The sequence below is a fragment of the Streptomyces sp. NPDC097129 genome, assembly GCF_055668065.1.
Genome location: NZ_JBVOQE010000010.1, coordinates 1 through 57,671, shown reverse-complemented (window position 1 = coordinate 57,671; position 57,671 = coordinate 1). Strand labels below are relative to the sequence as shown.

Below are 57,671 nucleotides of genomic sequence, written 5' to 3'. Positions count from 1 at the left end.
GCGTGTCCGTCGGGCCCCTGCGGGCCGTGCAGCGGCAGGTACAGCGGCAGCACCGCGTCGGGGTCGTCGCCGCCGAACGCCTCGGCGCAGACCCGGGTCATCTCCCGGAAGTCCGCGCGGGCCGGCTCCAGGTGCGTCACCACGATCGCGCGCGGCATGCCGACGGCCGCGCACTCGTCCCACACCATGCGGGTCGCGCCGTCGACGCCGTCCGAGGCCGAGACGACGAAGAGGGCCGCGTCCGCCGCGCGCAGACCGGCCCGCAGTTCCCCGACGAAGTCGGCGTATCCCGGGGTGTCCAGCAAGTTGATCTTGATGCCGTCCCATTCGACGGGCACCAGGGACAGCTGCACCGAGCGCTGCTGGCGGTGCTCGATGTCGTCGTGATCGGAGACGGTGCCGCCGTCCTCCACGCGGCCCGCCCGGTTCACCGCTCCCGCGGTCAGCGCGAGAGCCTCCACCAGAGTCGTCTTGCCCGATCCGGAGTGGCCGACCAGCACCACATTCCGTACGGACGCGGGGTGGTCGGCCGCCGTAGCCCTGCCGGCGGCTCCGGGGTGGGATTGTGCCTTGTCGCCCATGATCCTGCCTCCCGTGCACGGTGAGGTCACTGTGGGCGCGGACACGCGGGAGGCCGCGTGTGGGCGGCTCCGGCGACGCCCGCGTCCTTCGAGCTTTCCACTCCCGTAACGCCGCGTCCATACGAGGGACGCGGGCGCGCCGGTACCCGGCGGGCGCCGGCCCGTGACACGGCTGTGGGTGCCCGGCCCTCGCCCGCACGCGTGCGTGGCTACGATGGGCCAGCCGGTGGCCAGCAGGGGCCGCACGGCGACACCGACCAGTCGGGAAGGCCATGCTGAACAAGTACGCGCGTGCTTTCTTCACGCGTGTTCTCACGCCGTTCGCCGCGTTTCTCATCCGCCGGGGGGTCAGCCCCGACACGGTCACGCTGCTCGGCACCGCCGGAGTGATCGCCGGAGCGCTGGTCTTCTACCCCCGGGGCGAGTTCTTCTGGGGCACGGTCGTGATCACGCTGTTCGTCTTCTCCGACCTGGTCGACGGCAACATGGCGCGCCAGCTGGGCCGCTCCAGCCGCTGGGGCGCCTTCCTGGACTCCACGCTCGACCGGGTCGCCGACGGCGCGATCTTCGGCGGCTTCGCGCTCTGGTACGCAGGGCACGGCAACGACAACGTGCTGTGCGCGGTGGCGATCTTCTGCCTGGCCAGCGGCCAGGTGGTGTCGTACACCAAGGCGCGCGGCGAGTCGATCGGGCTGCCCGTCGCCGTCAACGGGCTCGTGGAGCGGGCCGAGCGGCTGGTGATCTCACTGGTCGCCGCCGGTTTCGCGGGCCTGCACAAGTTCGGGGTGCCCGGCATCCAGTACCTGCTGCCCGTCGCCCTGTGGATCGTCGCCGTGGGCAGCCTCGTCACGCTGATCCAGCGGGTCGTCACCGTGCGCCGCGAGTCGGCGGAGGCGGAGGCCGCGGCCGCCGGGACACCCGGTGAGCCGCAAGGGAGGGAGACCGCGAAGTGAGCGCCCAGGATCGGCTGACCGACGCCCTGTACGGCCTCGGCTGGGGCACCGTGAAGAAACTCCCCGAGCCGGTCGCCGTGCGCCTCGGCCGGACCATCGCCGACCTCGCCTGGAAGCAGCGCGGCAAGGGCGTCGAGCGGCTGGAGTCCAACTACGCGCGCGTGGTGCCCGGCGCGAGCCCCGAACGCCTCGCCGAGCTGTCCCGCGCGGGCATGCGTTCCTATCTGCGCTACTGGATGGAGTCCTTCCGGCTGCCCGCCTGGAGCACCGAGCGCATCAAGGGCGGCTTCGACCCCAAGGACCTGCACTACCTCACCGAGGGCATGGCCGCCGGCAACGGCGTGATACTCGCCCTGCCGCACCTGGCCAACTGGGACCTGGCCGGCGCCTGGGTCACCACGAAGCTCGGCATCCCCTTCACCACGGTCGCCGAGCGCCTCAAGCCGGAGACCCTGTACGACCGTTTCGTCGCCTACCGCGAGGGCCTCGGCATGGAGGTCCTGCCGCACAGCGGCGGCTCCGCCTTCGGCACGCTCGCCCGGCGGCTGCGCGACGGCGGCCTGGTCTGCCTGGTCGCCGACCGCGACCTGTCCTCCTCCGGCGTGGAGGTCGACTTCTTCGGCGACACGGCCCGGATGCCCGCCGGACCGGCGCTGCTCGCCCAGCAGACCGGCGCCCTGCTGCTGCCGGTCACCCTCTGGTACGACGACTCGCCCGTCATGCGCGGCCGGGTGCATCCCCCGGTCGACGTCCCCGAGTCAGGGACGCGGGCCGAGAAGACGTCCTCCATGACACAGGCGCTGGCCGACGCCTTCGCCACGGGGATCGCCGACCATCCGGAGGACTGGCACATGCTGCAGCGGCTGTGGCTCGCCGATCTCGACCCGTCGCAGGACCCGTCGCAGGACGCGACGAAGGACCCGACGAAGGACGCATCGAAGGGCGAATCGAAGGACGCGGCCAAGGGCCCGGCCGGCGACCCGTCGGAGGGGGCCGCGTGAGGATCGGCATCGTCTGCCCCTACTCCTGGGACGTGCCCGGCGGCGTCCAGTTCCACATCCGCGACCTCGCCGACTACTTCGTCCGGCTGGGCCACGAGGTGTCCGTGCTCGCCCCGGCCGACGACGACACGCCCCTGCCGCCGTACGTCGTCTCCGCCGGACGCGCGGTGCCGGTTCCGTACAACGGCTCCGTCGCCCGCCTGAACTTCGGCTTCCTGTCGGCCGCGCGGGTGCGGCGCTGGCTGCACGACGGCGCCTTCGACGTCGTCCACATCCACGAGCCGACCTCGCCGTCGCTGGGCCTTTTGACCTGCTGGGCGGCGCGCGGGCCGATCGTCGCCACCTTCCACACCTCCAACCCGCGCTCCAAGGCGATGATCGCCGCCTACGCCATCCTGCAGGCCGCGCTGGAGAAGATCAGCGCGCGGATCGCGGTGAGCGAGTACGCCCGGCGCACGCTGGTCGAGCACCTCGGCGGGGACGCCGTCGTCATCCCGAACGGCGTGGACGTCGACTTCTTCGCCAAGGCCGAGCCCAACCCGGCGTGGCAGGGCGACACCATCGGCTTCATCGGCCGCATCGACGAACCCCGCAAGGGCCTGCCGGTGCTGATGAAGGCCCTGCCGAAGATCCTCGCCGCCCGGCCGCGGGCCCGGCTGCTGGTCGCCGGGCGCGGTGACGAGGAGGAGGCGGTGGCCTCGCTGCCGGCCGAGCTGCGCTCCCGCGTGGAGTTCCTCGGCATGGTCAGCGACGACGACAAGGCGCGCTTCCTGCGCTCCGTCGACCTGTACGTCGCGCCCAACACCGGCGGCGAGAGCTTCGGGATCATCCTCGTCGAGGCGATGTCCGCGGGCGCGCCCGTGCTCGCCTCCGACCTCGACGCCTTCGCCCAGGTGCTCGACCAGGGCAAGGCGGGCGAGCTGTTCGCCAACGAGGACGCCGACGCGCTCGCCGACGCGGCCGTACGGCTCCTGGAGGACCCCGAACGCCGGGCGGAACTCAGCGAACGGGGCAGTGCCCACGTCCGCCGCTTCGACTGGTCCACGGTCGGCGCGGACATCCTGTCGGTGTACGAGACGGTGACGGCCGGCGCGGCGGCGGTGGCCGCGGAGGACACCGGACCGACGGGGCTGCGGGCCCGCTGGGGGCTGGCGCGGGACTGAGCCGGCGGAAGGGCTGAGCGGCCCGCGCGGGACTGAGTCGGCCTGCGCGGAACAGGCTCGGTTCGCACCGCGGGCGCCGGTGACGTCGGCGGGGCCCTCCTGCCCCGGGGTCCGCGGGCATCGCGCCGGTAAGGTGGCCGCCCGTGACCGCAACCCTCATCTGGACCCTCGTCGTCCTCGTCGCGATCGGCCTGTACCTGAGCTGGACAGCGGGGCGGCTGGACCGGCTGCACGCGCGGATCGACGCCGCCCGCGCCGCCCTCGACGCGCAGTTGCTGCGGCGGGCCTCGGTGGCGCAGGAGGTCGCGACCTCGGGCGTGCTGGATCCGGCCGCGTCGATCGTGCTGTACGAGGCCGCGCACGCCGCCCGGCAGGCCGAGGAGGAGCAGCGCGAGGTGGCCGAGAGCGAGCTGAGCCAGGCGTTGCGCGCGGTGTTCGGCGAGCGGGAGCAGCTGGAGGCGGTCCGCGAGGTGCCCGGGGGAGAGGAAGCCGCCCGCGAGCTGGCGGAGGCCGTGCGCCGCGTCCCGATGGCCCGGCGCTTCCACAACGACGCGGTCGGCGCGGCCCGCCGCCTGCGCGAGCACCGCAAGGTCCGCTGGTTCCGCCTCGCGGGCCACGCCCCGTTCCCCATGGCCTTCGAAATGGACGACGAGCCCCCGGCCCCCTTGGCGGACCGCTCCTCCTGAGCCCGACGAGCACCGCCGCGCGCCCCGCCCCACCGCATACGGTTCCGTTCCGGACAGACCGCTTCCGGCCAAAAGGAGCCACCGGGTTTTCATTGGCCCTTGCTGTGGACTGGTCCCTTCACGTTTCCTCAGTGCTGCAGTAACCCCTCTTTTCCTTCAGTGAGGTCACCCGTGTCCAGCACCGAGAACCAGGCTCCCGAGATCGGCACCGCCCGCGTCAAGCGCGGCATGGCCGAGCAGCTCAAGGGTGGCGTGATCATGGACGTCGTCACGCCGGAGCAGGCGAAGATCGCCGAGGACGCGGGCGCCGTCGCCGTCATGGCCCTCGAGCGGGTCCCGGCCGACATCCGCAAGGACGGCGGCGTGGCCCGCATGTCCGACCCGGACATGATCGAGGGCATCATCGACGCCGTCTCGATCCCGGTCATGGCCAAGTCCCGCATCGGCCACTTCGTCGAGGCCCAGGTCCTGCAGTCCCTCGGCGTCGACTACATCGACGAGTCCGAGGTCCTCACCCCGGCCGACGAGGTCAACCACTCCGACAAGTGGGCCTTCACCACCCCCTTCGTCTGTGGCGCCACCAACCTGGGCGAGGCCCTGCGCCGCATCGCCGAGGGCGCCGCGATGATCCGCTCCAAGGGCGAGGCCGGCACCGGCAACGTCGTCGAGGCCGTCCGTCACCTGCGCCAGATCAAGAACGAGATCGCCAAGCTGCGCGGCTTCGACAACAACGAGCTGTACGCCGCCGCCAAGGACCTGCGCGCCCCGTACGAGCTGGTCAAGGAGGTCGCCGAGCTGGGCAAGCTCCCGGTCGTCCTCTTCTCCGCCGGTGGCGTCGCCACCCCGGCCGACGCCGCCCTGATGCGTCAGCTCGGCGCCGAGGGCGTCTTCGTCGGCTCGGGCATCTTCAAGTCCGGCGACCCCGCCAAGCGCGCCGCCGCCATCGTGAAGGCCACCACCTTCTACGACGACCCGAAGATCATCGCGGACGCGTCCCGCAACCTCGGCGAGGCCATGGTCGGCATCAACTGCGACACTCTCCCCGAGACCGAGCGCTACGCCAACCGCGGCTGGTGAGCACCCCGTTCACGCCACTACAGGTAAGCCACTCATGAACACTCCTGTCATCGGCGTCCTGGCTCTCCAGGGCGACGTACGGGAGCACCTCATCGCCCTGGCCGCGGCGGACGCCGTGGCCAGGCCGGTGCGGCGCCCCGAAGAGCTCGCCGAGGTCGACGGTCTCGTCCTCCCCGGCGGCGAATCCACCACCATCTCCAAGCTGGCCGTCCTGTTCGGACTGATGGAGCCCCTGCGCGCACGCGTGCGTGACGGCATGCCCGTCTACGGCACCTGCGCCGGCATGATCATGCTCGCCGACAAGATCCTCGACCCGCGCTCGGGCCAGGAGACGATCGGCGGCATCGACATGATCGTGCGCCGCAACGCCTTCGGCCGCCAGAACGAGTCCTTCGAGGCTGCGGTCGCCGTCCAGGGCGTGGAGGGCGCTCCCGTCGAGGGCGTCTTCATCCGCGCACCGTGGGTGGAGTCCGTCGGCGCCGGCGCCGAGGTGCTCGCCGAGCACGAGGGCCACATCGTCGCCGTACGCCAGGGCACCGCGCTCGCCACGTCGTTCCACCCGGAACTGACCGGCGACCACCGTGTGCACTCCCTGTTCGTCGACATGGTGCGCGCGAACGGGACGCCGTAGTCCTTGTAGGATTCCAGGCGTTCGTACAGAGATTGGTTACGCGAAGGAGACAGGCAGATGTCCGGCCACTCTAAATGGGCCACGACGAAGCACAAGAAGGCCGTGATCGATGCCAAGCGCGGCAAGCTCTTCGCGAAGCTGATCAAGAACATCGAGGTCGCGGCCCGCACCGGCGGCGCCGACCCCGACGGCAACCCGACGCTGTACGACGCCATCCAGAAGGCGAAGAAGTCGTCGGTCCCGAACAAGAACATCGACTCCGCGGTCAAGCGCGGCGCGGGCCTGGAGGCCGGCGGCGCCGACTACGAGACGATCATGTACGAAGGCTACGGCCCGAACGGTGTCGCGGTGCTCATCGAGTGCCTCACCGACAACCGCAACCGCGCCGCCTCCGAGGTCCGCGTCGCCATGACCCGCAACGGCGGCTCCATGGCCGACCCCGGCTCGGTGTCGTACCTGTTCAACCGCAAGGGCGTCGTGATCGTCCCCAAGGGCGAGCTGAGCGAGGACGACGTCCTCGGCGCCGTCCTGGACGCCGGTGCCGAGGAGGTCAACGACCTCGGTGAGACCTTCGAGGTCATCAGCGAGGCCACCGACCTGGTCGCCGTGCGCACCGCCCTGCAGGACTCCGGGATCGACTACGACTCCGCCGAGGCCAACTTCGTCCCGACCATGCAGGTCGAGCTGGACGAGGAGGGCGCCAAGAAGATCTTCAAGCTGATCGACGCGCTCGAGGACAGCGACGACGTGCAGAACGTCTTCGCCAACTTCGACGTCAGCGACGAGATCATGGAGAAGGTCGACGCGTGACGCTCCGCTGAGACGAGCGGGACGACGGCGGGCCGGTGGGACACGTCCCACTGGCCCGCCGTCATTGTCAGTGGGACCCGATAGCCTGCACAAACAGGTGATCGAGGGATCCGAGGGAGGGGCGCCGTGCGCGTACTGGGGGTGGACCCCGGACTGACCCGGTGCGGTGTCGGCGTGGTCGAGGGGGTCGCGGGCCGCCCGCTGACGATGCTCGGCGTCGGAGTCGTCCGCACGCCCGTGGACGCCGATCTCAGCCACCGGCTGCTCGCCGTCGAGCAGGGCCTCGAGCAGTGGCTGGACGAGCACCGGCCGGAGTACGTCGCCGTCGAGCGCGTCTTCAGCCAGCACAACGTGCGCACGGTCATGGGCACCGCCCAGGCCAGCGCCGTGGCCATGCTGTGCGCCGCCCGCCGCGGCATCCCGGTCGCCCTGCACACCCCCAGCGAGGTCAAGGCCGCCGTCACCGGCAGTGGCCGCGCCGACAAGGCGCAGGTCGGGGCCATGGTCACCCGGCTGCTCAGACTCACCTCGCCACCCAAGCCCGCCGACGCCGCCGACGCCCTCGCGCTCGCCATCTGCCACATCTGGCGCGCCCCCGCCCAGAACCGGCTCCAGCAGGCCGTCGCCCGGCACACCGCCCCCGTATCGAAAGGCCGTACGGCATGATCGCCTTCGTCAGCGGCACGGTCGCCGCGCTCGCTCCCGACGCCGCGGTGGTGGAGGTCGGCGGCGTCGGCATGGCCGTGCAGTGCACGCCGAACACGCTGTCCACACTCCGCATGGGCCGGCCCGCCAAGCTGCACACGTCCCTGGTCGTGCGCGAGGACTCCCTCACCCTGTACGGCTTCACCGACGACGACGAACGCCAGGTCTTCGAGCTGCTGCAGACCGCGAGCGGCGTCGGACCGCGTCTCGCCCAGGCGATGCTCGCCGTGCACAGCCCGGACGCGCTGCGCCGCGCCGTGGCCACCGGCGACGAGAAGGCGCTCACCGCGGTCCCCGGCATCGGCAAGAAGGGCGCCCAGAAGCTGCTGCTGGAGCTGAAGGACCGGCTCGGCGAGCCCGTAGGGGCGCCCGTCGTCGGCGCCCCGGTCACCCAGGGCTGGCGCGACCAGCTGCACGCGGCCCTGATCGGCCTGGGGTACGCCACCCGGGAGGCCGACGAGGCGGTGACCGCCGTCGCGCCCCAGGCCGAGGCCGCGGGCGGCACGCCCCAGGTCGGGCAGCTGCTGAAGGCCGCCCTGCAGACCCTGAACCGCGCCCGCTGACCGCATCGAGCCCGCCGAACCCCGACAGCCGAAGGCACACGACATGAACTGGGACGACTCCGCCGACACCCCCGCCTCCGAGCGGCTGGTGGGCTCAGGTGCCGACCGTGAGGACCAGGCCGTCGAGGCCGCCCTGCGCCCCAAGGACCTGGGCGAGTTCATCGGCCAGGAAAAGGTGCGCGAACAGCTCGACCTCGTGCTGCGCGCCGCCCGCGCGCGCGGCGCCACCGCCGACCACGTGCTGCTCTCCGGCGCCCCCGGACTCGGCAAGACCACCCTGTCGATGATCATCGCGGCCGAGATGGGCGCCCCCATCCGCATCACCTCCGGCCCCGCCATCCAGCACGCCGGCGACCTCGCCGCGATCCTGTCCTCCCTCCAGGAGGGCGAGGTGCTCTTCCTCGACGAGATCCACCGCATGTCCCGGCCCGCCGAGGAGATGCTGTACATGGCCATGGAGGACTTCCGCGTCGACGTGATCGTCGGCAAGGGCCCGGGCGCCACCGCCATCCCGCTGGAGCTGCCCCCCTTCACCCTGGTCGGCGCCACCACCCGCGCGGGCCTGCTGCCGCCCCCGCTGCGCGACCGCTTCGGCTTCACCGCGCACATGGAGTTCTACGAGCCGCACGAGCTGGAGCGCGTCGTGCACCGCTCGGCGCATCTGCTGGACGTCGAGATCGACCCCGACGGCGCCGCCGAGATCGCCGGGCGCTCCCGCGGCACGCCCCGTATCGCCAACCGGCTGCTGCGCCGCGTACGGGACTACGCGCAGGTCAAGGCCGACGGCCTGATCACCCGGGACATCGCCGCCGCCGCCCTCGCCGTGTACGAGGTCGACGCGCGCGGCCTGGACCGCCTGGACCGGGCCGTGCTGGAGGCGCTGCTGAAGCTGTTCGGCGGCGGCCCCGTCGGCCTGTCGACCCTGGCCGTCGCGGTGGGGGAGGAGCGCGAGACGGTCGAGGAGGTGGCCGAACCCTTCCTGGTGCGCGAGGGCCTGCTGGCCCGCACTCCGCGCGGCCGCGTCGGCACGCCCGCCGCCTGGGCCCACCTCGGCCTCACCCCGCCCCGCTCGTCCGCGGCCGGAAACGGACAACCAGGCCTGTTCGGGGCATGACAGCAGCAGACGGTGCATGACGGAGGGACATCGGTGAGGGATTGGCGGGCTCAGGAACCCAGGTGCCATGCTGAGCGTTGTTCCTTGCGCGCGGACTCGCTTAGACTCCGCCGATGCCGCCTGTGACGGCAGCCCCCATACACCCCCAGCCATCAGGCCGCTCACCATCGCGGTCGTGTGAAGGAAGTACCGACCCGTGAGTCTCGTGACCCTCCTCCCGTTCATCGTGCTCATCGGGGCCATGTTCCTGATGACCCGCAACGCCAAGAAGAAGCAGCAGCAGGCCGCGAACATGCGGAACCACATGCAACCCGGTTCCGGCGTCCGCACCATCGGGGGCATGTACGCGACGGTCAAGGAGGTCAACGAGGAGACGGTCCTTCTCGACGCCGGTCCCGGCGTCGAGCTCCTCTTCGCGAAGAACTCGATCGGCGCCGTCCTCACGGACGACGAGTACAACCGCATCGTCCACGGCATCGAGCACGACCTGAAGTCCGACGCCGACCTCGTCCCCGACGACGCGTCCTCCCTCACCGAAGACGACGAGTCCGCCGCTGCCGCCTCCGAGGCCAAGATCGACCTCGGTAAGCAGGACGCCGCCGAGCGAGGCGCGGACGCGATCCAGGCCGCCGAGGACAAGGCCGACGCGGCCGAGGCGAAGGCTCAGGCCGAGGAAGAGCCGAAGAAGACCGACGGCGACACCGACGCGAAGTAGTCGCGTCCCGGAGCACGCGCCACGACCGTCGCGCGTGCCCTGGGTGACGCGCACTTCTCGCAGGGGGCCCCAACCATGTCATGGCCGCCGCAGCGCTGACCCGGCGCGGGCGGCCCGAGAGGGAGTACGAGAAGGTGGCAGCACCTAGAAAGGGCCGGAGCGCGAGCGCCCAGAGCAAGCCGTGGCGCGCGCTGGCCCTGATTCTGATCGCCATCGTGGCGCTCACCGGCGGGATGTTCGCCTCCGGGCACACCACCCCGCGTCTGGGCATCGACCTTGCCGGCGGTACGAGCATCACGCTCCGGGCGGTCCCCGAGGCCGGCCAGGAGTCCGCGATCAACAAGACCAACATGGACACCGCGGTCCAGATCATGGAGCGCCGCGTCAACGGTCTTGGTGTGTCGGAGTCCGAGGTCCAGACCCAGGGCAATCGCAACATCATCGTCAACATCCCCAAGGGCACGAACTCCGAGCAGGCGCGCCAGCAGGTCGGCACCACCGCCAAGCTCTACTTCCGCCCGGTCCTGGCCACCGAGCTCTCCGGCCCCGCCGGCACGGCCACCCCGACGCCGAGCGGCACCGGCAACCCCTCGGCGTCGCCGAGCGGCAAGGCCAACGGCAAGGCCTCGGGCAAGCCGGAGGCGACCGGCAAGGGATCGTCCTCGCCGTCCGCCACCCCGTCGGCGAGCGCCACCTCCCAGGGCCGGCCCGTCTCCGACGCGCTGAAGGCGGACGCCTCGTCGTCCGCGAGCGGCTCCGGCAGCCCCAAGGCGTCTCCCTCGCCGTCGGGCAGCGCCCCCGGCGACGCCACCTCCCGGCTCCAGGCGCAGTACGCCGCGCTGGACTGCTCCAAGCCGGACCAGCGGGCCGCGGCCGGCAAGGGCGCCAAGTCCAGCGACCCGACCCTGGCCTGCGGCAACTCCAGCGGCCAGTGGCAGAAGTACATCCTCGGCCCGGCCGGCGTGGACGGCACCGACGTGAAGAAGGCGCAGGCCGTCTTCAACACGCAGAACGCCTCCGGCTGGACCGTCACCATGGAGTTCACCTCCAAGGGCGCGAAGAAGTTCGCCGACATCACCGGCAAGCTGGCCCAACAGCAGACCCCGCAGAACCAGTTCGCGATCGTCCTCGACGGCAACGTCGTCTCCGACCCGTTCGTCCGCGAGGCGCTGACCGGCGGCAGTGCCGAGATCACCGGCCACTTCTCGCAGGAGGAGGCGCAGAGCCTGTCCAACATGCTCTCGTACGGCGCGCTGCCGCTGACCTTCAAGGAGGACAGCGTCACCACCGTGACCGCGGCGCTCGGCGGTGAGCAGCTGAAGGCCGGTCTGATCGCCGGCGCGATCGGTCTCGCGCTGGTCGTGATCTACCTGGTGCTGTACTACCGCGGTCTGGCGCTGATCGCCTGCGCCTCGCTGCTGGTGTCCGCCGCGCTCACCTACGTGATCATGTCGCTGCTCGGCCCGGCCATCGGCTTCGCGCTGAACCTGCCGGCCGTGTGCGGTGCCATCGTCGCCATCGGCATCACCGCGGACTCGTTCATCGTGTACTTCGAACGGGTCCGGGACGAGATCCGCGAGGGCCGCTCGCTGCGCCCCGCCGTGGAGCGCGGCTGGCCGCGCGCCCGGCGCACCATCCTGGTCTCCGACTTCGTCTCCTTCCTCGCCGCCGCGGTGCTGTTCATCGTGACCGTCGGCAAGGTGCAGGGCTTCGCGTTCACGCTCGGCCTGACCACCGTGCTCGACGTCGTCGTGGTGTTCCTGTTCACCAAGCCGCTGCTGACGCTCCTGGCCCGCCGGAAGTTCTTCGCCGACGGCCACAAGTGGTCCGGTCTCGACCCCAAGGCCCTGGGCGCCAAGCCGCCGCTGCGCAGCACCCGTCGTTCCTCCCGCCCGGCCGCCGGCCCCGTCGACCCGAAGGAGGCGTGAGAGATGTCGAAGCTCGGCAACCTCGGCGCCCGGCTCCACCGTGGCGAAATCGGCTACGACTTCATCGGCAAGCGCAAGATCTGGTACGGCGTCTCGATCCTGATCACCATCACGGCCATCCTCGGCCTGGCGGTGCGCGGCCTGAACATGGGCATCGAGTTCCAGGGCGGTGCCGTCTTCACCACCCCGAAGAACATGTCCGTCTCGGTCACGAGCGCCGAGGGCTACGCGCAGACCGCCTCCGGCCACGACGCGATCGTCCAGAAGCTCGGTGACGGCAGCCTGCGCATCCAGGTCGCGGGCATCGAGACCAGCGACGCCAGCAAGATCAAGAATGAGCTGGCCAAGGACCTCAAGGTCGACGCGGAGAAGATCAACGCCGACCTGGTCGGCCCCAGCTGGGGCGAGCAGATCGCCAGCAAGGCGTGGCAGGGCCTGGCCATCTTCATGGTCCTCGTCGTGATCTACCTCGCGATCGCCTTCGAGTGGCGCATGGCCGTGGCCGCGCTCGTCGCCCTGATCCACGACATCACCATCACCACCGGCATCTACGCCCTCGTCGGCTTCGAGGTCACGCCGGGCACGGTGATCGGTCTGCTGACCATCCTCGGTTACTCGCTCTACGACACGGTCGTCGTCTTCGACAGCCTCAAGGAGCAGACGAAGGACATCACCAAGCAGACCAGGTGGACCTACAGCGACATCGCGAACCGCTCCATCAACGGCACCCTGGTCCGCTCCATCAACACCACGGTGGTCGCGCTGCTGCCGGTCGCGGGCCTGCTGTTCATCGGCGGCGGCTTCCTCGGCGCGGGCATGCTCAACGACATCTCGCTGTCGCTGTTCGTCGGCCTCGCGGCCGGCGCCTACTCCTCGATCTTCATCGCCACGCCGCTCGTCGCCGACCTCAAGGAGCGCGAGCCGCAGATGAAGGCCCTGAGGAAGCGCGTGCTGGCCAAGCGGGCCCAGGCAGGCCCCCAGGAGGAGTTCGCCGCCGCCCGCGCCGGCGCCGACGACTCCGACGACGCCGCACCCGCGGTCGTCGGTCCCCGCGACCAGTCCGCCGCCCGCAACCGCGGCCGTGGCCGGCCCTCGGGGAAGCGCCGATGACCGAGCTCGCAGATCCCACCGCGCTGCTCCTCAGCCGTATCCGGGACGTGGCCGACTACCCGGAGCCGGGCGTGATGTTCAAGGACATCACCCCGCTGCTCGCGGACCCGGCGGCGTTCACCGCGCTCACCGAGGCGTTCGCGGAGATCGCCGAGCGCACCCGCGCCACCAAGATCGTCGGCCTGGAGGCGCGCGGGTTCATCCTCGGCGCCCCCGTCGCCGTCCGCGCGGGCCTCGGGTTCATCCCGGTGCGCAAGGCGGGCAAGCTGCCCGGAGCCACCCTCGGCCAGTCCTACGACCTGGAGTACGGCTCGGCCGAGATCGAGGTGCACGCCGAGGACCTGACCGCCGACGACCGCGTCCTGATCGTCGACGACGTCCTCGCCACCGGCGGCACCGCCGAGGCCGCCGTCCAGCTGATCCGGCGGGCGGGCGCCCAGGTCGCGGGCGCCGCGGTGCTGATGGAGCTGAGCTTCCTTCAGGGCCGCCCGCGCCTGCAGGCCGCCCTCGGCGAAGCCCCGCTGGAGGCGCTGCTCACGGTCTGATCGCAGCCCTGAGACGTGAGGGGCGGGCCCGGAGGAATCCGGCGCCCGCCCCTTGTGTTTTCCCGGTACACGGGCCGCACAGTGGCCTGAAGGCGATCCTGGAGCCCAGGCTCGCTACGATGGAGACTCCGGAGCCTGACCGGGGGACCCGGATCGCGCACGAGGAGTCCTCTTGCCAGACGAGGCCCAGCACCTGACCGCCGCCAAGCCCGAGCCCACCCCGGGATCCGCGGCACAGCCCGCGCCGACCGCGCCGCAGGAGAAGAACGACACCCGCGGGCCGGTCCAGCACGCCCAGTCGGCGAGCGTCGACAAGCCGGCCGAGGAGATCCGCCCCAAGCCGGAGCCCCCCGAGCGGCCCGTCAACGCGCCGGTGGTGCGCACGCCCGCGGCCCCGTCCGCCCGCACCGGCTCCTCCAACCGCGTCCGCGCCCGTCTGGCCCGCCTCGGCGTCCAGCGCGCCAACCCCTACAACCCGGTCCTGGAACCGCTGCTGCGGATAGTCCGCAGCAACGACCCGAAGATCGAGAACTCCACGCTGCGCCAGATCGAGAGCGCCTACCAGGTCGCCGAGCGCTGGCACCGCGGCCAGAAGCGCAAGAGCGGCGACCCGTACATCACGCACCCGCTCGCCGTCACCACCATCCTCGCCGAGCTGGGCATGGACCCGGCCACCTTGATGGCCGGCCTGCTGCACGACACCGTCGAGGACACCGAGTACGGGCTGGAGGACCTGCGCCGCGACTTCGGCGACGTCGTCGCGCTGCTCGTCGACGGCGTCACCAAGCTGGACAAGGTCAAGTTCGGCGAGGCCGCGCAGGCCGAGACCGTGCGCAAGATGGTCGTCGCCATGGCCAAGGACCCGCGCGTCCTGGTCATCAAGCTCGCCGACCGGCTGCACAACATGCGCACCATGCGCTACCTCAAGCGCGAGAAGCAGGAGAAGAAGGCGCGCGAGACCCTGGAGATCTACGCGCCGCTCGCCCACCGCCTGGGCATGAACACCATCAAGTGGGAGCTGGAGGACCTCGCCTTCGCGATCCTCTATCCCAAGATGTACGACGAGATCGTGCGCCTGGTCGCCGAGCGCGCCCCCAAGCGCGACGAGTACCTGGCCAAGGTGATCGACGAGGTGCAGGGCGACCTGCGCGCCGCCCGCATCCGCGCCACCGTCACCGGCCGCCCGAAGCACTACTACAGCGTCTACCAGAAGATGATCGTCCGCGGCCGTGACTTCGCGGAGATCTACGACCTGGTCGGCATCCGCGTCCTGGTGGACACCGTCCGCGACTGCTACGCCGCGCTGGGCACCGTCCACGCCCGCTGGAACCCCGTTCCCGGGCGGTTCAAGGACTACATCGCGATGCCCAAGTTCAACATGTACCAGTCGCTGCACACGACGGTCATCGGGCCCAGCGGCAAGCCGGTCGAGCTGCAGATCCGCACCTTCGACATGCACCGCCGCGCCGAGTACGGCATCGCCGCGCACTGGAAGTACAAGCAGGAGGCCGTCGCCGGCGCCTCCAAGGTGCGCAACGACGCGCCGAAGACCTCCGGCAAGGGCAAGGACGACCACCTCAACGACATGGCGTGGCTGCGCCAGCTGCTGGACTGGCAGAAGGAGACCGAGGACCCGGGCGAGTTCCTGGAGTCCCTGCGCTTCGACCTGTCCCGCAACGAGGTCTTCGTCTTCACGCCCAAGGGAGACGTCATCGCGCTCCCGGCCGGCGCCACCCCGGTGGACTTCGCCTACGCCGTGCACACCGAGGTCGGCCACCGCACCATAGGAGCCCGCGTCAACGGGCGGCTCGTCCCGCTGGAGTCGACCCTCGACAACGGCGACCTGGTGGAGGTCTTCACCTCCAAGGCGCCCGGCGCCGGACCGTCCCGCGACTGGCTCGGCTTCGTCAAGTCGCCGCGCGCCCGCAACAAGATCCGCGGCTGGTTCTCCAAGGAGCGCCGCGACGAGGCGATCGAGCAGGGCAAGGACGCCATCGTGCGGGCCATGCGCAAGCAGAACCTGCCGATCCAGCGCATCCTCACCGGCGACTCCCTGGTCACGCTGGCGCACGAGATGCGCTACTCCGACATCTCCGCGCTGTACGCGGCGATCGGCGAGGGCCATGTCTCCGCGCAGCACATCGTGCAGAAGCTGGTGCAGGCCCTCGGCGGCGAGGAAGCGGCCACCGAGGAGATCGACGAGACCGTCCCCACCCGAGGCCGCGGCCGCAAGCGCCGCAGCAGCAACGACCCCGGTGTCGTCGTCAAGGGCGTCGACGACGTGTGGGTCAAGCTGGCCCGCTGTTGTACGCCGGTGCCGGGCGACCCGATCATCGGCTTCGTCACGCGCGGCAGCGGCGTATCGGTTCACCGCAGCGACTGCGTCAACATCGAGTCACTGTCGCGGGAGCCGGAGCGCATCCTCGAAGTCGAGTGGGCGCCCACCCAGTCCTCGGTCTTCCTGGTCGCCATCCAGGTCGAGGCCCTGGACCGCTCCCGGCTGCTGTCCGACGTCACGCGCGTGCTGTCCGACCAGCACGTCAACATCCTCTCCGCGGCCGTGCAGACCTCCCGTGACCGGGTGGCCACCTCCCGGTTCACCTTCGAGATGGGCGACCCCAAGCACCTGGGCCACGTCCTGAAGGCCGTACGCGGCGTCGAGGGCGTCTACGACGTCTACCGCGTCACCTCGGCCCGCCGCCCGTCGTAAGGCCCGCACAGGGCACGCGGAAGCCCCCGTACACGCTGTGTACGGGGGCTTCCGGCTGTCGTCGGGCGGTGCGGGTCAGCCGCCGAACTCGTGCAGGCCCTTCAGCGCCTGGTCCAGCAGCGCCTGGCGGCCCTCCAGCTCACGCTGAAGCTTGTCGGCCTTCGCGGTGTTGCCCTGGGCGCGCGCCTGCTCGATCTGGCCCGTGAGCTTGTCGACGGCGGCCTGGAGCTGACCGGTCAGACCTTCGGCACGCGCGCGTGCCTCCGGGTTCGTCCGCCGCCACTCGGTCTCCTCGGCGTCCTGGATCGCCCGCTCGACCGCGTGCATCCGGCCCTCGACCTTCGGCCGGGAGTCCCGCGGCACATGGCCGATGGCCTCCCAGCGCTCGTTGATCGAGCGGAACGCGGCGCGCGCGGCCTTGAGGTCCGTCACCGGCAGGAGCTTCTCGGCCTCCTCGGCCAGCTCCTCCTTCAGCTTCAGGTTCTCCGCCTGCTCGGCGTCCCGCTCCGCGAAGACCGAGCTGCGCGCCGCGAAGAAGACGTCCTGGGCGCCGCGGAAGCGGTTCCACAGGTCGTCCTCGTGCTCGCGCTGGGCGCGGCCCGCGGCCTTCCACTCGGCCATCAGCTCGCGGTAGCGGGCCGCCGTCACACCCCAGTCCGTCGAGCTCGACAGCGCCTCGGCCTCGGCGACCAGCCGCTCCTTGGTCCGGCGGGCCTCCTCGCGCTGCGCGTCCAGCTGCGCGAAGTGCGCCTTGCGGCGCTTGGAGAACGCCGACCGGGCGTGCGAGAAGCGGTGCCACAGCTCGTCGTCCGACTTGCGGTCCAGCCGCGGCAGACCCTTCCAGGTGTCCACCAGGGACCGCAGCCGCTCACCGGCCGCCCGCCACTGGTCGGACTGGGCGAGCTCCTCCGCCTCCGCCACCAGGGACTCCTTGGCGTGGCGGGCGTCATCGGCCTGCTTCGCCCGCTGCGCCTTGCGCTCCTCGCGGCGCGACTCGACGGTCTGCACGAGCTTGTCCAGGCGCTGCCGCAGGGCTTCCAGGTCACCGACCGCGTGGTGGGCGTCGACCTGCTCGCGCAGGTGGCCGATCGCGGCCATGGCGTCCTTGGACGACAGATCGGTGGTCCGCACGCGCTTCTCGAGGAGGCCGATCTCGACAACCAGGCCCTCGTACTTGCGCTCGAAGTAGGCCAGCGCCTCCTCGGGGGAGCCGGCCTGCCAGGAACCGACGACCTGCTCGCCGTCGGCCGTACGCACGTACACGGTCCCCGTCTCGTCGACGCGGCCCCACGGGTCGCTGCTCACAGCGCCTCCTCCACATGATGCCTGCGGGGGGCCTTCGAGCTCCCCCGGGCATCGTCCACAGTTTGTTCACCGCCAACATAGGCGACCAGCGGGTTGCCTGTCCGCATCCAGCGCGACCGAAATTTCCCGGCTGGCCACGCAGAACGCCGCGCGGGCGTCACGACTTCGAGACCGTCGCCTTGTCGATCACCACCGTCGCGTTGGGCGCGGTGTTCTGGGTGGTGGGGTCGGCGGGCTGGGCGCCGGCGGCGGCGATCTTCTTCAGCACCTGCATGCCCGCCGGCGACACCGTACCGAACGGTGTGTAGCTGGGCGGCAGCGGGCTGTCCTGGTACACGAGGAAGAACTGGCTGCCGTTGGTGTTCGGGCCGGAGTTCGCCATCGCGACCGTGCCCGCCGGGTAGACGTTGCCCTTCAGGACCTTGTCCTTGAGGTTCTCGTCCTTCATCTTGTAGCCCGGGTCGCCCATGCCGGTGGCCGTCGGGTCGCCGCACTGCAGCACGTAGATGCCGGTGTCGGTCAGACGGTGGCACTTGGTGTGGTCGAAGTAGCCCTTGGCCGCAAGGAAGTTGAACGAGTTCACGGTGTGCGGGGCCGCCGACGCCTTCAGCGCGAGATCGATCTCACCGCACGTGGTGTCCAGCTTCATCGTGTACTTCGCCGACGTGTCGATCGACATCGCCGGCTCCTTGCCGAACTTCAGCTTCTTCACCGAGCCCGGAGCCGGCTTCGCGCACGGGTCCTTCGGCTTGCCCGACGCCGACGGCGTCACCTCGGCGCTCGCGTTCGACTTGCCGTCGTCCTTGAACACTCCGGTCGTGTACACCGCGAGGCCGCCCACCAGGACCACACCGAGCACCGAGGCGATCACGGAATTACGGACCCGCGCCTTGCGCCGCGCGTCGGTGCGCCGCTGCTGCTGCCGCAAGAACTTCTCCCGGGCGAGCTGACGCCGCCGCTGCTCCTGGCTGACCACCGGGGTTACTCCTCATGCCTCTTGTACGTCGGTTGGGCGCGTGCGTCCGATGAACCGATCGCCTGCGTGTGCCCCGTACCGTATATGGGTTCGCTGAGGAATCGGCAGCGCCGGTAGGCTCTGACCGCGGGCGCGAGCGCGAGACGCCGCCCCCATACCGACCACAACCGCCACAACGAAGGACGATCGTGCTCATTGCCGGGTTCCCCGCCGGGGCCTGGGGGACGAACTGCTACCTCGTCGCCCCCGCCGCCGGTGAGGAGTGCGTGATCATCGACCCGGGCCATCAGGCGGCCCCCGGAGTCGAAGAGGCACTGAAGAAGCATCGGCTCAAGCCCGTCGCCGTCGTCCTCACCCACGGCCACATCGACCACGTGTCCTCCGTCGTCCCCGTGTGCGGCGCGCACGACGTACCGGCCTGGATCCACCCCGAGGACCGGTTCATGATGAGCGACCCCGAGAAGGCGCTCGGCCGGTCCATCGGCATGCCGCTGATGGGCGAGCTGACCGTGGGGGAGCCGGACGACGTCAAGGAGCTCACCGACGGCGCGCGTCTGGAGCTGGCGGGACTGTCGCTGAGCGTCGCGCACGCGCCGGGCCATACCAGGGGGTCGGTGACCTTCGGCCTGCCCGAGGCGGCGGACATCCCGCCGATCCTGTTCTCGGGCGACCTGCTGTTCGCCGGCTCCATCGGACGCACCGACTTCCCCGGTGGCTCCATGGACGACATGCTCGAGTCGCTGACCCGCGTGGTCCTGCCGCTCGACGACTCGACCGTGGTGCTGTCCGGGCACGGCCCCCAGACGACCATCGGCCAGGAGCGCGCCACCAACCCGTATCTGCGGCAGGTGGCCACCGGCCAGGGAGCGCAGCCGCAGGCCGCTCCCCGACGAGGAATGTGATCGAGAGACTTCCGTGAGCACCTTCAAGGCCCCCAAGGGCACGTACGACCTCATCCCGCCGGACTCCGCGAAGTACCTGGCGGTGCGCGAGGCGATCGCCGCCCCGCTGCGCGCCTCCGGCTACGGCTACATCGAGACCCCCGGCTTCGAGAGCGTCGAGCTGTTCGCGCGCGGTGTCGGCGAGTCCACCGACATCGTGACCAAGGAGATGTACGCCTTCGAGACCAAGGGCGGCGACAAGCTCGCCCTGCGCCCCGAGGGCACCGCCTCCGTGCTGCGCGCCGCGCTGGAGGCCAACCTGCACAAGGCGGGCAACCTCCCCGTCAAGCTGTGGTACTCCGGCTCCTACTACCGCTACGAGCGCCCGCAGAAGGGCCGCTACCGGCACTTCTCCCAGGTCGGCGCCGAGGCGATCGGCGCTGAGGACCCGGCGCTGGACGCCGAGCTGATCATCCTGGCCGACCAGGCGTACCGCTCGCTGGGCCTGCGGAACTTCCGCATCCTGCTGAACTCGCTCGGCGACAAGGAGTGCCGGCCGGTGTACCGGGCCGCCCTGCAGGACTTCCTGCGCGGCCTGGAGCTGGACGAGGACACCCGCCGCCGGATCGACATCAACCCGCTGCGCGTCCTGGACGACAAGCGCGAGGCGGTGCAGAAGCAGCTCACCGGCGCCCCGCTGCTGCGCGACTACCTGTGCGACGCCTGCAAGGCGTACCACGAGGAGGTCCGCGAGCTGATCACGGCCGCGGGCGTCGCCTTCGAGGACGACCCGAAGCTGGTGCGCGGCCTCGACTACTACACCCGCACCACCTTCGAGTTCGTCCACGACGGCCTCGGCTCGCAGTCCGCGGTGGGCGGCGGCGGCCGCTACGACGGCCTGTCGGAGATGATCGGCGGCCCCGCGCTGCCGTCCGTCGGCTGGGCGCTCGGCGTGGACCGCACGGTGCTCGCGCTGGAGGCGGAGGGCGTCGAGCTCGAACTGCCCTCGGCGACCAGTGTCTTCGCGGTGCCGCTCGGCGATGAGGCCCGCCGGGTGCTGTTCGCCAAGGTGACCGAACTGCGCAAGGTGGGCGTGGCGGCGGACTTCTCCTACGGGCACAAGGGGCTCAAGGGAGCGATGAAGAACGCCAACCGCAGCGGTGCCCGCTACACGATCGTGGCCGGCGAACGCGACCTCGCCGAAGGGGTCGTCCAGCTCAAGGACATGGAGTCCGGCGAGCAGACGGCGGTCGGCGTGAACGAGATCGTGGCGGAGCTGGAGGCCCGGCTCGGCGGCTGACGGCCGACGACAGTGACCGAGGGCGCCGGGGAGATCCCGGCGCCCTTCGTCGTCAACTCGGCGCCCGTGACATCGCTCTGCCAGGGGATCTTCGCCACGAGAGCGCCGCACACGCCTGAAGGCGCTCCGATCAGCGGCCGGAACCGAACGCCCGGGGTCCCTCCCGCGTATTTCCTTATGTCCAGCGAACGGTGGACAGTGGGACGCGTGCGGCACAATGGCCCTGCCCGAAGAAGGTCCACCTCTCATGTGACGGAACCGGCGGAATGAGCAAGACGACAGTGAAGGACGTCTCCACCGAACCCGAGCCGCAGCACGCCGGGGCCGCCGCGCCGCGCACCGTGGGCGGCAGCCGCGCCTTCGGAGTGCTGCTGGTGATCACCGGCGCGGCCGGACTGCTCGCCGCCTGGGTCATCACCCTGGACAAGTTCAAGATCCTCGAGGCCAAGGTCGCGGGCAAGACGTTCACCCCCGGCTGCAGCCTCAACCCGGTCGTCTCCTGCGGCAGCGTGATGGAGTCCAAGCAGGCGGCGGCCTTCGGGTTCCCCAACCCGATGCTCGGCCTGGTGGCCTACGGCATCGTCGTCTGCGTCGGCATGAGCCTGCTGGGCCGCGCCCGCTTCCCGCGCTGGTACTGGCTCACCTTCAACTTCGGCACCCTCTTCGGGGTGGGCTTCTGCACCTGGCTGCAGTTCCAGTCGCTGTACCGGATCAACGCCCTGTGCCTGTGGTGCAGCCTGGCCTGGGTCGCCACGATCATCATGTTCTGGTACGTGACGTCCTTCAACATCCGCAACGACCTGCTGCCCGCCCCGCGCTGGCTCAAGGGCTTCTTCGGCGAGTTCACCTGGGTCCTGCCGGTGCTCCACATCGGCATCATCGGCATGCTGGTCCTGACCCGCTGGTGGGACTTCTGGACCAGCTGAGCCCGCCGGGCTGCAGCCCCCGCACCACCCGACTCCGGCCGGCCGCTCCACGCGGCCGGCCGCGTTGTCAGTGCCGTCCTTTAGGGTTTCTGACGTGGAGCCCGACCTGTTCACCGCCGCAGCCGAAGAACGCCAGGAGAAGGACCCGACGACCAGCCCCCTCGCGGTCCGGATGCGCCCGCGCACCCTCGACGAGGTCGTCGGGCAGCAGCACCTGCTCAACCCGGGCTCACCCCTGCGCCGCCTGGTCGGCGAGGGCGCGAAGGGCCCGGCCGGGCCGTCCTCGGTGATCCTGTGGGGCCCGCCCGGCACCGGCAAGACCACGCTCGCCTACGTCGTCTCCAAGGCCACCAACAAGCGCTTCGTGGAGCTGTCCGCGATCACCGCGGGTGTCAAGGAGGTCCGCACGGTCATCGACGGCGCCCGCCGCGCCAGCGGCGGCTACGGCCAGGAGACCGTCCTCTTCCTCGACGAGATCCACCGCTTCAGCAAGGCCCAGCAGGACTCCCTGCTCCCGGCCGTCGAGAACCGCTGGGTGACCCTGATCGCGGCCACCACCGAGAACCCCTACTTCTCGGTGATCTCCCCGCTGCTCTCCCGCTCCCTGCTGCTCACCCTCGAACCCCTCACCGACGACGACATCCGGGGCCTGCTGCACCGCGCCCTCACCGACGAGCGCGGCCTGAAGGGCGCCGTCGCGCTCCCCGAGGACACCGGGAACCACCTGGTGCGCATCGCCGGCGGCGACGCCCGCCGCGCGCTCACCGCCCTGGAGGCCGCCGCCGGCGCGGCCCTGGACAAGGGCGAGACGGAGATCTCCCTGTCCACCCTGGAGGAGACCGTCGACCGGGCCGCGGTGAAGTACGACCGCGACGGCGACCAGCACTACGACGTCGCCAGCGCCCTGATCAAGTCCATCCGCGGCTCCGACGTCGACGCCGCCCTGCACTACCTGGCGCGCATGATCGAGGCCGGCGAGGACCCCCGCTTCATCGCCCGCCGCCTGATGATCTCCGCCAGCGAGGACATCGGCCTGGCCGATCCGAACGCCCTGCCCATCGCCGTCGCCGCCGCCCAGGCCGTCGCCATGATCGGCTTCCCGGAGGCCGCGCTCACCCTCAGCCACGCCACCATCGCCCTCGCGCTCGCCCCCAAGTCCAACTCCGCCACCACCGCGATCGGCGCCGCCCTGGACGACGTACGCAAGGGGCTGGCCGGAGCGGTCCCGGCGCATCTGCGCGACAGCCACTACAAGGGCGCCACCAAGCTCGGCCACGGCCAGGGGTACGTCTATCCGCACGACCTGTCCGAGGGCATCGCCGCCCAGCAGTACGCCCCGGACGTCCTCAAGGACCGCGAGTACTACACCCCCACCCGGCACGGCGCGGAGGCGCGGTACGCGGACGCCGTGGAGTGGACCAGGAAGCACCTCGGTCGCAAGCGGTCCTGAGCTCCCTGTAGACTGCCCTGAAGTGCCGAGTTCCGTGCAGTCAGAGCGGGACAGCCGGCCGGAACCCCCCGCGGGTTCCAGGAGCGTCGCGCACCGTCGAACGGTGTCGCGGGCAGCCCACCACCACCCGGAGCTCCGGGAGAGGTCGGTGGGCCACTCGCGTGCTGCACGTATGTGCCCAGACCAGGGGAGCGGCTGCCCGGCAGGTCCCACGCGGACCCGACGGGTTTCCCCGGCTGCGGATGCGACCTCCCGCAACCCTGACAAGCCGGAACAAGGAAAAGAGAAACAGTGGCGAACCAGTCCCGCCCCAAGGTCAAGAAGTCGCGTGCGCTCGGCATCGCGCTGACCCCGAAGGCCGTCAAGTACTTCGAGGCGCGCCCCTACCCGCCGGGTGAGCACGGCCGTGGCCGCAAGCAGAACTCGGACTACAAGGTCCGTCTGCTCGAGAAGCAGCGCCTGCGCGCCCAGTACGACATCTCCGAGCGTCAGCTCGTGCGCGCCTACGAGCGTGCGTCCAAGGTCCAGGGCAAGACCGGTGAGGCCCTGATCGTGGAGCTGGAGAAGCGCCTCGACGCGCTGGTCCTGCGTTCGGGCATCGCCCGCACGATCTACCAGGCCCGCCAGATGGTCGTCCACGGCCACATCCAGGTCAACGGCAAGAAGGTCGACAAGCCCTCCTTCGTCGTGCGTCCCGACGATGTGATCCAGGTCCGCGACCGCTCCAAGGACAAGACGCTCTTCCAGATCGCCCGCGAGGGTGGCTTCGCCCCCGACGGTGAGACCCCGCGCTACCTGCAGGTGAACCTCAAGGCCCTGGCGTTCCGCCTGGACCGCGAGCCGAACCGCAAGGAGATCCCGGTGATCTGCGACGAGCAGCTCGTCGTCGAGTACTACGCCCGCTGATCATCCAGCGGCGGTAGCACTCCCTCAGCCCGCCGTCTCCCCGCCCTTCCGGGTGGGCGAGGCGGCGGGCTGCCGCGTTCCCGGGCCACCCCGCTGCGCCCCGCGCGGCGGCGGCACGGCCTGCAGCGACCGGCCCTGCCCCAGCGCCCGCGCCACCGCCTCGGGCCGCCCGAGCCGCCGCCCCTGCCGCAGGCACTCCTCGTACCGCGCGTCGCCGAGCCGCTCGCGCGCCGTCGCCTCGCACAGCTCGTGCGGGCCGTTGTAGTGGGTCGAGCCGAACAGCGGCAGCCCCACCGACGGCCACATCTGCGCCGCCGCGCCCTGCAGCACCGCCGCCTCCGCCGCGTCCCCCTCCGTCACGGTGACCAGCGCCAGCAGCTCCATCGACAGCACCGAGCCGAGCAGATCGCGAAACGCGTGCGCGCCCGCCAGGCACTCGGTCAGCAGCTTCCGGGAGCGGGCCGGATCCCCCTCGGCCCAGGCCGCGTACGCCAGCACGAACAGCGCGTAGCCCAGGGCCCACCGCTCCCCGTGGTCCTCGCACACCTGGCGCACGTCCTCGCACAGCCGCACCGCGTCCGGCAGCTCGCCCTGGAACGCCCGGGCCATCGCCAGCTCCACCTGGCCCATCAGCACATTGCTGTTCAGCTCGCCGATCTCCCGGTAGCGCTCCAGCGCCGAGCGCAGCAGCCGCTCCGCGCGCGCCATGTCGTCGGTGACCAGCGCCAGACATCCGGTGCGGTGCTCGGCGTACGCGACGCCGGTCGCGCTGCCCACCCGCTCCGCCTCCGCACGGCACTCGGTCAGCGCCGCGAGCGCCGGCACCGGGTCGCCCTGCAGGACCGCGACATAGCCCAGCACCCACAACGCCTTGAGCCGGGGATGCTCACCCGCGCTGCGCGCACCGCCCTCCGTGTCCAGCTCGACGCTGCGCTGCAACCAGTGCCGTCCCTCCGCGAGCCGCCCGCAGCCCACCCAGTAGAACCACAGCGAACCGGCCAGATACTGGCCCAGATGTGCCTCGCCCGGCTCGGTCAGACAGTGCTCCAGCGCGCACCGCAGATTCGGCAGTTCCGCCTCGATGCGCTCGGCCACCTCCGCCTGCCGGGGCGAGAACCAGTCCAGCTCGCACCAGGTCGCCAGCCCCATGTACCAGTCCCGGTGGCGGCGCCGCATCCGCTCCGCGTCCCCGGTCGCCGCGAGCCAGTCGGCGCCGTAGGCCCGGATCGTGTCGAGCATGCGGTAGCGCACCCCCGTGACGGTCTCCTCGCGGGTCACGACCGACTGCGCGATCAGTTCCGTCAGCACGTCCAGCACATCGTCGGCGGGCAGCCCGTGCCCGCTGCACACGTACTCCACGGCGTCCAGGTCGAACTGCCCGGCGAACACCGTCAGCCGGGCCCACAGCAGCCGCTGCGCCGGGGTGCACAGCTCGTGGCTCCAGCCGATCGCCGTGCGCAGCGTCCGGTGGCGCGGCAGGGCGTCCCGCATCTCGCCGGTCAGCAGCCGGAACCGGTCGTCCAGCCGCTCCAGCAACTGCCCCGGCGACAGCGCCCGCAGCCGCCCGGCCGCCAGCTCCAGCGCCAGCGGGATGCCGTCGAGACGCCGGCACAGCTCACGCACCTCGGGACCGTCCCCGACGGGCACCCCCTGGGCGGCGGCGCGGTCGCGGAACAGCTCCACCGCCTCGTCCTCGCCGAGGGGCGCGAGCGGCAGCAGCCGTTCACCGGCCAGCCGCAGCGGGCACCGGCCCACCGCCAGGATCCGCAGCTCGGGCAGGTGCGCCAGCAGGTCCGCCACCAGCTCCGCGCACGCCTCGGCGAGATGCTCGTAGCCGTCGAGGACCAGCAGGAGCCGACGGCCGGCGAGATGTGCGAGCAGTGTCTCGCGCGGCGCCCGGCACGTGTGGTCGGTCAGGCCCAGCGTCTCCGCGAGCGCGTAGGGGACGAGCCCGGCCTCCCGCAGTGGCGCCAGCTCCAGCCTCGCCCAAGCCGTCGGCCGCGCCAGGGCAGGGGAGTCACCGGTCACCGCGTGCGGGGCCGTCCAGCGCGCCGCCGCCCGGGCCGCGAGCCGCGACTTGCCGACCCCGCCGGGACCGGTCACGGTCACCAGCCGCGAGCCGCGCAGGGCCTCGGCCAGCTCGGCCAGTTCGCCGGCCCGGCCGACGAACGCGTTCGATTCCACGGGCAGATGACCGCCCGCGGGGGTACCGGCGCGCTGATGATCTCGCATGGGACACGCAGCGTACTGAACCGTAATCACTGCGTACAATCGCTTCCCGGAACTCCGGCGCCCACGCCCCCTAATCCGGTACGGAGCCCGAGCCCCGGCGCGATAGGCTCGGTGCACGACTTTCTCGATGTTCAGGCACGTTTCAGGGAGCGGGTGCGCACAGTGTCCGGTGGAGAGGTGGCCGGGATCCTGGTGGCCGTCTTCTGGGCGATCCTGGTCTCCTTCCTCGCGGTGGCTCTCGCGAGGCTGGCCCAGACGCTCAAGGCGACGACCAAGCTCGTGGCGGACGTGACCGACCAGGCCGTCCCGCTGCTGGCCGACGCCTCCCAGGCGGTGCGCTCCGCGCAGACCCAGATCGACCGGGTCGACGCGATCGCCTCCGACGTCCAGGAGGTCACGTCGAACGCCTCCGCCCTGTCGACCACCGTCGCCTCCACCTTCGGCGGCCCGCTGGTCAAGGTCGCGGCCTTCGGCTACGGCGTGCGCCGGGCACTGGGGGGCCGCAAGGCAGAGGCGCCCGCCGAGGAGGCGAGGCGTACCGTGATCGTGGGCCGCACCGTCCCGGCCTCGCGACGGGGCAAGCGGAAGTAAGGACTGAGACCGAGCGATGTTCCGCCGTACGTTCTGGTTCAGCACGGGCGTCGCCGCCGGTGTGTGGGCCACCACCAAGGTCAACCGCAAGCTCAGGCAGCTGACCCCCGAGAGTCTCGCCGCGACCGCGGCGAACAAGGCGCTCGAGACGGGACAGCGGCTCAAGGACCGCGCCGTGGGCTTCGCGCTCGACGTCCGCGACAACATGGCCCAGCGGGAGGCCGAGCTCGGGGAGGCCCTGGGCATCCACGAGAACCCGGAACTCGCGGCCCCCCGGCGTCCCGCCGCCCTCGAGAACAACCGCAGCAACCCGAAGTACGCCGAGAACCCGACGTACTCGTACAACCGGAATGAGGACCACTGATGGAGTCGGCTGAGATCCGCCGCCGCTGGCTGAGCTTCTTCGAGGAGCGCGGGCACACCGTCGTCCCTTCGGCGTCGCTCATCGCGGACGACCCGACTCTGCTCCTCGTCCCCGCCGGCATGGTGCCCTTCAAGCCCTACTTCCTGGGTGAGGTCAAGCCGCCGTTCCCGCGCGCCACCAGCGTGCAGAAGTGCGTGCGCACGCCCGACATCGAAGAGGTCGGCAAGACCACGCGCCACGGCACGTTCTTCCAGATGTGCGGCAACTTCTCCTTCGGCGACTACTTCAAGGAAGGCGCCATCACATACGCCTGGGAGCTGCTCACCAGCCCCCAGGACAAGGGTGGTTACGGCCTGGAGCCGGAGAAGCTCTGGATCACCGTCTACAAGGACGACGACGAGGCCGAGCGCATCTGGCACGAGGTCGTCGGCGTGCCGAAGGAGCGCATCCAGCGCCTCGGCATGAAGGACAACTACTGGTCCATGGGCGTCCCCGGCCCGTGCGGCCCCTGCTCCGAGATCAACTACGACCGCGGCCCCGAGTTCGGCGCCGAGGGCGGCCCCGCCGTCAACGACGAGCGGTACGTGGAGATCTGGAACCTCGTCTTCATGCAGTACGAGCGCGGCGAGGGCATCGGCAAGGACAACTTCGAGATCCTCGGCGAGCTGCCCAGCAAGAACATCGACACGGGCCTCGGCCTGGAGCGCCTCGCCATGATTCTGCAGGGCGTGCAGAACATGTACGAGATCGACACCTCCATGGCCGTCATCGACAAGGCCACCGAGCTGACCGGCGTGGCCTACGGCGACGCCCACGACTCGGACGTCTCCCTGCGCGTGGTCACCGACCACATGCGCACCTCCGTCATGCTCATCGGCGACGGCGTCACCCCCGGCAACGAGGGCCGCGGCTACGTCCTGCGCCGCATCATGCGCCGTGCCATCCGCAACATGCGCCTGCTCGGCGCCACCGGTCCGGTCGTCAAGGACCTCATCGACACCGTGATCGGCATGATGGGCCAGCAGTACCCCGAGCTGATCACCGACCGCGAGCGCATCGAGAAGGTCGCCGTCGCCGAGGAGAACGCGTTCCTCAAGACGCTGAAGGCCGGCACCAACATCCTCGACACCGCCGTCACCGAGACCAAGCAGGCCGGCGGCACGGTCCTCTCCGGCGACAAGGCGTTCCTGCTCCACGACACCTGGGGCTTCCCGATCGACCTCACCCTCGAGATGGCCGCCGAGCAGGGCCTGGCCGTGGACGAGGACGGCTTCCGCCGCCTGATGAAGGAGCAGCGGGAGCGCGCCAAGGCCGACGCCCAGGCCAAGAAGACCGGCCACGCCGACCTGGGCGCCTACCGCGAGATCGCCGACGCCGCCGGTGAGACCGACTTCATCGGCTACACGGACACCGACGGCGAGTCCACGATCGTCGGCCTGCTCGTCGACGGCGTCTCCTCGCCGGCCGCCACCGAGGGCGACGAGGTCGAGGTCGTCCTCGACCGCACCCCGTTCTACGCCGAGGGCGGCGGCCAGATCGGCGACACCGGCAAGATCAAGGCCGACTCCGGCGCCGTCATCGAGATCCGCGACTGCCAGAAGCCGGTCCCGGGCGTGTACGTCCACAAGGGCGTCGTCCAGGTCGGCGAGGTGACCGTCGGCGCCAAGGCCCACGCCTCCATCGACGCCCGCCGCCGCCACGCCATCGCCCGCGCCCACTCGGCCACCCACCTGACCCACCAGGCGCTGCGTGACGCCCTCGGCCCGACGGCCGCCCAGGCCGGTTCCGAGAACCAGCCCGGCCGCTTCCGCTTCGACTTCGGCTCCCCGTCCGCCGTCCCGACGGCCGTCATGACCGACGTCGAGCAGAAGATCAACGAGGTGCTCGCCCGCGACCTCGACGTGCGCGCCGAGGTCATGGGCATCGACGACGCCAAGAAGCAGGGCGCCATCGCCGAGTTCGGCGAGAAGTACGGCGAGCGGGTCCGTGTCGTGACCATCGGCGACTTCTCCAAGGAGCTGTGCGGCGGCACGCACGTGCACAACACCGCCCAGCTGGGACTGGTGAAGCTGCTCGGCGAATCCTCCATCGGCTCGGGTGTGCGCCGTATCGAGGCCCTCGTCGGTGTGGACGCCTACCACTTCCTCGCCCGTGAGCACACGGTCGTCAACCAGCTCACCGAGCTGCTGAAGGGCCGCCCGGAGGAACTGCCGGAGAAGGTCTCCGCCATGCTCGGCAAGCTGAAGGACGCCGAGAAGGAGATCGACAAGTTCCGCGCCGAGAAGGTGCTGCAGGCCGCCGCCGGTCTCGCCGAGTCCGCCAAGGACGTGCGCGGGGTGGCCGTGGTGACCGGTCAGGTCCCGGACGGCACCACGCCGGACGACCTGCGCAAGCTGGTCCTCGACGTGCGCGGCCGTATCCAGGGCGGGCGCGCCGCGGTCGTGGCCCTGTTCACCGTCACGGGCGGCAAGCCGCTCACGGTCATCGCCACCAACGAGGCCGCCCGCGAGCGCGGCCTCAAGGCCGGCGACCTGGTCCGTACCGCCGCCAAGACCCTCGGCGGCGGCGGTGGCGGCAAGCCGGACGTCGCCCAGGGCGGCGGCCAGAACCCGGCCGCCGTCGGTGAGGCCGTCGACGCCGTCGAGCGCCTCGTCGCCGAGACGGCGAAGTGACGGCAGCGACGGCTGAGTGACGGCTGAGTAAGGAAACGGTCGGAATCATGCGCAGAGGACGTCGGCTCGCGATCGACGTCGGGGACGCCCGGATCGGGGTCGCCTCGTGCGACCCCGACGGGATCCTCGCCACCCCGGTGGAGACGGTCCCCGGCCGGGACGTCCCCGCCGCCCACCGCCGCCTGCGGCAGCTGGTGGAGGAGTACGAGCCGATCGAGGTCGTCGTCGGCCTCCCTCGCTCCCTCAAGGGGGGCGAGGGCCCGGCCGCCGCCAAGGTCCGCGCCTTCGCGCAGGAGCTGGCCCGGGGCATCGGGCCGGTGCCGGTCCGCCTGCTGGACGAGCGGATGACCACGGTCACGGCCGGCCAGGGCCTCCGGGCCTCCGGTGTGAAGGCGAAGAAGGGCCGCTCGGTCATCGACCAGGTCGCCGCCGTGATCATCCTGCAGCAGGCGCTCGAATCCGAACGGGTGTCAGGCAAAGCCCCGGGCGAGGGCGTCGAAGTGGTCATCTGATCGCGATACGGTAACGTTCCGCGCGATGCGGCGGTGTTCGAACAGCCGCCGCACAACAAGAGGCGGAACGGAGCCGGAGCCACCAGCCGCGTGACCGCCGCCTCGCGGCTCTAGGGGATCGATGACTGAGTATGGCCGGGGCCAAGGCCCCGAACCGTGGCATCCGGAGGACCCGTTGTACGGGGACGGCGGATGGGAAGGGCAGCAGCCCCACGTGGGCCATCAGCCTGCCTACGGCGGCCAGCAGCAGCACCCGCAGCAGCCGTACCAGCAGCAGCACGATCAGCACCAGCAGCATCCTCAGCAGCAGGGCTACGGTGACTGGCGCCACGAGCAGCAGTCCGCGTACGACCAGCAGCAGTACCAGCAGCAGTACTACGGCGAGCAGCAGTACCCGCAGGACGGCGGCTGGGACACCACCGGCACGCACGCGCACGTGCCGTACACGCCGGACCCGTCCGACCCCTACGGACAGCAGGCCGCTGCCTACGGTGAGCAGCCCGACTTCTACCAGACCGAGGACGCCTACCCGCCGCCGGAGCCGCCCGCCCGTCGGCGCGGCGAGCCGGAGCCGCGGCCGGAGACCGACTGGGACCCCGGCCCCGACCAGGGCGAACACGCCTTCTTCGCGGGCGGGGACCCGGACGAGGACCCCGAGGACGAGGCCGGGCCCCGCGGGCGCGCGGCCCGCCGCGGCGGCAAAGGCGGCAAGGGCGGCAACGGCGGCAAGAAGAAGAGCCGCAACGGCATCGCCTGCCTGCTCGTCGTGCTCGTGTTCGGCGGCGGACTCGCCGGTGTCGGCTACGTCGGCTACACCTTCTACCAAAATCGTTTCGGCACGTCCCCGGACTACGCGGGCGACGGCACGGCCGAGACGGTGACCATCGAGATCCCCAAGGGCGCGGGCGGCTACGACATCGGCCGCCGGCTCAAGGCGGCGGGCGTGGTCAAGAGCGTGGACGCCTTCGTCTCCGCCCAGCAGCAGAACTCCAAGGGCAACTCCATCCAGGCCGGCGCCTACATCCTGCGCAAGCAGATGTCGGCCGCCAGCGCTGTCGAGATGATGCTCGACCCCAAGAGCCAGAACAACGTCATGGTCACGCCCGGCGAGCGCAACGCGCACGTCTACGCGACGATCGACCAGAAGCTCGGCCTGTCCACCGGCACCACCAAGGACACCGCGCACAAGCAGTACAAGAGCCTCGGCCTGCCGAGCTGGGCGAACAGCGACAGCGACATCAAGGACCCGCTGGAGGGCTTCCTCGCCCCGGGCACCTATCCCGCGGCCAGGGGCATGAAGCCGGAGACGGTGCTGAAGGCGATGGTGACCCAGGCCAGCGAGGCCTACGGCCGCTACGACCTGCAGGGCAAGGCCCAGGCTCTGGGGCTGAAGGACCCGCTGCAGCTCGTCACGGTGGCCAGCCTGGTCCAGGCCGAGGGCAAGACCCACGACGACTACCGCAAGATGGCCGAGGTGGTCTACAACCGCCTGAAGCCCACGAACACGGAGACCAACCAGCTCCTGCAGTTCGACTCGACCTTCAACTATCTGAAGGGCGAGAGCAACATCCACATCGCCACACGCGAGATCTATAGCAACAAGGACCCGTACAACACGTACACCAACAAGGGTCTGCCGCCCGGCCCCATCGGCAATCCCGGTGACGACGCCATGAAGGCGGCGCTGAATCCGACACACGACGGCTGGATCTACTTCGTGGCGACCGACGGCGTGAGCAACACCGAATTCGCCAGGACCCTGGCCGAGTTCAACAAGCTCAAGGACAAGTTCGATGAAAGCTCGGGCAACTGACGCCCGCCGGGCGGCCGTCCTCGGCTCGCCCATCGCGCACTCCCTCTCCCCGGTGCTGCACCGGGCCGCCTACGCGGAACTGGGCCTCGACGGCTGGAGCTACGACCGCTTCGAGGTCGACGAGGCCGGCCTGCCCGGGTTCTTCGAGACGCTGGACGCCCGGTGGGCGGGGCTGTCGCTGACCATGCCGCTGAAGCGGGCCGTGATCCCGCTGCTGGACGAGATCAGCGAGACCGCGTCCCTGGTGGAGGCCGTCAACACGGTCGTCTGCGCCGAGGACGGCCGCCGCATCGGGGACAACACCGACATCCCCGGCATGGTCGCCGCGCTGCGCGAACACGGCATCGAGCAGGTCGGCACGGCCGCGGTGCTCGGCGCCGGCGCCACCGCCTCCTCCGCGCTGGCCGCGCTGTCCCGGGTGTGCTCGGGCGAGGTCGTCGTCTATGTGCGCAGCGCGGCCCGCGCCGCCGAGATGCGCCAGTGGGGAGAGCGCCTGGAGGTCGAGGTGCGCACCGCCGACTGGGCGGACGCGGCCGAGGCCCTGCGCGCGCCCCTGGTGATCGCGACGACACCGGCCGGGACGACCGACGCCCTGGCCGCCGCCGTACCGGAGCGGCCCGCCACGCTCTTCGACGTGCTGTACGACCCCTGGCCGACCGAGCTGGCCGCGCGCTGGTCGATGTTCGGCGGGGCCGTGGTCAGCGGCCTGGACCTGCTCGTGCACCAGGCCGTCCTCCAGGTCGAGCAGATGACCGGGCACACCCCGGCCCCGCTGGAGGCGATGCGCCGGGCCGGCGAGAAGGCCCTGGCCGAGCGCTGACGTCCACGGGTCCATGGCGGGCGGGACGGCTCGGCGGGCGGTAGCTCGTCCGGGTGCCGGGTGCCGGGTGCCGGGTGCCGGGTGCCGGGGTGTCGTGTGCCGTGTGTCGTGTGCCGTGTGCCGTGACCGATGGTGCCGTCCACAGGCGCCCGTCCGCCGCGGGAGACGGCCCGCGCCGCAACCGCGCCGTCCGTGTCGGCGTCCGCCTGCTGGACCGTCGGCCGGGAGTCGGGCCCGGACGTGGGAGGATCGGAGGTGGCGGGCCCGGGCCGCGCACCCGGTCGCGCCGCCGCCGTACGCGCACGTGCGTGTACGCGGCGCAGAACCAGGCGCGAGCACTGAGGAGCATCGTTGAGCAGGCTGCGTTGGCTGACCGCGGGTGAGTCCCACGGTCCCGCACTTGTCGCGACGCTGGAGGGCCTTCCCGCCGGCGTGCCGATCACCACGGAGATGGTGGCGGACCACCTCGCGCGGCGGCGGCTCGGCTATGGCCGCGGTGCGCGCATGAAGTTCGAGCGGGACGAGGTGACCTTCCTAGGCGGTGTCCGGCACGGGCTCACCCTCGGCTCCCCGGTCGCGATCATGGTGGGCAACACCGAGTGGCCGAAGTGGGACAAGGTCATGGCCGCCGACCCGGTCGACCCGGCCGAGCTGGCCGCACTCGCCCGCAACGCGCCGCTGACCCGGCCCCGCCCCGGCCACGCCGACCTCGCGGGCATGCAGAAGTACGGCTTCGACGAGGCCCGCCCGATCCTGGAGCGCGCCTCGGCGCGCGAGACGGCGGCGCGGGTGGCGCTGGGCGCGGTGGCCCGGTCGTACCTGAAGGAGACGGCCGGCATCGAGATCGTCAGCCACGTCGTCGAGCTGTGCTCGGTGAAGGCCCCGCAGGGCGTGTACCCCACGCCGGCCGACGTCGAGAAGCTGGACGCCGACCCGCTGCGCTGCCTGGACGCCGACACCTCCAAGGCGATGGTCGCGGAGGTCGACCAGGCCCACAAGGACGGCGACACGCTCGGCGGTGTGGTCGAGGTGCTGGCGTACGGCGTACCCGTCGGCCTCGGCTCGCACGTGCACTGGGACCGCAAGCTGGACGCCCGGCTCGCCGGCGCCCTCATGGGCATCCAGGCGATCAAGGGCGTCGAGGTCGGCGACGGCTTCGAACTGGCCCGGGTGCCCGGCTCCAAGGCGCACGACGAGATCGTCGGCACGCCCGAGGGCATCCGCCGCGTCTCCGGCCGCGCCGGCGGCACCGAGGGCGGCCTGTCCACCGGTGAGCTGCTGCGGGTGCGCGCCGCGATGAAGCCGATCGCGACCGTGCCGCGCGCCCTGAGGACCGTGGACGTCGCCACCGGCGAGGCCACCCAGGCCCACCACCAGCGCTCCGACGTCTCCGCGGTCCCGGCCGCCGGCATCGTCGCCGAGGCCATGGTGGCGCTGGTGCTCGCGGACGCCGTGGCGGAGAAGTTCGGCGGCGACTCGGTGGCCGAGACCCACCGCAACGTGCGCTCGTACCTCGACCACCTCCACATCCGATGAGCGGGCCGCTGCTCGTCCTGGTCGGCCCCATGGGCGTCGGCAAGTCCACCGTCGGCCGGCTGCTCGCCGAGCGCCTCGGCGTGGGCTACCGCGACACGGACGACGACATCGTCACCGAGCAGGGCCGCGCGATCGCCGACATCTTCGTCGAGGAGGGCGAGAGCGTCTTCCGCGCGATCGAGAAGGACGCGGTGCACCGCGCGCTCGCCGGGCACGAGGGCGTCCTCGCGCTCGGCGGCGGCGCCGTCCTCGACGCCGGCACGCGCCGCCTCCTCGCCGGCCACCAGGTGGTCTACCTGTCGATGGACGTCGAGGAAGCCGTCAAGCGCACCGGCCTCAACGCCGCGCGCCCGCTGCTCGCGATCAATCCGCGCAAGCAGTGGCGCGAGCTGATGGAGGCCCGCCGGCCCCTGTACGAGGAGGTCGCCACCGCGGTCGTGCCGACCGACGGGTGCACCCCCGAAGAGGTCACCCAAGCCGCCCTGGACGCAGTGGAGTTGAAGAAAGCATGAGCGAGTCGGTCACGCGGATCCACGTCGGCGGCACGGCCGGCACCGAGCCGTACGACGTCCTGGTGGGCCGCCGGCTGCTCGGTGAACTCGCCGGGCTGATCGGCACCAAGGCCAAGCGGGTCGCCGTGATCCACCCCGAGGCGCTCGCCGAGACCGGTGACGCGCTCCGCGCCGACCTGGCCGGACAGGGCTACGAGGCCGTAGCGATCCAGGTGCCGAACGCCGAGGAGGCCAAGACCGCCGAGGTCGCCGCCTACTGCTGGAAGGCGCTCGGCCAGTCCGGCTTCACCCGCACCGACGTCATCATCGGCGTCGGCGGCGGCGCCACCACCGACCTCGCCGGTTTCGTCGCCGCGACCTGGCTGCGCGGCGTGCGCTGGATCGCCGTACCGACGACCGTCCTCGCCATGGTGGACGCGGCCGTCGGCGGCAAGACCGGCATCAACACCGCCGAGGGCAAGAACCTGGTGGGCGCCTTCCACCCGCCGGCCGGCGTCCTGTGCGACCTGGCCGCGCTGGACTCCCTCCCGGTCAACGACTACGTCTCCGGCCTGGCCGAGGTCATCAAGGCCGGCTTCATCGCCGACCCGGTCATCCTGGAACTCATCGAGTCCGACCCGGAGGCGGCGCGCACCCCGGCGGGCCCGCACACGGCCGAGCTCATCGAGCGCTCCATCCGGGTGAAGGCGGAGGTCGTCTCCAGCGACCTGAAGGAGTCGGGCCTGCGGGAGATCCTCAACTACGGCCACACCCTGGGCCACGCCATCGAGAAGAACGAGCGGTACAAGTGGCGGCACGGCGCCGCCGTCGCGGTCGGCATGCACTTCGCCGCCGAACTCGGGCGGCTGGCCGGCCGGTTGGACGACGCCACGGCCGACCGCCACCGCACGGTCCTCGAAGCGGTCGGGCTGCCGCTGCACTACCGCTACGACCAGTGGCCCAAGCTGCTGGAGACGATGAAGGTCGACAAGAAGTCCCGCGGCGACCTGCTGCGCTTCATCGTCCTGGACGGCCTGGGCAAGCCGACCGTCATGGAGGGCCCGGACCCGGCGGTGCTGCTCGCCGCGTACGGAGAAGTGGGGCAGTAACTCCCACGGGGTCCCTTCCGCCCGATTGCGCATCCCCAGCGGGCACTTCACACCGCCCCCGGCCGTTCACCAATCAGCGGCCGGGGGCGGTACCGTTCGGTAGGGCGGGGCCCGACCCCCGCTGGCCAGCGTCAATCTTCTGTACGAGACGGAGTGGCACCGGATGCAGCATGCAGTGGGTTCTCCGCTGCCGCCGCCCCACCAGCCGGGGCACGGACCGGCCGTCGGCTGGTCACCGGCCGCACATCACCCGGGCGCCCCCCAGGGGCCGGCCCCCGCACCACAGGGCTCCGGGCCCGTGCCCCCGCCGCCTCCGGGCTTCACCGGAGCGCCGCCCTCCGGCCCGCTCCCGCCGCACCCCGCGCCGCCGCCCCAGGCGATGCCGCCGCATGTCTCCGCGCCCCCGCCCCCCGACACCACCGGCCATGTCGCGCTGCCCCCGGGCGGACCGGTCGGCGTGCCGATGGCCCCGCCCGCCCCCGTCACCCCCGATCCGGCGACCACCACACTGGCCGTCCTGCTCATCGGCCCGGCCGGGGCCGGCAAGACCAGCGTCGCCCGTTACTGGGCCGACCACCGCGGTGTGCCCACCGCCCACATCAGCCTCGACGACGTGCGCGAATGGGTCCGCTCCGGCTTCGCCGACCCCCAGTCCGGCTGGAACGAGCACTCGGAGGCGCAGTACCGCCTGGCCCGCCGCACCTGCGGCTTCGCCGCACGCAACTTCCTCGCCAACGGCATCTCCTGCGTCCTGGACGACGCCGTCTTCCCCGACCGCCCGGTCGTCGGCCTCGGCGGCTGGAAACGGCATGTCGGCCCCGGCCTGCTCCCGGTCGTCCTGCTGCCCGGCCTCGACATCGTGCTGGAGCGCAACGCCGAGCGCAGCGGCAACCGCCGCCTCACCGATGAGGAGGTCGCCCGCATCCACGGCCGGATGGCCGGCTGGTACGGCTCGGGCCTGCCGATCATCGACAACTCCCAGCTGGACGTCCCGGACACGGCCAAGCTCCTGGACGACGTCCTGGCCAGGGCGATAGCGAGCCCGCCCCAGTGGTGACGGCGCCGCAGCGGCCCTGGGCGAATACCCAGGAACCCCCTTCGGCCCTCCCCAACCGGCACAATCCGGCCACCGCTCCTACGCTCGTCTCATGTCAGAGGTGTACGCGACCCGCCGGGCCAGGCTGAGGGAACGCTGCAACGTGGGCGGCAGCCCCTCCGTCCTGGTGACCCGCCCCGCCAACATCCGCTACCTGGCGGGCGCGTCCCCGCAGGGTGCCGCACTGCTGCTGAGCAGGGACGACGACGTCCTGGTGTGCGTGGCCCCGATCGAGGACCGGCCCGCCGAGGGGCGCCCCGACGAGGCCGTGCGCGTCCATACCCTGTCCGGTCCGGGCGGCGACGCGGCCGTCGCGGCGGCGGGTCTGGCGCAGAGCGCGGGTCTGGACTCCCTCGCACTGGAGGAGCACCACCTCACCGTCGCCCGGCACCGGGCCATTCGCTCGGTGGCGCCCCGGCTGCGCCTGACCGACCTGGGCGGCGCGGTGGAGCAGCTCCGGGTCGTCAAGGACGAGGAGGAGATCTCCTGCCTGCGCATCGGCGCGGAGATCGCCGACCAGGCCCTCGGCGAGCTGCTGGAGTCGATCCTGGTCGGCCGCACCGAACGGCACCTCGCCCTGGAGCTGGAGCGCCGCCTGGTCGACCACGGCGCCGACGGGCCCGCCTTCGCCACGTCCGTCGCCACCGGCCCGAACGCGGGGCGGCGCGGCCACCGGCCCACCGACCGCCGGGTGGAGGAGGGCGACTTCCTCTCCGTCTGCCTGGGCGCGACCTACCGCGGGTACCGCTGCGAGATCGGCCGCACGTTCGTCATCGGCACCTCGCCCGCCGACTGGCAGATCGAGCTGTACGACCTGGTCTTCGCCGCGCAGCGGGCCGGCCGGGAGAGCCTGACGCCGGGCACCGCCTACCGTGACGTGGACCGCGCGGCCCGGCAGGTACTGGACAGCGCGGGCCATTCCGAGCGCCTCTCGCCGCTCACCGGACACGGTGTCGGACTCGAAATCGACGAGGACCCTCAGTTGAGTCCCTCGGCCATGGGTAAACTGGACGCTTGCGTGCCGGTCACCGTCGAACCGGGGGTCCACCTCCCGGGCCGGGGCGGTGTCCGGATCGATGACACGCTCGTCGTCCGCCCCGAGGCGGACGGCGGACCCGAGCTACTCACCATCACGACCAAGGAGCTGCTCGCCCTCTAGTCAGGTGCGTGCCCCGGGGTCGTCCACGTCAGTCCAGGAGATTCCGCAACCGTGGCTTCCACGAACGACCTCAAGAACGGCATGGTGCTCAAGCTCGAAGGCGGCCAGCTCTGGTCCGTCGTCGAGTTCCAGCACGTCAAGCCCGGCAAGGGCCCGGCCTTCGTGCGCACCAAGCTCAAGAACGTGCTGTCCGGGAAGGTCGTCGACAAGACCTTCAACGCCGGCGTCAAGGTCGAGACGGCCACCGTCGACAAGCGCGACATGCAGTTCTCCTACATGGACGGCGAGTACTTCGTCTTCATGGACATGGAGACCTACGACCAGCTGATGGTCGACCGCAAGGCCGTCGGCGACGCCGCCAACTTCCTGATCGAGGGCTTCACGGCCACCGTCGCGCAGCACGAGGGCGAGGTGCTCTTCGTCGAGCTGCCGGCCGCCGTCGAGCTGGTCGTGCAGGAGACCGAGCCCGGAGTCCAGGGCGACCGCTCCACCGGCGGCACCAAGCCCGCCACGCTGGAGACCGGCCACCAGATCCAGGTCCCGCTCTTCATCACCACCGGTGAGAAGATCAAGGTCGACACCCGCACCAGCGACTACCTCGGCCGGGTGAACGGCTAACCGTGGCTGCCCGCAACACGGCCCGCAAGCGCGCCTTCCAGATCCTCTTCGAGGGCGACCAGCGCGACGCCGACGTCCTCACGGTCCTCGCGGACTGGGTCCGGCTGTCCCGTTCCGACACCCGGCAGCCGCCGGTGAGCGAGTACACGATGCAGCTGGTCGAGGGCTACGCCGAGCACGCGAGGCGCATCGACGAGCTGATCGCCCAGTACGCGGTGGACTGGACGCTGGACCGGATGCCGGTCGTCGACCGCAACATCCTGCGTCTGGGCGCCTACGAGCTGATCTGGGTCGACGAGACCCCGGACGCCGTCGTCCTGGACGAGATGGTGCAGCTGGCGAAGGAGTTCTCCACCGACGAGTCGCCGTCGTTCGTCAACGGCCTGCTCGGCCGGCTGAAGGATCTCAAGCCGTCGCTGCGTCGGGACCAGACCTGACGCCCGCTGTTCATGCCATGCCCGAGGGCCCGCGGATCCGTCCGCGGGCCCTCGGCGTTCACTGTCCGCCCGCACCCCTGGGCAGCGCCCCGGCCGGGCCGCCGGGCAGCGCCTGCCGGGCGAGCGACGTCAGATCGATCGTGTGCAGCCGTGGCGGCAGCTCCGCCCGGCTGCGCAGGACCTTCATCCTCAGCAGTGAGGCCGCCACGATGACCTCGGCCACGACCGCAGACCCGGCGGGCGCGCACACCGCCACCGCGAGCCAGACGTCCCCGTCGAGCGGACGGCCCGGCCGCCTGCACAGCTTCCACGCCGGGTCGCTGTCACCCAGGCCGTAGGCGGTGATGTACCGCTCCTGTCTCGTCCCGTCCGCCGCGTACTCCACGGACGGCTCCGCCACGCCCAGCAGCGGCAACGACACGGCGATGCGGAAGCTGTTCCCGCTCGCGGCGCTCGCCGTGTCGGGCGACATGGCCAGTGCCACCGGCTGCCGTCCCCCGCCGGGAGAGGTGAGCCGGATGCCGATGTGCGCCTCCTCGAACGGTACGGAACCACCGTCCGGATCCGGCCGGAACGCGCAGCCGAACATCAGCAGGAAGTAGTCGTCGTGTGGCGAGGAAGCCGCCAGCAGGGCCGGGTTCACCCCGCGTTCGCGCAACTGCTCGATGCTCTGCCGGACGACGTAGGGCTCGGTGACGGTCAGCCGGCGGCGGATGCGCTCCTCGGTGGTGTTCCCCTGGAGCGTCGCGGGCACGACCAGGTCGACGTCGTACGTGATGAGCGGCGGTGGTTCGGGAGACATCAGCCGGTCCTTCCGTCGGGGCGGGTCCAGCCGCCGTGATAGGCGAAGGCCCCCCAGTCGCGGTACTGGGGGAAGCGGGCGCGGGTGACCGTCTGGGCGTGACGGAAGGCGCGCAGGGTGTCGTGGTGGGCGGTGAGATGCCCGTACAGCTCGCTGAAGAAGCAGGTGGCCCCGTCGGGCCGTACCGGCCACAGACAGCCGACCACCGCCCGTGCCCCGGCCAGCAGGAACGCGGTGGGCAGTCCGCGCGGGTTGTCGGCGAGGTCGAAGCGTCCGAGTGCCGATTCACAGGCGCCCAGGGTGACCAGGTCCACGCCGCGCAGGTCGTGGGCCAGGACCTCATGTCCGAACAGCCGGCCGTCCGCTCCCTCCTCGGGCGGGTTGAGGTACAGGCACTGGAACCAGGAGGCGTCCTGGCTGTGCGCGCCGTGTGCCGCCACATGGACATAGCGGGCGCCCTCGGCGCGGGCCAGGAAGGACGCCGGTGTGGCCTGCGGGCCGACCAGGGTGACGCCGCCCGCGAGCGCGGCCACCGCCGCCGCGTGGTCGTCCAGCACCGGCTCCGGCCGCAGGCCCCAGGGCGTGCCGCCCAGCGCCGCACCCAGCGACACGAGTCCTCGGCCGGTGCGCGCCTCGGGGGTGCGGGCGCCGGTGACGCACACCGGGCTCGGCACGGTGGTCACGGTCCAGTCGTCGGCGAGGGGGCGCCCCGCCAGCCGGAGCAGCGGGTAGGGCAGGAAGTGGAGGGGGCCGTGGGCCCAGAAGCACAGGTGCCGTTTCCCCTCGCCGCGCAGTCGGGTCAGCACCTCGCCCAGATCGCCGAAGAACCCGCTGAACTCCAGCTCCTGCGCGCCGGCCCGGGTGACCTCACCGTGCAGCGGGTCCGTCCGGACGACCTCGCGGACCTCGGCGACGTTCTGGGCGAGGGGGTGCATGGTCTGCCGGTAGCCGTCCTTGGTCACCTGGAGCACCGCGCCGGGCATGCCGGCGAACGGCAGTACCCGGATGTCCCGGACCCCCTCCGCGGTGACCGTCATCAGATGCAGCGCGGCGGCGGGCCGGCCGTCCGGGCCGGCCGGCTCCATGCGCTGGGGCTGCTGCGCGATCCACAGCGAGACCAGCACGGTGTCGGCGGGCAGCGCGGCCACGACATCGCTCAGCTCCGGATGGGCGGAGCCCTCCTCCACCGCCCCTGGGGCGTACAGGCTGCGGGAGAGCTGACGGTCGAAGGAGCGCCGTAGATTGCCGAGGAGTTCGTGGTCGCCGTGCCCGGGCGCGTGTTCCTGGGGGCCTGCGTAGCAGAGCATCTCCAGGTCCTCGGCGATCTCGTACAGACGCGGGGGCGCGGACCCGCCGAGCCGGCGCTCGAGTTCCTCGATCCGGCGCCGCAGTTCCACGAGCAGGGGCAGGGGCCGGCGGGGACCGGGCGCCAGCAGCGCGCCGGAGAAGTCGAGGCCCTTGGCGGTCGTGTGCAGCATCCACACCGCGCCCGCCGACTGCGGGCCCTCCGTCGTGCGGCTGCCGAGCCGTTGGGCCGCCGCGACGAGGGCGAAGGCCGACTTCTCGTACAGGCCGGCCTGCAGGCGCGGTGCGACCCCCATACGGAGCATGACGGCGGCCCGGGTGACCTCGTCCATGCCGCCCGAGTCGGCGCACCGCACCATCAGTCCCAGTTCCCGCAGGGCCTGACCGTGCAGGCCGAGCACGGCGTAGTGACGTGCGGCCTGTGTGTGCAGGTCGATCGCGTCCGCCCACCGGCGCTCCTCCTCGCACGCGGTGGCCGCCGCGGCCGAGGCGCTGCCCAGCAGACATCCGAGGGCGGCCTCGGCCTCTGGCCCCGCGTCCGGGAGATCGTCGCGCGACCCGTCCAGCAGCGCCCGGGCGGCCCGGGCGTGCCCGGCCTGATACAGGTGCGCCGCCAGATGCACCAGGGTGGCGGGGTGGGGAGGAGTGTTCGTGACCGTCCGGGCGAACGCGCGCTTGATCTCCGCCTCGGTGTCGTCGGCGGGGCAGGGCGTCGGGTCGCCGGGCAGCACATGGAGGTGGCTGTGCCACACCTCCCAGAGCTGCTCCCGCTCCCGGGGCTCGGGCAGCTCGGTGTGGACGCTCGTCACCAGTTCCCGCAGCAGATCGCGACGTCCGGTCTCCCGCAGCAGATGCAGGGCCTGGTCCACGACGGCCCAGGTCTCCCGCTCGCCGCGGACCCGCACCAGCTCGGGCAGCGGCATCGGCAGCAGGTCTTGGAGGGTGTCCGGCGCGGGTTCGCCGTCGTAGTGCGCCAGGACCCGTCGCAGCCGGATCGCGTTGACCGGGTCGCGGGCCGGGTCGATCAGGCGCGCCGCGCTGCGGTAGTTCGCCAGCCAGGAGTCCATCGTCCAGTTCCCGGCCTCGGGGTCCCTCATCAGGACGGCCAGCGCCTCGTTCACGGCGTTCAGGCAGCGGGCGCGTTCGTGGCCGTGGCTGAGGCCCACCGCGCCGTACAGGTAGGGCAGGGCCTCCAGAGACGCGTCCACGGGGTGCGGCAGGCCCGGGTCCGGATCCTCGTCCGCCCCGTCCCCGGCGGAGTCGGTGGCGAAGAGACGGCCGTGCGCCAGGCCGCGGAGCTGTCGTTCCCGTACGGCGAGGGCGTCGTCCAGCACCGGTGCGGCGATGTGCGGATGGACCCGGAGGATTCCCGCCGCGTACATGGTCTCGGCCAGTTCCTCCAGCTCGCCCTCGCCGCGGAGGGTTTCGATCTGCTCGTCGGCGACGGCACAGACCAGCCGCAGCCGCTCGCCGCTGGGCCGCTCCACGAGGTCGAGCCGTACCGCCTCCACCAGGAGGTCGGCGGCCGGCCACCAGGGGGACGACCGGCCCCGCCCCCAGCGCTGCTCGGACAGCGCCATGAGGAGCCGGGCCACCAGATAGCCCGTTGCGGGGACACCGGCCCGGACCTGGTGCAGGCCGAAGGCCACCAGGTGACGCGCCTCTTCCTCGGTCAGCGGCCAGTCCGCGGACCGTATGCGCTGCTCGGCGGCCTCCTCGCCGAGATGACCCGCGTGGACGTCCCGTACGAGGTCCACCAGCGCGCCCAGCGCCGCGTCCTGCTGGTCACTCACCGACATGGCCGCCCCCCGGCTTCCTCCACGAATCGCCCGGCAGGATCGTGGCACAGACGGCAGCGCCCGGATGCGGTATCGGGACGGTCCACGACAGGGCAGAGCGGGAGGCGCGGAGGCCGCGGATACGCGGCAGGGGCGGAGCCGTCCGGCTCCGCCCCTGGTAGTGACGTTTCTGCTGAGGGTGCCCGGAGGGCTCAGCTCTCCTCGTGGGCGACCGCGCGGCGCGCGTCCGCGTCCAGGACGCCCCAGCTGATCAGCTGCTCGGTGAGGACCGAGGGGGACTGGTCGTAGATGACGGCGAGGGTGCGCAGGTCGTCCTGGCGGATGGAGAGCACCTTGCCGTTGTAGTCGCCGCGCTGCGACTGGATCGTAGCCGCGTAGCGCTGCAGCGGGCCCGCCTTCTCCACCGGGACGTGGGCCAGCCGCTCCAGGTCCAGGACCAGCTTCGGCGGGGGCTCGGCGGCGCCGCCGGGGGTCGTGCCCGGGAGCAGCTCCTGCACCGGAACGCCGTAGAAGTCCGCCAGCTCGGCGAGGCGCTGCACGGTCACGGCACGGTCGCCGCGCTCGTACGAACCGACCACGACCGCCTTCCAGCGTCCCTGGCTCTTCTCCTCGACACCGTGGAGGGAAAGGCCCTGCTGGGTGCGGATGGCCCGGAGCTTGGCCCCGAGCTGTTTGGCGTATTCGCTGGACATATAGCTCCCCGGCAGTGTCGACGCGACTGGCTTCGTCCATGCCGCGCGGCTGGTAACTCACTGTGAGGTTACGCAGCGTGATTCTCCTGCGTCAAGCCGAATGGTCCACACCGACTCTTCCGTGGTAGTGGCGGCCCGTTACGCCGTACGGGTGGTGGCAGGGGGCCGGGCGGGTGGTGCTCCGGCGCGTCGCGGACCGTGCCGAGCGGATCCGGTGGGTGTCTTCGCGGGTGGTGCGGGGTGGGCCACCGGACGCCGTCGCGGCCTGCTACCGTGGATGGCGCAAACCCGACGTCCTTTAAGGTCCGTCCCGTGAGGCGGAGAAGGAGGTCCTTTTCGTATGGACACTCAAGCGTCCGATGCGAGGCCCGTTCTCGAAGGCCCCGACATCGCGCGGGTACTGACCCGCATCGCCCACGAGATCGTCGAGCGCGCCAAGGGCGCCGACGACGTGGTGCTCCTCGGCATCCCCACGCGGGGCGTCTTCCTCGCCCAGCGGCTCGCCGCCAAGCTCGAACAGATCACCGAGCGCAAGGTCCCGGTCGGCTCGCTGGACATCACCATGTACCGCGACGACCTGCGCATGCACCCGCCGCGTGCGCTGGCCCGCACCGAGATCCCCGGTGACGGCCTCGACTCAAAGCTCGTCGTCCTCGTCGACGACGTGCTCTTCTCCGGCCGCACCATCCGCGCCGCCCTCGACGCCCTGAACGACATCGGGCGCCCCCGCGCGGTGCAGCTCGCGGTCCTCGTCGACCGCGGGCACCGGGAACTGCCGATCCGCGCCGACTACGTCGGCAAGAACCTCCCCACGTCGTTGCGGGAGACGGTCAAGGTCCTGCTCGCCGAGGAGGACGGTCGCGACACCGTGCTGCTCGGTGTGAAGGCCGACCAGTAGCACCTCGCGCGCCGGGCGGCTTCGGCATGCCCGCGCCCGCGCCGATGTGCGTACATCCTCCCGAATTGAACTGCCTTACGGAGCCTGACAGATGCAGCGTCATCTCATCTCGGCCGCCGACCTCACCCGCGACGACGCCGTCCTGATCCTCGACACCGCCGAGGAGATGGCCCGGGTCGCCGACCGGCCGATCAAGAAACTGCCGACCCTGCGCGGCCGCACGATCGTCAACCTCTTCTTCGAGGACTCCACCCGCACCCGCATCTCCTTCGAGGCCGCCGAGAAGCGCCTGTCCGCGGACGTCATCAACTTCTCCGCCAAGGGCTCGAGCGTGTCCAAGGGCGAGTCCCTGAAGGACACCGCCCAGACCCTGGAGGCCATGGGCGTCGACGCCGTCGTCATCCGGCACGGCGCCTCCGGGGCCCCGTACCGCCTCGCCAACTCCGGCTGGATCGACGCCGCCGTCATCAACGCCGGCGACGGCACCCACCAGCACCCCACGCAGGCCCTCCTGGACGCCTTCACCATGCGCCGTCGGCTGGTCGGCCGGGACGCCGGGCTCGGCCAGGACCTGGCCGGCAAGCGGATCACCATCGTCGGCGACATCCTGCACAGCCGGGTCGCCCGCTCCAACGTCGACCTGCTGCACACCCTGGGCGCCGAGGTCACCCTCGTCGCGCCGCCCACCCTGCTGCCGGTCGGCATCGAGACCTGGCCCTGCGAGGTCTCCTACGACCTCGACTCGACGCTGCCCAAGTGCGACGCGGTGATGATGCTGCGCGTCCAGCGCGAGCGGATGAACGCCGCCTTCTTCCCCACCGAGCGCGAGTACTCCCGCCGCTACGGCCTCGACGGCGACCGCATGGCCAAGCTGCCCGAGCACGCCATCGTGATGCACCCCGGCCCGATGGTGCGCGGCATGGAGATCACCGCCGAGGTCGCCGACTCCGCCCGCTGCACCGCGATCGAGCAGGTCGCCAACGGCGTGTCCACCCGGATGGCCGTGCTGTACCTGCTGCTGGGCGGCAACGAGCCCGCCGTCACCCACGCCCGCATCGAGGAGAAGTAAGACATGAGCAAGATCCTGATCCGTGGCGCCAAGGTGCTCGGCGGCGAGCCGCAGGACGTCCTGATCGACGGTTCGCAGATCGCCGCGGTGGGCCAGGGCCTGTCCGCCGAGGGCGCCGAGGTCGTCGAGGCGGCCGGCAAGGTGCTGCTCCCGGGCCTGGTCGACCTGCACACCCACCTGCGCGAGCCCGGCCGCGAGGACTCCGAGACCGTCCTCACCGGCACGCGCGCGGCGGCGAGCGGGGGCTACACCTCCGTGTTCGCCATGGCCAACACCTTCCCCGTCGCCGACACCGCCGGCGTCGTCGAGCAGGTCTGGCGGCTCGGCAAGGAGCACGGCTACTGCGACGTGCAGCCCATCGGGGCCGTCACCGTCGGCCTGGAGGGCAGGAAGCTCGCCGAGCTGGGCGCCATGCACGAGTCCGCGGCCGGCGTCACCGTCTTCTCCGACGACGGCAAGTGCGTCGACGACGCGGTGATCATGCGCCGCGCGCTGGAGTACGTGAAGGCCTTCGGCGGTGTCGTCGCCCAGCACGCGCAGGAGCCGCGGCTCACCGAGGGCGCCCAGATGAACGAGGGCGTCGTCTCGGCCGAGCTGGGCCTGGGCGGCTGGCCGGCCGTCGCCGAGGAGTCGGTCATCGCGCGGGACGTGCTGCTCGCCGAGCACGTCGGCTCCCGCGTGCACATCTGCCACCTGTCGACCGCCGGGTCCGTCGAGATCGTCCGCTGGGCCAAGTCCCGCGGCATCCAGGTCACCGCCGAGGTCACCCCGCACCACCTGCTCCTCACCGACGAACTGGTGCGCACCTACAACCCGGTCTACAAGGTCAACCCGCCGCTGCGCACCGAGCGTGACGTCATGGCGCTGCGCGAGGCCCTGGCCGACGGCACGATCGACATCGTCGCCACCGACCACGCCCCGCACCCGCACGAGGACAAGGACTGCGAGTGGGCCGCCGCCGCCATGGGCATGGTCGGCCTGGAGACCGCGTTGTCAGTGGTCCAGGCGACCATGGTGGACACGGGCCTGCTGGACTGGGCCGGCGTCGCCGACCGGATGTCCGTCAAGCCCGCGCAGATCGGACAGGCCACCGGTCACGGCCGGCCCGTCTCGGCTGGTGAGCCCGCCAACCTCACCCTCGTCGACACGGAATACCGTGGCCAGGTGGACCCCGCGGGCTTCGCCTCGCGCAGCCGCAACACCCCCTACGAGGGGCGCGAGCTGCCGGGCCGTGTGACGCACACGTGGCTGCGGGGCAAGGCCACGCTCGTCGACGGGAAGCTCACGTGACACCTGCACCACTGCTCACAGCCGCGGAGAAATCGGCACCGGTCACCGACTGGGCCGCCCGCCTCGGCTGGGTGATCGGTCTCCTCCTGTTCGTCGCGCTCGTCTACTGGCTGATGCGTGAGGGCTGGAAGTGGCGCGGCACCCTCCAGAGCGACCTGCCGGAGCTGCCCAGCGCGCCGGACGGGACCGGCCCGGCGAAACTGAGCATGAGCGGCCGCTACCACGGCTCCACCACCGCCGGACAGTGGCTCGACCGCATCGTGGCGCACGGCCTGGGCACCCGCAGCCGGGCCGAGCTCACCCTGACCGACGCGGGACTGGACGTCGTACGCCCCGGCGCGCGCGACTTCTTCGTCCCGGCCGCCCAACTGCGCGGGGCCCGGCTCGACAAGGGCATCGCCGGCAAGGTCCTCACCGAGGGCGGACTGCTGGTGGTGACCTGGGCCCACGGCGGCAAACTGATCGACTCCGGTTTCCGCTCCGACCACGCGGCCGAGCACACCGCATGGGTCGACACCCTGAACGACATGATCAACAAGACGGAAGGCGCACGATGACGACCTCCACAAGGGGAACCGAGAAGGTTCCCGCCGTACTCGTCCTGGAGGACGGCCGGGTCTTCCGCGGCCGCGCCTACGGGGCCGTGGGGGAGACCTTCGGTGAGGCCGTGTTCTCCACCGGCATGACCGGCTACCAGGAGACCCTCACCGACCCGTCGTACGACCGGCAGATCGTCGTCGCGACCGCCCCGCAGATCGGCAACACCGGCTGGAACGACGAGGACGACGAGTCGGGCCGCATCTGGGTCTCCGGCTACGTCGTGCGCGACCCCGCGCGCGTGCCGTCCAACTGGCGCGCCAAGCGCTCCCTGGACGAGGAGCTGGTGAACCAGGGCGTCGTCGGCATCTCCGGCATCGACACCCGCGCCCTGACCCGCCACCTGCGCGAGCGCGGCTCCATGCGCGCCGGCATCTTCTCCGGCGAGGCCCTCAAGTCCGACGGCGAGCTGCTCGCCCTGGTGCAGGCCCAGCCCCACATGAAGGGCGCCAGCCTGTACGAGGAGGTCGCCACCAAGGAGGCCTACGTCGTCTCTGCGGTCGGCGAGAAGAAGTTCACCGTCGCCGCCGTCGACCTCGGCATCAAGGGCATGACCCCGCACCGCATGGCCGAGCGCGGCATCGAGGTGCACGTCCTGCCCGCGACCGCCACCGCCGACGACATCTACGCCGTCAGCCCCGACGGCGTGTTCTTCTCCAACGGCCCCGGCGACCCCGCCACCGCCGACGGCCCCGTCGCCCTGATGCAGGCCGTGCTGGAGCGCAGGACCCCGCTCTTCGGCATCTGCTTCGGCAACCAGATCCTCGGCCGCGCCCTCGGCTTCGGCACCTACAAGCTGAAGTACGGCCACCGCGGCATCAACCAGCCGGTCCAGGACCGCACCACCGGCAAGGTCGAGGTCACCGCGCACAACCACGGTTTCGCCGTCGACGCGCCGCTCGACCAGGTCAGCGAGACGCCCTTCGGCCGCGCCGAGGTGTCCCACGTCTGCCTGAACGACAACGTCGTGGAGGGGCTCCAGCTGCTCGACCAGCCGGCCTTCTCCGTCCAGTACCACCCCGAAGCGGCCGCCGGCCCGCACGACGCCGCCTACCTGTTCGACCGCTTCGTTTCCCTGATGGAGGGCCAGCGTGCCTAAGCGCACCGATATCCAGTCCGTCCTGGTCATCGGCTCCGGCCCGATCGTCATCGGCCAGGCCGCCGAGTTCGACTACTCCGGCACCCAGGCGTGCCGCGTGCTGAGGGCCGAGGGCCTTCGCGTGATCCTCGTCAACTCCAACCCGGCGACGATCATGACCGACCCGGAGATCGCCGACGCCACCTACGTCGAGCCGATCACCCCGGAGTTCGTCGAGAAGATCATCGCCAAGGAGCGCCCCGACGCCCTGCTGCCCACCCTGGGCGGCCAGACGGCCCTGAACACCGCCATCTCGCTGCACGAGAACGGCGTGCTCGCCAAGTACGGGGTGGAGCTGATCGGCGCCAAGCCCGAGGCCATCCACAAGGGCGAGGACCGCGAGCAGTTCAAGGCGGTCGTCGAGGAGGTCCGCAAGAAGATCGGGCACGGCGAGTCCGCCCGCTCGGTCATCTGCCACTCCATGGACGACGTCCTCCAGGGCGTGGACACCCTCGGCGGCTACCCGGTCGTCGTGCGTCCCTCCTTCACCATGGGCGGCGCCGGCTCCGGCTTCGCGCACGACGAGGAGGAGCTGCGCCGCATCGCCGGCCAGGGCCTCACGCTCTCCCCGACCACCGAGGTGCTCCTGGAGGAGTCCATCCTCGGCTGGAAGGAGTACGAGCTGGAGCTGATGCGCGACAAGCACGACAACGTCGTGGTCGTCTGCTCCATCGAGAACTTCGACCCGATGGGCGTGCACACCGGTGACTCCATCACCGTCGCCCCGGCGATGACGCTCACCGACCGCGAGTACCAGATCCTGCGCGACGTCGGCATCGCCGTCATCCGCGAGGTCGGCGTCGACACCGGCGGCTGCAACATCCAGTTCGCGGTGAACCCCGAGGACGGTCGCGTGATCGTCATCGAGATGAACCCGCGCGTGTCGCGCTCCTCGGCGCTCGCGTCGAAGGCCACCGGCTTCCCGATCGCGAAGATCGCCGCCAAGCTGGCCGTCGGCTACACGCTGGACGAGATCCCGAACGACATCACCGCCGAGACCCCGGCCTCCTTCGAGCCGACCCTCGACTACGTCGTGGTCAAGGCCCCGCGGTTCGCCTTCGAGAAGTTCCCGCAGGCCGACTCCACGCTGACCACCACCATGAAGTCGGTCGGCGAGGCCATGGCCATCGGCCGCAACTTCCCCGAGGCCTTCCAGAAGGCGCTGCGCTCGCTGGAGAAGAAGGGCAGCCAGTTCACCTTCGTGGGTGACCCCGGCGACAAGAGGGCCCTCCTCGAAGAGGCCGTGCGTCCCACGGACGGCCGGATCAACACCGTCATGCAGGCCATCCGCGCGGGCGCCACCCCGCAGGAGGTCTTCGACTACACGAAGATCGACCCCTGGTTCGTCGACCAGCTCTTCCTGATCAAGGAGATCGCGGACGAGCTGGCCCAGGCCCCCGAGCTGACCTCGCAGCTGCTCGCCGACGCCAAGCGGCACGGCTTCTCCGACCAGCAGATCGCCGAGATCCGCGGCCTGCGCGAGGACGTCGTCCGCGAGGTCCGGCACGCCCTCGGCATCCGCCCGGTCTACAAGACGGTCGACACCTGCGCCGCCGAGTTCGCCGCGAAGACGCCGTACTTCTACTCCTCCTACGACGAGGAGAGCGAGGTCGCGCCGCGCGAGAAGCCCGCGGTGATCATCCTGGGCTCCGGCCCGAACCGTATCGGCCAGGGCATCGAGTTCGACTACTCCTGCGTCCACGCCTCCTTCGCGCTCAGCGACGCGGGCTACGAGACGGTGATGGTCAACTGCAACCCGGAGACCGTCTCCACCGACTACGACACCTCCGACCGCCTGTACTTCGAGCCGCTGACGCTCGAGGACGTGCTGGAGGTCGTCCACGCCGAGTCCCTCGCCGGCCCGGTCGCCGGTGTCGTCGTCCAGCTCGGCGGCCAGACCCCGCTGGGCCTGGCGCAGGCGCTGAAGGACAACGGCGTGCCGATCGTCGGCACCCCGCCCGAGGCCATCCACGCGGCCGAGGACCGGGGCGCCTTCGGCCAGGTGCTGAAGGAGGCCGGCCTGCCGGCCCCGAAGCACGGCACCGCCACCACCTTCAGCGAGGCCAAGGCCATCGCCGACGAGATCGGCTACCCGGTCCTGGTCCGCCCCTCGTACGTCCTCGGCGGCCGCGGCATGGAGATCGTCTACGACGAGACCCGCCTGGCCACCTACATCGCCGAGTCGACCGAGATCAGCCCCACCCGGCCGGTCCTCGTCGACCGCTTCCTCGACGACGCCATCGAGATCGACGTCGACGCCCTCTACGACGGCGAGGAGCTCTACCTCGGCGGCGTCATGGAGCACATCGAGGAGGCCGGCATCCACTCCGGCGACTCCGCGTGCGCGCTGCCCCCGATCACGCTCGGCGGCTTCGACATCAAGCGCCTGCGCGCCTCCACCGAGGCCATCGCCAAGGGCGTGGGCGTGCGCGGCCTGATCAACATCCAGTTCGCGATGGCCGGTGACATCCTCTACGTCCTGGAGGCCAACCCGCGCGCCTCCCGGACCGTGCCGTTCACCTCCAAGGCGACCGCGGTGCCGCTGGCCAAGGCCGCCGCCCGCATCTCCATGGGCACGACCATCGCCGAGCTGCGCGCCGAGGGCCTGCTGCCGAAGACCGGCGACGGCGGCGAGCTGCCGCTGGACGCGCCGATCTCCGTCAAGGAGGCCGTGATGCCGTGGAGCCGCTTCCGCGACACCTCCGGCCGCGGCGTGGACACCGTCCTCGGCCCGGAGATGCGCTCCACCGGCGAGGTCATGGGCATCGACACCGTCTTCGGCACGGCGTACGCCAAGTCGCAGGCCGGCGCGTACGGCCCGCTGCCCACCAAGGGCCGCGCGTTCATCTCGGTCGCCAACCGCGACAAGCGCTCGATGATCTTCCCGGCGCGCGAGCTGGTCGCCCACGGCTTCGAGCTGCTGGCCACCTCCGGCACCGCCGAGGTCCTCAAGCGCAACGGCATCAACGCCACCGTCGTGCGCAAGCAGTCCGAGGGCACCGGCCCCAACGGCGAGAAGACGATCGTCCAGCTCATCCACGACGGCGAGGTCGACCTCATCGTCAACACCCCGTACGGCACCGGCGGCCGCCTCGACGGCTACGAGATCCGTACGGCGGCGGTGGCCCGCTCCGTGCCCTGCCTGACGACGGTCCAGGCCCTGGCGGCGGCCGTCCAGGGCATCGACGCCCTCAACCACGGCGACGTGGGCGTGCGCTCGCTCCAGGAACACGCCGAACACCTGACCGCGGCCCGCGACTAGCAGCCGACGAGGGGGACACCGAAAACCGGTGTCCCCCTCTTCATGAGGACACCCATGTACAAGATCTTCTTCACCCTCCTCTTCCAGCGCATGGATCCCGAGCAGGCTCACCACCTGGCCTTCCGCTGGATCCGCCTGGCCGCCCGCATCCCCGTGCTGCGCACCCTCGTCGCCGCCGCCCTCGCCCCCCGCCACAAGGAGCTGCGCACGAAGGCCCTCGGCCTGCGCATGCACGGCCCCTTCGGGCTCGCGGCCGGCTTCGACAAGAACGCCGTCGCGATCGACGGGATGGCGATGCTCGGCTTCGACCACGTCGAGATCGGCACGGTCACCGGCGAGCCGCAGCCCGGCAACCCCAAGAAGCGGCTGTTCCGCCTGGTCCAGGACCGGGCGCTGATCAACCGCATGGGCTTCAACAACGAGGGCTCGCTGGCCGTCGCCGCCCGCCTGGCCTCCCGCAACCCGGCCTTCCGGACCGTCGTCGGCGTCAACATCGGCAAGACCAAGGTGGTCCCCGAGGCCGAGGCCGTCACCGACTACGTGAAGTCGGCCGAGCGGCTCGCGCCGTACGCCGACTACCTGGTCGTCAACGTCTCCTCGCCGAACACGCCCGGCCTGCGCAACCTCCAGGCCACCGAGGCGCTGCGCCCGCTGCTGAGCGCCGTGCGCGAGGCCGCCGACCGCGCCGTCACCACGCGGCGCGTCCCGCTCCTGGTCAAGATCGCGCCCGACCTGGCCGACGAGGACATCGACGCGGTCGCCGACCTGGCCGTCGAGCTGGGCCTGGACGGCATCATCGCCACCAACACCACCATCGCCCGCGAGGGCCTGGGCCTGCGCTCCACGCCGTCCCTGGTCAAGGAGACCGGCGGCCTGTCCGGCGCCCCGCTCAAGGAGCGCTCTCTGGCGGTCCTGCGCCGCCTGTACGCGCGCGTGGGCGACCGCATCACCCTGGTGGGCGTCGGCGGCATCGAGACCGCCGAGGACGCCTGGCAGCGCATCCTGGCCGGCGCCACGCTCGTCCAGGGCTACAGCGCCTTCATCTACGAGGGGCCCTTCTGGATGCGCGCGATCCACAAGGGGCTCGCCGCGCGCCTGCGCACCAGCCCGTACGCCACCCTCGCCGACGCGGTCGGCGCCGACGTGAGGAAGTCCGCATGACGGTTCTGCAGCCCTTCGGCGCGCGCCTGCGCCGGGCCATGGACGAGCGCGGCCCGCTGTGCGTCGGCATCGACCCGCACGCCTCGCTGCTCACGGAGTGGGGCCTGAACGACGACGTGGCCTCTCTGGAGCGGTTCGGCCGCACGGTCGTCGAGGCCGTGGCGGAGCGGGTCGCGGTGCTGAAGCCGCAGGCCGCGTTCTTCGAGCGGTTCGGCTCGCGCGGCGTGGCCGTCCTGGAGAAGGTGGTCGAGGAGGCGCGGGCGGCCGGCGCGCTGGTCGTCATGGACGCCAAGCGCGGCGACATCGGCTCCACCATGGCCGCGTACGCGCAGGCGTTCCTGCACAAGGACTCCCCGCTGTTCTCGGACGCCCTGACCGTCTCGCCCTACCTCGGCTACGGCTCGCTCAGCCCGGCCGTCGCGCTGGCCCGGGAGAGCGGCGCCGGCCTGTTCGTGCTGGCGCTGACGTCGAACCCGGAGGGCCGCGAGGTGCAGCACGCGGTGCGCGCCGACGGCCGCAGCGTGGGGGCGACCGTGCTGGCGCACCTGGCGGCCGAGAACGCGGGGGAGGAGCCCCTCGGCTCCTTCGGCGCCGTGGTGGGCGCGACGCTCGGCGACCTGTCCTCCTACGACCTGGACATCAACGGGCCGCTTCTGGCCCCCGGTATCGGCGCGCAGGGGGCGACTCCGGCGGATCTTCCGCGGGTCTTCGGCGCTGTGGTGCGCAACGTGGTGCCGAACGTCAGCCGGGGTGTGCTGCGTCACGGTCCCGACGTCGTCGCGCTGCGTGACGCGGCGCAACGCTTCGCAGACGAGATCCGCGCCGCGGTGACGGCCGTCTGAGGTCCGGACGTCCCCGCCGGAGAGGTCCGGCGGGGACGTCCGGAGTGATTTGAGTCTGGATACAGGCTCAAATCCGGGGCAATATGTCTTAAATGTCCGTCCTGGCGGAGGCTGACCAGGACTTTTCCGCTGTTCTCGCTGACTCCGGCGGACTTGACCGCTAGTCTCCGACGTGTGGGGGCACCACCCACGCCCCCAAGACTGTGGGGGAGAACGGGCGAGCGTGTTGCTCGTGGCTCCCCAGGTGTGGGGCGTACTAGGTTCCTCACCGGTCCGTATCCGACAGTTCGACATCCGAGGTGACGTAGGCGTGGCTCTTCCGCCCCTTACCCCCGAACAGCGCGCAGCCGCGCTCGAAAAGGCCGCCGCGGCTCGCCGGGAGCGGGCCGAGGTCAAGAATCGACTGAAGCACTCCGGCGCCTCCCTGCACGAGGTCATCAAGCAGGGCCAGGAGAACGACGTCATCGGCAAGATGAAGGTCTCCGCCCTGCTGGAGTCCCTGCCGGGCGTGGGCAAGGTCCGCGCCAAGCAGATCATGGAGCGACTCGGCATCTCCGAGAGCCGCCGCGTGCGCGGTCTCGGTTCGAACCAGATCGCTTCCCTGGAGCGCGAGTTCGGCAGCACGGGTTCCTGAATCGGGCCCTGCCGGGAAGGGAGTCCCGGGCACTCCGGGATTGCTGGAATAATCGCTGCATGGCTGTAACACCCCGGGGGACGACCCCCGAGCCCCCGGACGCACGTCCGCGGCTGACCGTGCTCTCCGGCCCCTCCGGGGTCGGCAAGAGCACGGTCGTCGCTCATATGCGCAAAGAACACCCCGAGGTCTGGCTCTCGGTGTCGGCGACGACCCGCAAGCCCCGCCCCGGCGAGCAGCACGGAGTCCACTACTTCTTCGTCACCGACGAGGAGATGGACAAGCTGATCGCCAACGGCGAGCTGCTGGAGTGGGCCGAGTTCGCCGGCAACCGCTACGGCACGCCCCGCGCGGCCGTGCTGGAGCGGCTGGAGAACGGCGAGCCCGTCCTGCTGGAGATCGACCTCCAGGGCGCCCGCCAGGTCCGCGGGTCGATGTCCGACGCCCAGCTGGTGTTCCTGGCCCCTCCCTCCTGGGAGGAGCTGGTGCGCAGGCTCACCGGCCGCGGCACCGAGTCGCCGGAGGTCATCGAGCGCCGGCTGACGGCGGCCAGGACCGAGCTGGCGGCCGAGCCGGAGTTCGATACGACCTTGGTGAACACCTCCGTCGAGGACGTGGCGCGCGAGCTGCTAGCCTTGATGGACGTTGTGTGATCAAAACTGGTCACCTGAGTGTGATCAGACTGAGTGTGATCAGAACTGGTCACTCTGACGGTTTTTTCCCATCCATCGGAAGGTAGAGCGTGTCCTCTTCCATCTCCGCGCCCGAGGGCATCATCAACCCGCCGATCGACGAGCTCCTCGAGGCCACCGACTCGAAGTACAGCCTCGTGATCTACGCGGCCAAGCGGGCCCGCCAGATCAACGCGTACTACTCGCAGCTCGGCGAGGGTCTCCTCGAGTACGTCGGTCCCCTCGTGGACACGCACGTCCACGAGAAGCCGCTCTCGATCGCCCTGCGTGAGATCAACGCGGGTCTGCTGACCTCCGAGGCCATCGAGGGTCCGGGCCAGTAAGTCATATCTGCACATCGCAGTGGGTTTTTCCACAGGCCCGGCAGTCATGCTGCCGGGCCTGTGGTGTCTCATGGGTTCAGACGTTTTCCGAGGTCCGGGGAGTGACGGTGGACAAGCCGAAGGTCGTTCTGGGGGTCAGCGGCGGCATCGCCGCCTACAAGGCGTGCGAGCTGCTGCGCCGGTTCACCGAGTCGGGCCACGACGTCCGCGTCGTCCCCACCGCCTCCGCGCTGCACTTCGTGGGCGCGGCGACCTGGTCGGCGCTGTCCGGCAACCCCGTCTCCACCGAGGTCTGGGACGCCGTCCACGAGGTCCCGCACGTGCGCATCGGCCAGCGGGCCGACCTGGTGGTCGTCGCCCCCGCCACCGCCGACATGCTCGCCAAGGCGGCCCACGGCCTCGCCGACGACCTGCTGACCAACACCCTGCTCACGGCCCGCTGCCCGGTCGTCTTCGCGCCCGCCATGCACACCGAGATGTGGGAGCACCCCGCCACCCAGGAGAACGTGGCCACGCTGCGCCGCCGCGGCGCCGTCGTCATCGAGCCCGCCGTCGGCCGGCTCACCGGCGTCGACACCGGCAAGGGCCGGCTGCCCGACCCGGCCGAGATCTTCGAAGTCTGCCGCCGCGTCCTGGCCCGCGGGGTGCGCGAGCCCGACCTCGCCGGACGGCACGTCGTGATCAGCGCCGGCGGCACCCGCGAGCCTCTCGACCCGGTCCGATTCCTCGGCAACCGCTCCTCCGGCAAGCAGGGCTACGCCCTCGCCCGCACCGCCGCCGCCCGCGGCGCCCGGGTCACCCTGGTCGCCGCCAACACCGGCGCGCTGCCCGACCCGGCCGGCGTGGACGTCGTCCCCGTCGGTACGGCGGTGCAGCTGCGCGAGGCGGTGCTGAAGGCCGCCGCGGACGCCGACGCGGTGGTGATGGCCGCCGCCGTCGCCGACTTCCGGCCGGCCGCCTACGCCACCGGGAAGATCAAGAAGAAGGACGGCCAGGAGCCCGAGCCGGTCGTCCTGGTGCGCAATCCGGACATCCTCGCGGAGATCTCGGCCGACCGCGCCCGGCCCGGCCAGGTGATCGTCGGCTTCGCCGCCGAGACCGACGACGTGCTGGCCAACGGCCGCACCAAGCTGCGCCGCAAGGGGTGCGACCTGCTCGTGGTCAACGAGGTGGGGGAGCGCAAGACCTTCGGCTCGGAGGAGAACGAGGCGGTCGTGCTCGGCGCCGACGGCAGCGAGACACCCGTCCCGCACGGCCCGAAGGAGGCACTCGCCGACACCGTGTGGGACCTCGTGGCCGAGCGTCTCGACTGACCCCGTGTTCGGCCACTTGGCGTCCGCGACCCACCCCATCGGGTGCTGAGCCACCCTGGTCAAGCCCGCTCGGCATTCGGCAGAATGCCCGTGCCGCAGGTCACAGAGCTCCCGAGTGGCGAGACACGTGGCCCGCCGGCCGGGCCCGACCGATAAACTGTTCACCGGACGACGCCGGGCGCAGCCCCCGACCCGTCCGAAACCGATCAGCCAGCAGCCGCTGCAACCCCAGGGAGCGTTGTGTCCCGTCGCCTGTTCACCTCGGAGTCCGTGACCGAGGGTCATCCCGACAAGATCGCTGACCAGATCAGCGACACCATTCTCGATGCGCTCCTGCGTGAGGACCCGTCGTCCCGGGTCGCCGTGGA

53 protein-coding genes (1 of these 53 running past the window's edge) are annotated in these 57,671 nt (G+C 71.3%); 46 read left to right on the top strand and 7 right to left on the bottom strand.

What is annotated here, in order from left to right:
- On the bottom strand, positions 1-581 hold the start of the coding sequence (locus tag AC0B9F_RS26690) for an elongation factor G-like protein EF-G2 (RefSeq protein ID WP_472006853.1). The gene continues 1,618 nt to the left of window position 1, outside the view; only the first 581 of its 2,199 coding nucleotides appear in the window; it begins with the start codon at positions 579-581; its stop codon lies beyond the left edge, outside the window.
- Between the two features lie 272 nt (positions 582-853).
- Here AC0B9F_RS26690 and pgsA point away from each other — a divergent pair, with 272 nt between their 5' ends.
- The 15 genes from pgsA to relA all read left to right on the top strand — a co-directional run bounded on the left by pgsA (position 854) and on the right by relA (position 16,292).
- Positions 854-1,534, top strand: a complete 681-nt coding sequence (gene pgsA, locus AC0B9F_RS26685; RefSeq protein ID WP_472006851.1) for a phosphatidylinositol phosphate synthase — start codon at positions 854-856, stop codon at positions 1,532-1,534.
- Entirely contained in the window at positions 1,531-2,535 is a 1,005-nt protein-coding gene (locus tag AC0B9F_RS26680; RefSeq protein ID WP_472006849.1) for a phosphatidylinositol mannoside acyltransferase, read from the top strand. Before pgsA ends, AC0B9F_RS26680 begins: the two co-directional genes overlap by 4 nt.
- Complete coding sequence (locus AC0B9F_RS26675) at positions 2,532-3,698, top strand: glycosyltransferase family 4 protein (RefSeq protein ID WP_472006847.1); 1,167 nt, start codon at positions 2,532-2,534, stop codon at positions 3,696-3,698. The genes AC0B9F_RS26680 and AC0B9F_RS26675 overlap by 4 nt, the downstream gene beginning before the upstream one ends.
- 143 nt (positions 3,699-3,841) lie before the next feature.
- On the top strand, positions 3,842-4,384 hold the full coding sequence (locus tag AC0B9F_RS26670) for a LemA family protein (protein WP_472006845.1): 543 nt from the start codon (positions 3,842-3,844) through the stop codon (positions 4,382-4,384).
- Between the two features lie 171 nt (positions 4,385-4,555).
- Complete coding sequence (pdxS, locus tag AC0B9F_RS26665; RefSeq protein ID WP_472006843.1) at positions 4,556-5,461, top strand: pyridoxal 5'-phosphate synthase lyase subunit PdxS; 906 nt, start codon at positions 4,556-4,558, stop codon at positions 5,459-5,461.
- A 34-nt stretch (positions 5,462-5,495) separates the two neighbouring features.
- Positions 5,496-6,092, top strand: a complete 597-nt coding sequence (pdxT, locus tag AC0B9F_RS26660) for a pyridoxal 5'-phosphate synthase glutaminase subunit PdxT (RefSeq protein WP_472006841.1) — start codon at positions 5,496-5,498, stop codon at positions 6,090-6,092.
- Positions 6,093-6,149: 57 nt separating this feature from the next.
- Complete coding sequence (locus AC0B9F_RS26655; protein ID WP_472006839.1) at positions 6,150-6,902, top strand: YebC/PmpR family DNA-binding transcriptional regulator; 753 nt, start codon at positions 6,150-6,152, stop codon at positions 6,900-6,902.
- Positions 6,903-7,028: 126 nt separating this feature from the next.
- Complete coding sequence (gene ruvC, locus AC0B9F_RS26650) at positions 7,029-7,568, top strand: crossover junction endodeoxyribonuclease RuvC (protein WP_472006837.1); 540 nt, start codon at positions 7,029-7,031, stop codon at positions 7,566-7,568.
- Positions 7,565-8,170 (top strand): Holliday junction branch migration protein RuvA, encoded by a 606-nt coding sequence (gene ruvA / locus AC0B9F_RS26645; RefSeq protein ID WP_472006835.1) that lies wholly within the window; start codon positions 7,565-7,567, stop codon positions 8,168-8,170. The genes ruvC and ruvA overlap by 4 nt, the downstream gene beginning before the upstream one ends.
- Positions 8,171-8,213: 43 nt before the next feature.
- A complete protein-coding gene (gene ruvB, locus AC0B9F_RS26640) occupies positions 8,214-9,284 on the top strand; it encodes a Holliday junction branch migration DNA helicase RuvB (protein ID WP_472006833.1) in 1,071 nt (356 codons plus the stop codon).
- 196 nt (positions 9,285-9,480) lie between these two features.
- A complete protein-coding gene (gene yajC / locus AC0B9F_RS26635) occupies positions 9,481-9,999 on the top strand; it encodes a preprotein translocase subunit YajC (protein ID WP_472006831.1) in 519 nt (172 codons plus the stop codon).
- Between the two features lie 134 nt (positions 10,000-10,133).
- Entirely contained in the window at positions 10,134-11,927 is a 1,794-nt protein-coding gene (gene secD / locus AC0B9F_RS26630) for a protein translocase subunit SecD (RefSeq protein ID WP_472007283.1), read from the top strand.
- 3 nt (positions 11,928-11,930) lie between these two features.
- Entirely contained in the window at positions 11,931-13,037 is a 1,107-nt protein-coding gene (gene secF, locus AC0B9F_RS26625) for a protein translocase subunit SecF (RefSeq protein ID WP_472006829.1), read from the top strand.
- Complete coding sequence (locus tag AC0B9F_RS26620; protein ID WP_472006827.1) at positions 13,034-13,582, top strand: adenine phosphoribosyltransferase; 549 nt, start codon at positions 13,034-13,036, stop codon at positions 13,580-13,582. Before secF ends, AC0B9F_RS26620 begins: the two co-directional genes overlap by 4 nt.
- Before the next feature lie 172 nt (positions 13,583-13,754).
- Entirely contained in the window at positions 13,755-16,292 is a 2,538-nt protein-coding gene (gene relA / locus AC0B9F_RS26615) for a GTP pyrophosphokinase (RefSeq protein WP_472006825.1), read from the top strand.
- Positions 16,293-16,367: 75 nt separating this feature from the next.
- Here the strand turns inward: relA and AC0B9F_RS26610 are convergent, their stop codons facing one another.
- Both AC0B9F_RS26610 and AC0B9F_RS26605 read right to left on the bottom strand, forming a co-directional pair.
- Complete coding sequence (locus AC0B9F_RS26610; RefSeq protein WP_472006824.1) at positions 16,368-17,597, bottom strand: DUF349 domain-containing protein; 1,230 nt, start codon at positions 17,595-17,597, stop codon at positions 16,368-16,370.
- 157 nt (positions 17,598-17,754) lie between these two features.
- Positions 17,755-18,573, bottom strand: a complete 819-nt coding sequence (locus tag AC0B9F_RS26605) for a peptidylprolyl isomerase (protein WP_472006822.1) — start codon at positions 18,571-18,573, stop codon at positions 17,755-17,757.
- Between the two features lie 188 nt (positions 18,574-18,761).
- Between AC0B9F_RS26605 and AC0B9F_RS26600 the strand changes: the two genes are divergently transcribed.
- From AC0B9F_RS26600 to rpsD, 5 genes are all read left to right on the top strand, one after another.
- The gene (locus tag AC0B9F_RS26600; protein WP_472006820.1) at positions 18,762-19,475 is read left to right on the top strand and encodes an MBL fold metallo-hydrolase; all 714 of its coding nucleotides are present in this window, start codon (positions 18,762-18,764) and stop codon (positions 19,473-19,475) included.
- A 13-nt stretch (positions 19,476-19,488) separates the two neighbouring features.
- A complete protein-coding gene (gene hisS / locus AC0B9F_RS26595; protein WP_472006819.1) occupies positions 19,489-20,754 on the top strand; it encodes a histidine--tRNA ligase in 1,266 nt (421 codons plus the stop codon).
- A gap of 266 nt (positions 20,755-21,020) precedes the next feature.
- On the top strand, positions 21,021-21,680 hold the full coding sequence (locus AC0B9F_RS26590) for a vitamin K epoxide reductase family protein (protein ID WP_472006818.1): 660 nt from the start codon (positions 21,021-21,023) through the stop codon (positions 21,678-21,680).
- 94 nt (positions 21,681-21,774) lie between these two features.
- Positions 21,775-23,130 carry a replication-associated recombination protein A gene (locus AC0B9F_RS26585; protein ID WP_472006816.1) on the top strand — a complete coding sequence of 452 codons (1,356 nt, stop codon included), beginning with the start codon at positions 21,775-21,777 and terminating at the stop codon, positions 23,128-23,130.
- A gap of 291 nt (positions 23,131-23,421) precedes the next feature.
- Positions 23,422-24,036: a 30S ribosomal protein S4 gene (gene rpsD / locus AC0B9F_RS26580; protein ID WP_391689113.1), complete on the top strand. Its 615-nt coding sequence runs from the start codon at positions 23,422-23,424 to the stop codon at positions 24,034-24,036.
- A 24-nt stretch (positions 24,037-24,060) separates the two neighbouring features.
- Here rpsD and AC0B9F_RS26575 read toward each other — a convergent pair whose 3' ends face one another.
- Positions 24,061-26,268, bottom strand: a complete 2,208-nt coding sequence (locus AC0B9F_RS26575; protein WP_472006812.1) for an ATP-binding protein — start codon at positions 26,266-26,268, stop codon at positions 24,061-24,063.
- A gap of 153 nt (positions 26,269-26,421) precedes the next feature.
- Here AC0B9F_RS26575 and AC0B9F_RS26570 point away from each other — a divergent pair, with 153 nt between their 5' ends.
- The 13 genes from AC0B9F_RS26570 to nusB all read left to right on the top strand — a co-directional run bounded on the left by AC0B9F_RS26570 (position 26,422) and on the right by nusB (position 39,486).
- Positions 26,422-26,859, top strand: a complete 438-nt coding sequence (locus tag AC0B9F_RS26570) for a DUF948 domain-containing protein (RefSeq protein ID WP_472006810.1) — start codon at positions 26,422-26,424, stop codon at positions 26,857-26,859.
- 16 nt (positions 26,860-26,875) lie between these two features.
- Positions 26,876-27,223: a hypothetical protein gene (locus tag AC0B9F_RS26565; RefSeq protein WP_472006806.1), complete on the top strand. Its 348-nt coding sequence runs from the start codon at positions 26,876-26,878 to the stop codon at positions 27,221-27,223.
- Positions 27,223-29,895 (top strand): alanine--tRNA ligase, encoded by a 2,673-nt coding sequence (gene alaS / locus AC0B9F_RS26560; RefSeq protein WP_472006801.1) that lies wholly within the window; start codon positions 27,223-27,225, stop codon positions 29,893-29,895. The genes AC0B9F_RS26565 and alaS overlap by 1 nt, the downstream gene beginning before the upstream one ends.
- 47 nt (positions 29,896-29,942) lie before the next feature.
- Positions 29,943-30,407 (top strand): Holliday junction resolvase RuvX, encoded by a 465-nt coding sequence (ruvX, locus tag AC0B9F_RS26555; protein ID WP_472006800.1) that lies wholly within the window; start codon positions 29,943-29,945, stop codon positions 30,405-30,407.
- 121 nt (positions 30,408-30,528) lie between these two features.
- Entirely contained in the window at positions 30,529-32,220 is a 1,692-nt protein-coding gene (gene mltG, locus AC0B9F_RS26550) for an endolytic transglycosylase MltG (RefSeq protein ID WP_472006799.1), read from the top strand.
- Positions 32,201-33,040 carry a shikimate dehydrogenase gene (locus AC0B9F_RS26545; protein WP_472006798.1) on the top strand — a complete coding sequence of 280 codons (840 nt, stop codon included), beginning with the start codon at positions 32,201-32,203 and terminating at the stop codon, positions 33,038-33,040. Before mltG ends, AC0B9F_RS26545 begins: the two co-directional genes overlap by 20 nt.
- A gap of 351 nt (positions 33,041-33,391) precedes the next feature.
- Positions 33,392-34,576 (top strand): chorismate synthase, encoded by a 1,185-nt coding sequence (gene aroC / locus AC0B9F_RS26540; RefSeq protein WP_472006796.1) that lies wholly within the window; start codon positions 33,392-33,394, stop codon positions 34,574-34,576.
- Positions 34,573-35,088, top strand: a complete 516-nt coding sequence (locus AC0B9F_RS26535) for a shikimate kinase (protein WP_472006794.1) — start codon at positions 34,573-34,575, stop codon at positions 35,086-35,088. The genes aroC and AC0B9F_RS26535 overlap by 4 nt, the downstream gene beginning before the upstream one ends.
- On the top strand, positions 35,085-36,176 hold the full coding sequence (gene aroB, locus AC0B9F_RS26530) for a 3-dehydroquinate synthase (protein WP_472006793.1): 1,092 nt from the start codon (positions 35,085-35,087) through the stop codon (positions 36,174-36,176). The genes AC0B9F_RS26535 and aroB overlap by 4 nt, the downstream gene beginning before the upstream one ends.
- 163 nt (positions 36,177-36,339) lie before the next feature.
- Positions 36,340-37,233, top strand: coding sequence for a Pro-rich N-terminal domain-containing protein (locus tag AC0B9F_RS26525; protein WP_472006791.1), 894 nt, complete (start codon positions 36,340-36,342; stop codon positions 37,231-37,233).
- 91 nt (positions 37,234-37,324) lie between these two features.
- Positions 37,325-38,431 carry an aminopeptidase P family protein gene (locus AC0B9F_RS26520; RefSeq protein WP_472006789.1) on the top strand — a complete coding sequence of 369 codons (1,107 nt, stop codon included), beginning with the start codon at positions 37,325-37,327 and terminating at the stop codon, positions 38,429-38,431.
- 51 nt (positions 38,432-38,482) lie between these two features.
- Entirely contained in the window at positions 38,483-39,049 is a 567-nt protein-coding gene (gene efp, locus AC0B9F_RS26515; protein ID WP_472006787.1) for an elongation factor P, read from the top strand.
- A gap of 2 nt (positions 39,050-39,051) precedes the next feature.
- Positions 39,052-39,486: a transcription antitermination factor NusB gene (gene nusB, locus AC0B9F_RS26510; protein WP_472006785.1), complete on the top strand. Its 435-nt coding sequence runs from the start codon at positions 39,052-39,054 to the stop codon at positions 39,484-39,486.
- A gap of 58 nt (positions 39,487-39,544) precedes the next feature.
- Here the strand turns inward: nusB and AC0B9F_RS26505 are convergent, their stop codons facing one another.
- The 3 genes from AC0B9F_RS26505 to bldD form a co-directional block, all read right to left on the bottom strand.
- Positions 39,545-40,288 carry a hypothetical protein gene (locus tag AC0B9F_RS26505; protein WP_472006783.1) on the bottom strand — a complete coding sequence of 248 codons (744 nt, stop codon included), beginning with the start codon at positions 40,286-40,288 and terminating at the stop codon, positions 39,545-39,547.
- A complete protein-coding gene (locus tag AC0B9F_RS26500; RefSeq protein ID WP_472006781.1) occupies positions 40,288-43,392 on the bottom strand; it encodes a CHAT domain-containing protein in 3,105 nt (1,034 codons plus the stop codon). The genes AC0B9F_RS26505 and AC0B9F_RS26500 overlap by 1 nt, the downstream gene beginning before the upstream one ends.
- A gap of 191 nt (positions 43,393-43,583) precedes the next feature.
- Entirely contained in the window at positions 43,584-44,084 is a 501-nt protein-coding gene (bldD, locus tag AC0B9F_RS26495) for a transcriptional regulator BldD (protein WP_110626898.1), read from the bottom strand.
- A gap of 340 nt (positions 44,085-44,424) precedes the next feature.
- Here bldD and pyrR point away from each other — a divergent pair, with 340 nt between their 5' ends.
- The 13 genes from pyrR to AC0B9F_RS26430 form a co-directional block, all read left to right on the top strand.
- Positions 44,425-44,982, top strand: a complete 558-nt coding sequence (gene pyrR / locus AC0B9F_RS26490; protein ID WP_472006779.1) for a bifunctional pyr operon transcriptional regulator/uracil phosphoribosyltransferase PyrR — start codon at positions 44,425-44,427, stop codon at positions 44,980-44,982.
- Positions 44,983-45,073: 91 nt separating this feature from the next.
- A complete protein-coding gene (locus AC0B9F_RS26485) occupies positions 45,074-46,051 on the top strand; it encodes an aspartate carbamoyltransferase catalytic subunit (RefSeq protein ID WP_472006777.1) in 978 nt (325 codons plus the stop codon).
- A 3-nt stretch (positions 46,052-46,054) separates the two neighbouring features.
- The gene (locus tag AC0B9F_RS26480; RefSeq protein WP_472006776.1) at positions 46,055-47,341 is read left to right on the top strand and encodes a dihydroorotase; all 1,287 of its coding nucleotides are present in this window, start codon (positions 46,055-46,057) and stop codon (positions 47,339-47,341) included.
- Positions 47,338-47,898, top strand: coding sequence for a PH-like domain-containing protein (locus AC0B9F_RS26475; protein WP_472006775.1), 561 nt, complete (start codon positions 47,338-47,340; stop codon positions 47,896-47,898). The genes AC0B9F_RS26480 and AC0B9F_RS26475 overlap by 4 nt, the downstream gene beginning before the upstream one ends.
- Positions 47,895-49,037 (top strand): glutamine-hydrolyzing carbamoyl-phosphate synthase small subunit, encoded by a 1,143-nt coding sequence (carA, locus tag AC0B9F_RS26470; RefSeq protein ID WP_472006773.1) that lies wholly within the window; start codon positions 47,895-47,897, stop codon positions 49,035-49,037. Before AC0B9F_RS26475 ends, carA begins: the two co-directional genes overlap by 4 nt.
- Positions 49,030-52,338 carry a carbamoyl-phosphate synthase large subunit gene (gene carB / locus AC0B9F_RS26465; protein WP_472006772.1) on the top strand — a complete coding sequence of 1,103 codons (3,309 nt, stop codon included), beginning with the start codon at positions 49,030-49,032 and terminating at the stop codon, positions 52,336-52,338. Before carA ends, carB begins: the two co-directional genes overlap by 8 nt.
- Positions 52,339-52,392: 54 nt before the next feature.
- Entirely contained in the window at positions 52,393-53,499 is a 1,107-nt protein-coding gene (locus AC0B9F_RS26460; RefSeq protein ID WP_472007282.1) for a quinone-dependent dihydroorotate dehydrogenase, read from the top strand.
- On the top strand, positions 53,496-54,341 hold the full coding sequence (gene pyrF / locus AC0B9F_RS26455) for an orotidine-5'-phosphate decarboxylase (protein WP_472006770.1): 846 nt from the start codon (positions 53,496-53,498) through the stop codon (positions 54,339-54,341). The genes AC0B9F_RS26460 and pyrF overlap by 4 nt, the downstream gene beginning before the upstream one ends.
- A gap of 310 nt (positions 54,342-54,651) precedes the next feature.
- Positions 54,652-54,975, top strand: coding sequence for an integration host factor (locus AC0B9F_RS26450; protein WP_003977346.1), 324 nt, complete (start codon positions 54,652-54,654; stop codon positions 54,973-54,975).
- A gap of 59 nt (positions 54,976-55,034) precedes the next feature.
- Positions 55,035-55,628: a guanylate kinase gene (gene gmk, locus AC0B9F_RS26445; RefSeq protein ID WP_472006768.1), complete on the top strand. Its 594-nt coding sequence runs from the start codon at positions 55,035-55,037 to the stop codon at positions 55,626-55,628.
- A gap of 89 nt (positions 55,629-55,717) precedes the next feature.
- On the top strand, positions 55,718-55,990 hold the full coding sequence (rpoZ, locus tag AC0B9F_RS26440; RefSeq protein WP_030577387.1) for a DNA-directed RNA polymerase subunit omega: 273 nt from the start codon (positions 55,718-55,720) through the stop codon (positions 55,988-55,990).
- Positions 55,991-56,097: 107 nt separating this feature from the next.
- Positions 56,098-57,303, top strand: a complete 1,206-nt coding sequence (gene coaBC, locus AC0B9F_RS26435; RefSeq protein ID WP_472006765.1) for a bifunctional phosphopantothenoylcysteine decarboxylase/phosphopantothenate--cysteine ligase CoaBC — start codon at positions 56,098-56,100, stop codon at positions 57,301-57,303.
- Between the two features lie 240 nt (positions 57,304-57,543).
- The coding region (locus AC0B9F_RS26430; protein WP_450575305.1) for an S-adenosylmethionine synthetase N-terminal domain-containing protein at positions 57,544-57,671 on the top strand (128 nt) is incomplete at its 3' end.

What these genes read in the sequence shown, in the direction of transcription:
- AC0B9F_RS26620 (WP_472006827.1), top strand. Translation starts at nt 13,034, where the DNA reads ATGACCGAGCTCGCAGATCCCACCGCGCTGCTCCTCAGCCGTATCCGG.
- pyrF (WP_472006770.1), top strand. Translation starts at nt 53,496, where the DNA reads ATGACGGTTCTGCAGCCCTTCGGCGCGCGCCTGCGCCGGGCCATGGAC.
- ruvA (WP_472006835.1), top strand. Translation starts at nt 7,565, where the DNA reads ATGATCGCCTTCGTCAGCGGCACGGTCGCCGCGCTCGCTCCCGACGCC.
- pgsA (WP_472006851.1), top strand. Translation starts at nt 854, where the DNA reads ATGCTGAACAAGTACGCGCGTGCTTTCTTCACGCGTGTTCTCACGCCG.
- AC0B9F_RS26520 (WP_472006789.1), top strand. Translation starts at nt 37,325, where the DNA reads ATGTCAGAGGTGTACGCGACCCGCCGGGCCAGGCTGAGGGAACGCTGC.
- AC0B9F_RS26565 (WP_472006806.1), top strand. Translation starts at nt 26,876, where the DNA reads ATGTTCCGCCGTACGTTCTGGTTCAGCACGGGCGTCGCCGCCGGTGTG.
- bldD (WP_110626898.1), bottom strand. Translation starts at nt 44,084, where the DNA reads ATGTCCAGCGAATACGCCAAACAGCTCGGGGCCAAGCTCCGGGCCATC.
- mltG (WP_472006799.1), top strand. Translation starts at nt 30,529, where the DNA reads ATGACTGAGTATGGCCGGGGCCAAGGCCCCGAACCGTGGCATCCGGAG.
- pyrR (WP_472006779.1), top strand. Translation starts at nt 44,425, where the DNA reads ATGGACACTCAAGCGTCCGATGCGAGGCCCGTTCTCGAAGGCCCCGAC.
- AC0B9F_RS26575 (WP_472006812.1), bottom strand. Translation starts at nt 26,268, where the DNA reads ATGCGAGATCATCAGCGCGCCGGTACCCCCGCGGGCGGTCATCTGCCC.
- AC0B9F_RS26590 (WP_472006818.1), top strand. Translation starts at nt 21,021, where the DNA reads ATGAGCAAGACGACAGTGAAGGACGTCTCCACCGAACCCGAGCCGCAG.
- ruvB (WP_472006833.1), top strand. Translation starts at nt 8,214, where the DNA reads ATGAACTGGGACGACTCCGCCGACACCCCCGCCTCCGAGCGGCTGGTG.
- ruvX (WP_472006800.1), top strand. Translation starts at nt 29,943, where the DNA reads ATGCGCAGAGGACGTCGGCTCGCGATCGACGTCGGGGACGCCCGGATC.
- carA (WP_472006773.1), top strand. Translation starts at nt 47,895, where the DNA reads ATGACGACCTCCACAAGGGGAACCGAGAAGGTTCCCGCCGTACTCGTC.
- AC0B9F_RS26460 (WP_472007282.1), top strand. Translation starts at nt 52,393, where the DNA reads ATGTACAAGATCTTCTTCACCCTCCTCTTCCAGCGCATGGATCCCGAG.
- alaS (WP_472006801.1), top strand. Translation starts at nt 27,223, where the DNA reads ATGGAGTCGGCTGAGATCCGCCGCCGCTGGCTGAGCTTCTTCGAGGAG.
- AC0B9F_RS26500 (WP_472006781.1), bottom strand. Translation starts at nt 43,392, where the DNA reads ATGTCGGTGAGTGACCAGCAGGACGCGGCGCTGGGCGCGCTGGTGGAC.
- gmk (WP_472006768.1), top strand. Translation starts at nt 55,035, where the DNA reads ATGGCTGTAACACCCCGGGGGACGACCCCCGAGCCCCCGGACGCACGT.
- pdxT (WP_472006841.1), top strand. Translation starts at nt 5,496, where the DNA reads ATGAACACTCCTGTCATCGGCGTCCTGGCTCTCCAGGGCGACGTACGG.
- secF (WP_472006829.1), top strand. Translation starts at nt 11,931, where the DNA reads ATGTCGAAGCTCGGCAACCTCGGCGCCCGGCTCCACCGTGGCGAAATC.
- AC0B9F_RS26655 (WP_472006839.1), top strand. Translation starts at nt 6,150, where the DNA reads ATGTCCGGCCACTCTAAATGGGCCACGACGAAGCACAAGAAGGCCGTG.
- AC0B9F_RS26525 (WP_472006791.1), top strand. Translation starts at nt 36,340, where the DNA reads ATGCAGCATGCAGTGGGTTCTCCGCTGCCGCCGCCCCACCAGCCGGGG.
- aroB (WP_472006793.1), top strand. Translation starts at nt 35,085, where the DNA reads ATGAGCGAGTCGGTCACGCGGATCCACGTCGGCGGCACGGCCGGCACC.
- AC0B9F_RS26535 (WP_472006794.1), top strand. Translation starts at nt 34,573, where the DNA reads ATGAGCGGGCCGCTGCTCGTCCTGGTCGGCCCCATGGGCGTCGGCAAG.
- AC0B9F_RS26505 (WP_472006783.1), bottom strand. Translation starts at nt 40,288, where the DNA reads ATGTCTCCCGAACCACCGCCGCTCATCACGTACGACGTCGACCTGGTC.
- AC0B9F_RS26485 (WP_472006777.1), top strand. Translation starts at nt 45,074, where the DNA reads ATGCAGCGTCATCTCATCTCGGCCGCCGACCTCACCCGCGACGACGCC.
- AC0B9F_RS26545 (WP_472006798.1), top strand. Translation starts at nt 32,201, where the DNA reads ATGAAAGCTCGGGCAACTGACGCCCGCCGGGCGGCCGTCCTCGGCTCG.
- AC0B9F_RS26480 (WP_472006776.1), top strand. Translation starts at nt 46,055, where the DNA reads ATGAGCAAGATCCTGATCCGTGGCGCCAAGGTGCTCGGCGGCGAGCCG.